Annotated in this window: 70 protein-coding genes and 2 other annotated features (1 of these 72 only partly in view); all 70 genes read right to left on the bottom strand. The window is 39.2% G+C overall.

Features of this window, described 5'->3' with window-relative positions:
* Window positions 1-742, bottom strand: the 5' portion of a protein-coding gene (locus Y7E_RS0104750; protein ID WP_017150148.1) for an Mrp/NBP35 family ATP-binding protein. 326 nt of this gene lie to the left of the window's left edge; only the first 742 of its 1,068 coding nucleotides appear in the window; its start codon is at window positions 740-742; the stop codon falls past the left edge of the window.
* A 147-nt stretch (window positions 743-889) separates the two neighbouring features.
* Complete coding sequence (gene cwlD / locus Y7E_RS0104745; RefSeq protein ID WP_017150147.1) at window positions 890-1,603, bottom strand: N-acetylmuramoyl-L-alanine amidase CwlD; 714 nt, start codon at window positions 1,601-1,603, stop codon at window positions 890-892.
* Window positions 1,604-1,669: 66 nt separating this feature from the next.
* On the bottom strand, window positions 1,670-2,098 hold the full coding sequence (locus Y7E_RS0104740; RefSeq protein ID WP_017150146.1) for a DUF2521 family protein: 429 nt from the start codon (window positions 2,096-2,098) through the stop codon (window positions 1,670-1,672).
* Between the two features lie 400 nt (window positions 2,099-2,498).
* The gene (rpsI, locus tag Y7E_RS0104735) at window positions 2,499-2,891 is read right to left on the bottom strand and encodes a 30S ribosomal protein S9 (protein ID WP_000079986.1); all 393 of its coding nucleotides are present in this window, start codon (window positions 2,889-2,891) and stop codon (window positions 2,499-2,501) included.
* A gap of 21 nt (window positions 2,892-2,912) precedes the next feature.
* A complete protein-coding gene (gene rplM, locus Y7E_RS0104730) occupies window positions 2,913-3,350 on the bottom strand; it encodes a 50S ribosomal protein L13 (protein ID WP_001260793.1) in 438 nt (145 codons plus the stop codon).
* A gap of 152 nt (window positions 3,351-3,502) precedes the next feature.
* Complete coding sequence (gene truA / locus Y7E_RS0104725; RefSeq protein ID WP_026049091.1) at window positions 3,503-4,246, bottom strand: tRNA pseudouridine(38-40) synthase TruA; 744 nt, start codon at window positions 4,244-4,246, stop codon at window positions 3,503-3,505.
* A 14-nt stretch (window positions 4,247-4,260) separates the two neighbouring features.
* The gene (locus Y7E_RS0104720; protein ID WP_017150144.1) at window positions 4,261-5,055 is read right to left on the bottom strand and encodes an energy-coupling factor transporter transmembrane component T family protein; all 795 of its coding nucleotides are present in this window, start codon (window positions 5,053-5,055) and stop codon (window positions 4,261-4,263) included.
* On the bottom strand, window positions 5,043-5,924 hold the full coding sequence (locus tag Y7E_RS0104715; protein ID WP_017150143.1) for an energy-coupling factor ABC transporter ATP-binding protein: 882 nt from the start codon (window positions 5,922-5,924) through the stop codon (window positions 5,043-5,045). The genes Y7E_RS0104720 and Y7E_RS0104715 overlap by 13 nt, the downstream gene beginning before the upstream one ends.
* Window positions 5,900-6,742: an energy-coupling factor ABC transporter ATP-binding protein gene (locus Y7E_RS0104710; RefSeq protein WP_017150142.1), complete on the bottom strand. Its 843-nt coding sequence runs from the start codon at window positions 6,740-6,742 to the stop codon at window positions 5,900-5,902. Before Y7E_RS0104710 ends, Y7E_RS0104715 begins: the two co-directional genes overlap by 25 nt.
* 111 nt (window positions 6,743-6,853) lie before the next feature.
* Window positions 6,854-7,216 carry a 50S ribosomal protein L17 gene (rplQ, locus tag Y7E_RS0104705; RefSeq protein WP_000331491.1) on the bottom strand — a complete coding sequence of 121 codons (363 nt, stop codon included), beginning with the start codon at window positions 7,214-7,216 and terminating at the stop codon, window positions 6,854-6,856.
* Between the two features lie 35 nt (window positions 7,217-7,251).
* Window positions 7,252-8,196, bottom strand: coding sequence for a DNA-directed RNA polymerase subunit alpha (locus Y7E_RS0104700; RefSeq protein WP_000569645.1), 945 nt, complete (start codon window positions 8,194-8,196; stop codon window positions 7,252-7,254).
* Between the two features lie 180 nt (window positions 8,197-8,376).
* On the bottom strand, window positions 8,377-8,766 hold the full coding sequence (gene rpsK, locus Y7E_RS0104695; protein ID WP_000101801.1) for a 30S ribosomal protein S11: 390 nt from the start codon (window positions 8,764-8,766) through the stop codon (window positions 8,377-8,379).
* Between the two features lie 24 nt (window positions 8,767-8,790).
* On the bottom strand, window positions 8,791-9,156 hold the full coding sequence (rpsM, locus tag Y7E_RS0104690; RefSeq protein ID WP_000090789.1) for a 30S ribosomal protein S13: 366 nt from the start codon (window positions 9,154-9,156) through the stop codon (window positions 8,791-8,793).
* A 21-nt stretch (window positions 9,157-9,177) separates the two neighbouring features.
* Entirely contained in the window at window positions 9,178-9,291 is a 114-nt protein-coding gene (gene rpmJ / locus Y7E_RS0104685; protein WP_000868344.1) for a 50S ribosomal protein L36, read from the bottom strand.
* 35 nt (window positions 9,292-9,326) lie between these two features.
* Window positions 9,327-9,545, bottom strand: coding sequence for a translation initiation factor IF-1 (gene infA / locus Y7E_RS0104680; protein ID WP_001029884.1), 219 nt, complete (start codon window positions 9,543-9,545; stop codon window positions 9,327-9,329).
* 68 nt (window positions 9,546-9,613) lie between these two features.
* A complete protein-coding gene (gene map / locus Y7E_RS0104675) occupies window positions 9,614-10,360 on the bottom strand; it encodes a type I methionyl aminopeptidase (RefSeq protein ID WP_017150141.1) in 747 nt (248 codons plus the stop codon).
* Window positions 10,360-11,010 (bottom strand): adenylate kinase, encoded by a 651-nt coding sequence (locus Y7E_RS0104670; RefSeq protein ID WP_017150140.1) that lies wholly within the window; start codon window positions 11,008-11,010, stop codon window positions 10,360-10,362. The genes map and Y7E_RS0104670 overlap by 1 nt, the downstream gene beginning before the upstream one ends.
* Before the next feature lie 52 nt (window positions 11,011-11,062).
* The gene (secY, locus tag Y7E_RS0104665; protein WP_017150139.1) at window positions 11,063-12,364 is read right to left on the bottom strand and encodes a preprotein translocase subunit SecY; all 1,302 of its coding nucleotides are present in this window, start codon (window positions 12,362-12,364) and stop codon (window positions 11,063-11,065) included.
* The gene (rplO, locus tag Y7E_RS0104660) at window positions 12,364-12,804 is read right to left on the bottom strand and encodes a 50S ribosomal protein L15 (RefSeq protein ID WP_017150138.1); all 441 of its coding nucleotides are present in this window, start codon (window positions 12,802-12,804) and stop codon (window positions 12,364-12,366) included. The genes secY and rplO overlap by 1 nt, the downstream gene beginning before the upstream one ends.
* Window positions 12,805-12,837: 33 nt before the next feature.
* Window positions 12,838-13,020 carry a 50S ribosomal protein L30 gene (rpmD, locus tag Y7E_RS0104655; RefSeq protein ID WP_001085234.1) on the bottom strand — a complete coding sequence of 61 codons (183 nt, stop codon included), beginning with the start codon at window positions 13,018-13,020 and terminating at the stop codon, window positions 12,838-12,840.
* Window positions 13,021-13,036: 16 nt separating this feature from the next.
* Window positions 13,037-13,537 (bottom strand): 30S ribosomal protein S5, encoded by a 501-nt coding sequence (rpsE, locus tag Y7E_RS0104650; RefSeq protein ID WP_017150137.1) that lies wholly within the window; start codon window positions 13,535-13,537, stop codon window positions 13,037-13,039.
* A gap of 21 nt (window positions 13,538-13,558) precedes the next feature.
* The gene (gene rplR / locus Y7E_RS0104645) at window positions 13,559-13,921 is read right to left on the bottom strand and encodes a 50S ribosomal protein L18 (RefSeq protein WP_017150136.1); all 363 of its coding nucleotides are present in this window, start codon (window positions 13,919-13,921) and stop codon (window positions 13,559-13,561) included.
* Window positions 13,922-13,952: 31 nt separating this feature from the next.
* Entirely contained in the window at window positions 13,953-14,492 is a 540-nt protein-coding gene (rplF, locus tag Y7E_RS0104640) for a 50S ribosomal protein L6 (RefSeq protein WP_017150135.1), read from the bottom strand.
* Between the two features lie 31 nt (window positions 14,493-14,523).
* Window positions 14,524-14,922, bottom strand: coding sequence for a 30S ribosomal protein S8 (gene rpsH, locus Y7E_RS0104635; RefSeq protein ID WP_000245511.1), 399 nt, complete (start codon window positions 14,920-14,922; stop codon window positions 14,524-14,526).
* 29 nt (window positions 14,923-14,951) lie between these two features.
* Window positions 14,952-15,137 carry a 30S ribosomal protein S14 gene (gene rpsN / locus Y7E_RS0104630; RefSeq protein WP_001085700.1) on the bottom strand — a complete coding sequence of 62 codons (186 nt, stop codon included), beginning with the start codon at window positions 15,135-15,137 and terminating at the stop codon, window positions 14,952-14,954.
* Between the two features lie 33 nt (window positions 15,138-15,170).
* Entirely contained in the window at window positions 15,171-15,710 is a 540-nt protein-coding gene (gene rplE, locus Y7E_RS0104625; protein WP_017150134.1) for a 50S ribosomal protein L5, read from the bottom strand.
* Window positions 15,711-15,736: 26 nt separating this feature from the next.
* Window positions 15,737-16,048, bottom strand: a complete 312-nt coding sequence (rplX, locus tag Y7E_RS0104620) for a 50S ribosomal protein L24 (protein ID WP_017150133.1) — start codon at window positions 16,046-16,048, stop codon at window positions 15,737-15,739.
* A 38-nt stretch (window positions 16,049-16,086) separates the two neighbouring features.
* The gene (rplN, locus tag Y7E_RS0104615; RefSeq protein ID WP_011983254.1) at window positions 16,087-16,455 is read right to left on the bottom strand and encodes a 50S ribosomal protein L14; all 369 of its coding nucleotides are present in this window, start codon (window positions 16,453-16,455) and stop codon (window positions 16,087-16,089) included.
* 43 nt (window positions 16,456-16,498) lie between these two features.
* A complete protein-coding gene (gene rpsQ, locus Y7E_RS0104610) occupies window positions 16,499-16,762 on the bottom strand; it encodes a 30S ribosomal protein S17 (RefSeq protein WP_011983253.1) in 264 nt (87 codons plus the stop codon).
* 20 nt (window positions 16,763-16,782) lie between these two features.
* Window positions 16,783-16,983 (bottom strand): 50S ribosomal protein L29, encoded by a 201-nt coding sequence (gene rpmC, locus Y7E_RS0104605; RefSeq protein ID WP_000855718.1) that lies wholly within the window; start codon window positions 16,981-16,983, stop codon window positions 16,783-16,785.
* Entirely contained in the window at window positions 16,973-17,407 is a 435-nt protein-coding gene (gene rplP / locus Y7E_RS0104600; protein ID WP_000928968.1) for a 50S ribosomal protein L16, read from the bottom strand. The genes rpmC and rplP overlap by 11 nt, the downstream gene beginning before the upstream one ends.
* A gap of 1 nt (window position 17,408) precedes the next feature.
* Window positions 17,409-18,068 carry a 30S ribosomal protein S3 gene (gene rpsC, locus Y7E_RS0104595; RefSeq protein ID WP_017150132.1) on the bottom strand — a complete coding sequence of 220 codons (660 nt, stop codon included), beginning with the start codon at window positions 18,066-18,068 and terminating at the stop codon, window positions 17,409-17,411.
* A gap of 3 nt (window positions 18,069-18,071) precedes the next feature.
* Window positions 18,072-18,413, bottom strand: coding sequence for a 50S ribosomal protein L22 (rplV, locus tag Y7E_RS0104590; protein ID WP_011983250.1), 342 nt, complete (start codon window positions 18,411-18,413; stop codon window positions 18,072-18,074).
* A gap of 17 nt (window positions 18,414-18,430) precedes the next feature.
* Window positions 18,431-18,709 (bottom strand): 30S ribosomal protein S19, encoded by a 279-nt coding sequence (gene rpsS, locus Y7E_RS0104585; protein ID WP_017150130.1) that lies wholly within the window; start codon window positions 18,707-18,709, stop codon window positions 18,431-18,433.
* A 60-nt stretch (window positions 18,710-18,769) separates the two neighbouring features.
* Window positions 18,770-19,600 carry a 50S ribosomal protein L2 gene (gene rplB, locus Y7E_RS0104580; RefSeq protein ID WP_017150129.1) on the bottom strand — a complete coding sequence of 277 codons (831 nt, stop codon included), beginning with the start codon at window positions 19,598-19,600 and terminating at the stop codon, window positions 18,770-18,772.
* Between the two features lie 28 nt (window positions 19,601-19,628).
* Complete coding sequence (gene rplW / locus Y7E_RS0104575; RefSeq protein ID WP_017150128.1) at window positions 19,629-19,919, bottom strand: 50S ribosomal protein L23; 291 nt, start codon at window positions 19,917-19,919, stop codon at window positions 19,629-19,631.
* A complete protein-coding gene (gene rplD, locus Y7E_RS0104570; RefSeq protein WP_017150127.1) occupies window positions 19,919-20,542 on the bottom strand; it encodes a 50S ribosomal protein L4 in 624 nt (207 codons plus the stop codon). The genes rplW and rplD overlap by 1 nt, the downstream gene beginning before the upstream one ends.
* A 25-nt stretch (window positions 20,543-20,567) precedes the next feature.
* Window positions 20,568-21,200 (bottom strand): 50S ribosomal protein L3, encoded by a 633-nt coding sequence (gene rplC, locus Y7E_RS0104565; protein WP_017150126.1) that lies wholly within the window; start codon window positions 21,198-21,200, stop codon window positions 20,568-20,570.
* Window positions 21,201-21,234: 34 nt separating this feature from the next.
* A complete protein-coding gene (rpsJ, locus tag Y7E_RS0104560) occupies window positions 21,235-21,543 on the bottom strand; it encodes a 30S ribosomal protein S10 (protein ID WP_001040596.1) in 309 nt (102 codons plus the stop codon).
* A gap of 388 nt (window positions 21,544-21,931) precedes the next feature.
* The gene (gene tuf, locus Y7E_RS0104555; RefSeq protein WP_017150125.1) at window positions 21,932-23,119 is read right to left on the bottom strand and encodes an elongation factor Tu; all 1,188 of its coding nucleotides are present in this window, start codon (window positions 23,117-23,119) and stop codon (window positions 21,932-21,934) included.
* 117 nt (window positions 23,120-23,236) lie between these two features.
* A complete protein-coding gene (gene fusA / locus Y7E_RS0104550; protein WP_017150124.1) occupies window positions 23,237-25,315 on the bottom strand; it encodes an elongation factor G in 2,079 nt (692 codons plus the stop codon).
* A gap of 208 nt (window positions 25,316-25,523) precedes the next feature.
* Window positions 25,524-25,994, bottom strand: a complete 471-nt coding sequence (gene rpsG / locus Y7E_RS0104545) for a 30S ribosomal protein S7 (RefSeq protein WP_001137493.1) — start codon at window positions 25,992-25,994, stop codon at window positions 25,524-25,526.
* A gap of 29 nt (window positions 25,995-26,023) precedes the next feature.
* The gene (rpsL, locus tag Y7E_RS0104540) at window positions 26,024-26,446 is read right to left on the bottom strand and encodes a 30S ribosomal protein S12 (RefSeq protein ID WP_011983241.1); all 423 of its coding nucleotides are present in this window, start codon (window positions 26,444-26,446) and stop codon (window positions 26,024-26,026) included.
* A gap of 115 nt (window positions 26,447-26,561) precedes the next feature.
* A complete protein-coding gene (locus tag Y7E_RS0104535; RefSeq protein WP_017150123.1) occupies window positions 26,562-26,810 on the bottom strand; it encodes a 50S ribosomal protein L7ae-like protein in 249 nt (82 codons plus the stop codon).
* A 113-nt stretch (window positions 26,811-26,923) separates the two neighbouring features.
* A complete protein-coding gene (rpoC, locus tag Y7E_RS0104530; protein WP_017150122.1) occupies window positions 26,924-30,538 on the bottom strand; it encodes a DNA-directed RNA polymerase subunit beta' in 3,615 nt (1,204 codons plus the stop codon).
* A 37-nt stretch (window positions 30,539-30,575) separates the two neighbouring features.
* Complete coding sequence (rpoB, locus tag Y7E_RS0104525; protein WP_017150121.1) at window positions 30,576-34,109, bottom strand: DNA-directed RNA polymerase subunit beta; 3,534 nt, start codon at window positions 34,107-34,109, stop codon at window positions 30,576-30,578.
* Window positions 34,110-34,399: 290 nt separating this feature from the next.
* Window positions 34,400-34,999, bottom strand: coding sequence for a class I SAM-dependent methyltransferase (locus Y7E_RS0104520; protein WP_017150120.1), 600 nt, complete (start codon window positions 34,997-34,999; stop codon window positions 34,400-34,402).
* 75 nt (window positions 35,000-35,074) lie between these two features.
* On the bottom strand, window positions 35,075-35,434 hold the full coding sequence (gene rplL / locus Y7E_RS0104515; RefSeq protein WP_017150119.1) for a 50S ribosomal protein L7/L12: 360 nt from the start codon (window positions 35,432-35,434) through the stop codon (window positions 35,075-35,077).
* Between the two features lie 67 nt (window positions 35,435-35,501).
* Window positions 35,502-36,002: a 50S ribosomal protein L10 gene (rplJ, locus tag Y7E_RS0104510; RefSeq protein WP_017150118.1), complete on the bottom strand. Its 501-nt coding sequence runs from the start codon at window positions 36,000-36,002 to the stop codon at window positions 35,502-35,504.
* 40 nt (window positions 36,003-36,042) lie between these two features.
* Window positions 36,043-36,186 (bottom strand) — a sequence feature (ribosomal protein L10 leader region).
* A 49-nt stretch (window positions 36,187-36,235) separates the two neighbouring features.
* Window positions 36,236-36,928: a 50S ribosomal protein L1 gene (gene rplA / locus Y7E_RS0104505; protein WP_003205496.1), complete on the bottom strand. Its 693-nt coding sequence runs from the start codon at window positions 36,926-36,928 to the stop codon at window positions 36,236-36,238.
* Window positions 36,929-37,108: 180 nt separating this feature from the next.
* Complete coding sequence (gene rplK / locus Y7E_RS0104500; protein ID WP_001085872.1) at window positions 37,109-37,534, bottom strand: 50S ribosomal protein L11; 426 nt, start codon at window positions 37,532-37,534, stop codon at window positions 37,109-37,111.
* Window positions 37,535-37,703: 169 nt separating this feature from the next.
* Window positions 37,704-38,237, bottom strand: coding sequence for a transcription termination/antitermination protein NusG (nusG, locus tag Y7E_RS0104495; RefSeq protein ID WP_000415795.1), 534 nt, complete (start codon window positions 38,235-38,237; stop codon window positions 37,704-37,706).
* 131 nt (window positions 38,238-38,368) lie between these two features.
* Window positions 38,369-38,548 carry a preprotein translocase subunit SecE gene (gene secE / locus Y7E_RS0104490; protein ID WP_003194325.1) on the bottom strand — a complete coding sequence of 60 codons (180 nt, stop codon included), beginning with the start codon at window positions 38,546-38,548 and terminating at the stop codon, window positions 38,369-38,371.
* 32 nt (window positions 38,549-38,580) lie between these two features.
* Window positions 38,581-38,727, bottom strand: coding sequence for a 50S ribosomal protein L33 (gene rpmG, locus Y7E_RS31360; RefSeq protein WP_002055487.1), 147 nt, complete (start codon window positions 38,725-38,727; stop codon window positions 38,581-38,583).
* Between the two features lie 131 nt (window positions 38,728-38,858).
* Window positions 38,859-39,518 carry an RNA polymerase factor sigma-70 gene (locus Y7E_RS0104485; RefSeq protein ID WP_003194323.1) on the bottom strand — a complete coding sequence of 220 codons (660 nt, stop codon included), beginning with the start codon at window positions 39,516-39,518 and terminating at the stop codon, window positions 38,859-38,861.
* 67 nt (window positions 39,519-39,585) lie between these two features.
* Window positions 39,586-40,098, bottom strand: a complete 513-nt coding sequence (locus Y7E_RS0104480; protein WP_017150116.1) for an NYN domain-containing protein — start codon at window positions 40,096-40,098, stop codon at window positions 39,586-39,588.
* A gap of 2 nt (window positions 40,099-40,100) precedes the next feature.
* A complete protein-coding gene (rlmB, locus tag Y7E_RS0104475; RefSeq protein ID WP_017150115.1) occupies window positions 40,101-40,844 on the bottom strand; it encodes a 23S rRNA (guanosine(2251)-2'-O)-methyltransferase RlmB in 744 nt (247 codons plus the stop codon).
* Window positions 40,841-41,248, bottom strand: coding sequence for a Mini-ribonuclease 3 (locus Y7E_RS0104470; protein WP_017150114.1), 408 nt, complete (start codon window positions 41,246-41,248; stop codon window positions 40,841-40,843). The genes rlmB and Y7E_RS0104470 overlap by 4 nt, the downstream gene beginning before the upstream one ends.
* 2 nt (window positions 41,249-41,250) lie before the next feature.
* Window positions 41,251-42,648, bottom strand: a complete 1,398-nt coding sequence (gene cysS / locus Y7E_RS0104465; RefSeq protein WP_017150113.1) for a cysteine--tRNA ligase — start codon at window positions 42,646-42,648, stop codon at window positions 41,251-41,253.
* Window positions 42,629-43,294, bottom strand: a complete 666-nt coding sequence (gene cysE / locus Y7E_RS0104460; protein WP_017150112.1) for a serine O-acetyltransferase — start codon at window positions 43,292-43,294, stop codon at window positions 42,629-42,631. Before cysE ends, cysS begins: the two co-directional genes overlap by 20 nt.
* 303 nt (window positions 43,295-43,597) lie before the next feature.
* Window positions 43,598-43,845, bottom strand: a binding site (T-box leader).
* A 49-nt stretch (window positions 43,846-43,894) separates the two neighbouring features.
* Complete coding sequence (gltX, locus tag Y7E_RS0104455) at window positions 43,895-45,352, bottom strand: glutamate--tRNA ligase (RefSeq protein ID WP_017150111.1); 1,458 nt, start codon at window positions 45,350-45,352, stop codon at window positions 43,895-43,897.
* Window positions 45,353-45,441: 89 nt separating this feature from the next.
* Complete coding sequence (gene ispF / locus Y7E_RS0104450; protein WP_017150110.1) at window positions 45,442-45,918, bottom strand: 2-C-methyl-D-erythritol 2,4-cyclodiphosphate synthase; 477 nt, start codon at window positions 45,916-45,918, stop codon at window positions 45,442-45,444.
* A gap of 106 nt (window positions 45,919-46,024) precedes the next feature.
* The gene (ispD, locus tag Y7E_RS0104445) at window positions 46,025-46,708 is read right to left on the bottom strand and encodes a 2-C-methyl-D-erythritol 4-phosphate cytidylyltransferase (RefSeq protein WP_017150109.1); all 684 of its coding nucleotides are present in this window, start codon (window positions 46,706-46,708) and stop codon (window positions 46,025-46,027) included.
* 16 nt (window positions 46,709-46,724) lie between these two features.
* Window positions 46,725-47,843, bottom strand: coding sequence for a PIN/TRAM domain-containing protein (locus Y7E_RS0104440; RefSeq protein ID WP_017150108.1), 1,119 nt, complete (start codon window positions 47,841-47,843; stop codon window positions 46,725-46,727).
* Window positions 47,844-48,003: 160 nt separating this feature from the next.
* On the bottom strand, window positions 48,004-49,077 hold the full coding sequence (disA, locus tag Y7E_RS0104435) for a DNA integrity scanning diadenylate cyclase DisA (RefSeq protein ID WP_017150107.1): 1,074 nt from the start codon (window positions 49,075-49,077) through the stop codon (window positions 48,004-48,006).
* Window positions 49,078-49,080: 3 nt separating this feature from the next.
* Entirely contained in the window at window positions 49,081-50,457 is a 1,377-nt protein-coding gene (gene radA / locus Y7E_RS0104430; RefSeq protein WP_017150106.1) for a DNA repair protein RadA, read from the bottom strand.
* A 95-nt stretch (window positions 50,458-50,552) separates the two neighbouring features.
* Complete coding sequence (clpC, locus tag Y7E_RS0104425) at window positions 50,553-52,988, bottom strand: ATP-dependent protease ATP-binding subunit ClpC (protein WP_017150105.1); 2,436 nt, start codon at window positions 52,986-52,988, stop codon at window positions 50,553-50,555.
* A 22-nt stretch (window positions 52,989-53,010) separates the two neighbouring features.
* Window positions 53,011-54,075, bottom strand: coding sequence for a protein-arginine kinase McsB (locus Y7E_RS0104420; protein WP_017150104.1), 1,065 nt, complete (start codon window positions 54,073-54,075; stop codon window positions 53,011-53,013).
* A gap of 4 nt (window positions 54,076-54,079) precedes the next feature.
* Window positions 54,080-54,628, bottom strand: a complete 549-nt coding sequence (locus tag Y7E_RS0104415; protein ID WP_017150103.1) for a protein-arginine kinase activator protein McsA — start codon at window positions 54,626-54,628, stop codon at window positions 54,080-54,082.
* Between the two features lie 148 nt (window positions 54,629-54,776).
* Window positions 54,777-55,238, bottom strand: coding sequence for a transcriptional regulator CtsR (ctsR, locus tag Y7E_RS0104410; RefSeq protein ID WP_016116930.1), 462 nt, complete (start codon window positions 55,236-55,238; stop codon window positions 54,777-54,779).
* Window positions 55,239-55,695: the final 457 nt, after the last annotated feature.

The raw sequence follows: 55,695 nt of genomic DNA, 5'->3' as shown, positions 1-55,695 counted from the left end.
GCGTTGTTACAATAATTTCTTTACAGGATGGTAGCATCGAGTGAACATCTAAGGCCACATCCCCTGTACCTGGTGGCAAGTCTAATACTAAGTAGTCTAAATCGCCCCATTCTACCTCTGTGAAAAAGTGATTTAACATTTTACCAAGCATTGGGCCTCTCCAAATAACAGGAGCATTGTCTTCTACAAAGAAACCCATCGAAATTACTTTTACCCCTAAACGCTCTACAGGAATAATTTTATCGCCCCTTACGATTGGACGTTTTTCGATTCCCATCATATCAGGCACACTAAAGCCATATATATCAGCGTCAATAATACCAACTTTCTTTCCTAAACGAGCTAATGAAATCGCAAGGTTTACAGAAACAGTCGATTTACCAACCCCACCTTTTCCACTTGCAACTGCTAAAAATGTTGTTTTAGAATGCGGTGATAATAAAGATTGACTTGCTTGCTCTTCCACAGGTGGTGCAAACTGCGCTAACTCGTCCTCTGTAAATTCAGCAAAACGCAAGCCAACCGTTGCTGCTCCAAGTTCTTTTACAAGTTTCACAATAGCCGACTGCAATTGCATTTGTTCAGCAGTCCCTGTTTTTACAATTGCAATTTTAACACTGACATGCTCTTTCTCAGGCTTTACAGTTACCTCTTTAATTGCATTTGTTTCTTTTAATGTTTTATTTAGAAATGGATCGGTAATCCCTTCAAGCGCTTTCACTACTTGCTCTTTCGTTACCATAATCAGCCCAGCCCCCTGTATGAAAAATAAAGTAATGTTAAATGAATTGGGTTTGTATATTTGCATTCCAAGAATAAATGCGTTTTCATTTCCAGTATAACATATTTTCCGAAAACTTCGTTAACGAGAGGAATTCAAAAATCCCCCTTATTCAGGAGGATTTCCCTTTTCCGTAAAATAACGTAGTATTCCACGGTATATTGCAGCTGCCACCTTTTGCTGATATTTCTCTGAATTTAACATATATCGTTCATTTACATTCGATAAAAATCCAGCTTCAATTAAAGCTCCCGGTGTTTTCGCATACTTAAGCAAATAAACATGAGAGATTGTTTTAGCCGAACGATTTGTATTTTCTAAACTCGTTCGTAATTCAGCCTGTATAAACTTCGCTGCTCGTTCATTTTCAATTAAAGAGCGATAGTAAAACGTTTGTGCCCCTTTGGACCCACTACTCGGCAAGGCATTTAAATGAATGCTCGCAAAAAAGTCCACATCGGGCTTATTAATAATTTCTACACGCTTTTTTAAATCCTCCGCTTTACGTCTACTATATGATTTTGTGCTTTTATCAGCTAAATCATAGTCTCCCTCTCTCGTCAAAATAACTAAAGCTCCTTGCTCCTGCAAATAATCTTGTACCATTTTTGTAATTTCAAGCGTAATATCTTTTTCTACAATGTCTTTCCCACCAACCGCTCCTCCATCTGGTCCACCATGTCCAGCATCTAGTACAATTACTTTCCCAGATAAGGGTAAGTTCCACGCTCGCCACGACTTTGTAATTTGAAATTCTTGTTTTACCAAGAAAAACAGCACAACTGCAGCAAGCATAAAAGAGATAATTCGAATTCTCTTCATACCTTTCCTCCTCTAGCTAGTCCCTCTAATTACTTATATGGGACAGGAGGAAAGTTTATGCTTTTCTTAATGCAGCTTTAAGCGATATCTTCTTTCACCCTTTTCATATCCCTCACGCCACCATGAACTAATAAATTGCGCACAGGATTCATAAAGTAATTCCTCGTCTTTTAATTCTATCTCCCTTACCGCCATACTCGTTAAAAAGTGAAATAACATTTCCGTTAATTGCTGCTCTTCTTCTAAAGCTCTATATTTTACATCAAAAAACGATTCTCCATAATAACCAAATTTGCTATATCTTGCTCCTAATAAGTACGATTCAATTCCTAATTCGATACAATAATCTTCGTACTGACGATGGAGTTCCTTCATATCAAAAGCATCACGGATATTTGATCGTAATGTTTTTAGTGATAATTCACGCAGCATCTTTCGTTCATATTTCAACTGCTTTTCTTTTTGTTTTTCTTGTAAGCTAACAATGACATTCATAGTATTTATAAACCTCCCTAATACGTATTAGTCTAAGCTTCTAAAGAAGAAGCATACGTGAGAAGGTAGCACTAAAATATTCCAAGCTATAATAAGAGGACTAAAAATAATTGAGGGTGATTACATAAATAAAAAACAACATAAAACCTTTCTTTTTAGTTGGGAGAGAGCATCCAGCCATGATGCATAGAAACGATCAGATCCTTTTTCTACCTTATGCCAAAGAGCCATACGAGTGCAGGTTACCTTTTACTCTTCGTAGCAGCGACTTATATGTTAAAAATCAAAATATATTTATCCCGCAAACTCACAATGGATGATGGGAGTTTCACTTTATATAGTTCCATTAAGCATAATAAAAAACCCCAGCCAAATAGCTGGGGTTTGAAGTTCGCAAAAATTAACGTTTTGAGAACTGAGGTGCACGACGTGCGCCTTTAAGACCGTATTTTTTACGCTCTTTCATACGTGCGTCACGAGTTAATAGACCTGCACGTTTTAATGTTAGACGGTATTCTGGGTCAGCTTTTAATAAAGCGCGAGAAATACCGTGACGAATAGCACCAGCTTGACCAGTGTATCCACCACCATTTACGTTTACAAGTACATCGTAGTTACCTAAAGTTTCTGTTGCAACTAGAGGTTGTTTCACTACTTCACGTAATGCAGCAAATGGGATATAGTTTTCAAAATCACGACCGTTAATGATAACGCGTCCTTCGCCTGGAACTAGGCGTACGCGCGCTACTGAACTCTTACGACGTCCAGTACCATAGTATTGAACCTGTGCCAAAGTAAGCCCTCCTTTAATTAATTATCCGCGAAGTTCGTAAACTTCTGGTTTTTGTGCTTGGTGTGGATGCTCTGCTCCAGCATACACATTTAATTTTTTAGACACTTGACGTCCTAAACGTCCTTTTGGAAGCATGCCTTTAATTGCAAGCTCTAACATTTGTACAGGGTAGTTTGTACGCATTTCTAGAGCTGTTCTTTGTTTAAGTCCACCTGGGTGGTTAGTGTGACGGTAGTAAATTTTATCGTTTAATTTATTACCTGTTAAATGAATTTTCTCAGCGTTAATAATAATTACATGATCACCCGTGTCAACGTGTGGTGTAAATGTTGGTTTGTTTTTACCACGTAAAATGGATGCTACTTCACTAGCTAGGCGACCTAAAGTTTGACCTTCAGCGTCAACCACATACCATTTACGCTCAACTTCGTTAGCTTTTGCCATAAAAGTCGTACGCATGTGTTTCCCTCCTCGTTATCTTTTCCATAGAAAAAATCTATTGTTTATCTTAAACACGATTTCCTTCCGGGGCTAATCGTGGTTTTAGAAACAATACCATATGTTATGATATCCTTTTGAGTTTCTAATGTCAAGCAAATGTTACACCAGGATTAGTTGTTATAGTTTACCTGCCATAAATAAAGCCCATACCCCGGCACCATCTTCCCTGCAAAACGACGATCTTGTTTTTCTAAAATCTCCGGAATGCCTCCTGGATCAATCTTGCCTTGTCCTACGCTAAGCAGCGTACCAACAATAATTCGAACCATATTATATAAAAATCCATTGCCTACAAAACGAAAAATTAATTCATCATCTTGTTCAATTAAATCTATTTCATAAATTGTGCGCACTTTATCTTTTTTATCAGTTTTTGCCGAACAAAATGAAGTAAAATCATGCGTTCCAATAAAATAAGGAATTGCCTTCCGAATAGATTCTATTTCCAATGGATATGGATACTGATATACGTAATTTCTACGGAATACATCCGCCGTTTTTGATAATAATACACGATAACGATATTCTTTTTTCTCAACACCGTAGCGCGCATGGAAATCTTCTGTTTTTTTCTCTACTTGCAGGACAACAATATCGTCTGGCAGCATCGTGTTTAAAGCATTCATCCATTGCCATTCTTCAAGAGATAATGATGTATCAAAATGAATCACCTGTCCTCTTGCATGAACAGTAGAATCTGTCCGCCCTGATGCTTGAACACGAACAGGCTCTCCTTTATGCAATTTTTGCAGTGCCTTCTCTATTTCTTGTTGCACAGTACGATGCTGCGGTTGAATTTGATAACCGCAAAAATTGATGCCATCATATGCAACTGTACATTTTATTCTTTCCATTTCTCTATTCTCCATTACGATCGCACCCATGCTAGAATACACGCTAAACAAAGTAAACTCACTATCGTCAACGTATCACTTATTTTCCAGCGTAGCTGCCTAAATTTAGTACGTCCTTCACCACTTTGATACCCACGTGCTTCCATTGCAATCGCTAAGTCCTCAGCACGTTTAAAAGCACTAATAAAAAGCGGCACAAGTAAAGAAATAACCGCCTTTAATCGATCTTTTATCGGTCCACCAGCAAAATCAATACCACGGGATGCTTGTGCTTTCATAATTTTACTCGTCTCATCCATTAATGTTGGGATAAAACGAAGAGAAATAGACATCATTAATGCGATTTCATGAACAGGAACCTTTATACGCTTTAATGGCTTTAACAACGTTTCCATACCATCGGTAATTTCAATTGGTGTTGTTGTTAATGTTAATAATGTAGTCATTAAAATAATGACAAAAAAGCGTATAGAAATATATATTCCTTGCTCTAATCCCTTTTCATGTATCGAAAACCAACCAAGCTGGAACAGTACATCTCCTTCTTTATTTGTAAAAATATGCAGAAAAAATGTAAAAAGAAAAATCCATAAGATTGGTTTTAAGCCCGAAAGTACATAACGAATCGGCACTTTTGCAAAAAATAAAGCAATGAGTGCATATAAAAATAAAAATCCATATGAAATCGCATTATTTGCTAAAAAGACAACAAATACATATAAAAAGACAATCAACAGCTTCGTACGTGGATCAAGTTGATGAATGAGCGACCTACCTGGAATATATCTCCCAATAATCAACTGCTGCATGATTCATGACCACCTTTTCGTAACACCTGTACAACTTCATGAGTAAGATCCTCTAAAGATAAGGTAGCCTTTGGAATCGTAATACCAAACTTCTCTTCAATTGCACGTTTATACTTTAAAGACATTGGAAGGCCCACACCGATTTGTTCTAACTCATCTGCATGTAAAAATACTTCCTCTGCTGTTCCTTGCAAAAAGACCGTTCCTTTATGCATAACCACAATTTGATCTGCATACTTGGCAGCATCTTCCATATTATGAGTAACTAGGATTACTGTCAAACCCTGCTCCTTATGAAGCTTATAAAACATCTCCATAAGCTCTTGCTGTCCCTTAGGGTCAAGCCCTGCTGTCGGTTCGTCTAATACGAGAACTTCAGGTTCCATTGCAAGTACACCCGCTATTGCAACACGTCTCATCTGTCCACCACTTAACTCAAATGGAGAACGCGCTAATAGCTCTGGATCCAATCCTACAAGCTCAATTGCATCCCTTGCCTTTTGTCTTGCCTCTTCTTCCGATACTCCGAAATTTGAGGGTCCAAAACAAATATCTTTCTCAACTGTTTCTTCAAATAACTGATGCTCTGGAAATTGAAAGACAACCCCTACTTTTTTTCGTAGTGGCTTTAATTTTTTTTCTTTCTTTTGCGAGGAAATCAAATGCTCCCCAATTTGGACCGTACCGTTTGTCGGCTGCAATAAACCATTTAAATGTTGAATCATCGTTGATTTGCCCGAACCAGTATGACCGATAATGGCATAATACCCTCCACTTGGAAACGACACGTTTACATCATAAAGCGCGCGTCTTTCAAATGGAGTTTTATATTGATAACGATGCTCTACTGTTTGGAATGTAATCTCCAAAGTTCGTTCACCAAACTTTCCATTGTAAGATGCGTATTCTGCAGTGGAATTTCATTTCTTTTTAATAATTCTGCTATTTTTACCGAGAATGGTACATCTAACCCAATTTCCCTAAGCATATAAGAGGACTTAAAAATTTGCTCTGGTGTACCTTCCTCTAATATTTCTCCCTGATTCAAAATGATAACACGGTCTGACTGTGCAGCTTCTTCCAAATCGTGGGTAATCGATAAAACGGTAATACCTTTTGTATCCACAAGCTTCCTAACTGTTTCAATTACTTCACGTCGTCCTTGTGGATCTAACATCGATGTTGCTTCATCCAATATTAAAATAGATGGTTGCAATGCTAACACACCTGCAATCGCAACACGTTGCTTTTGTCCACCAGATAACGAATGAGGCTCTTCGTTCAGAAACCCTTCCATTCGAACCATCTGCAGCGCTTGATTCATCCGTTCTACCATCTGTTTCCGAGGCATTCCGATATTTTCAAGACCAAATGCAACATCATCTTGCACTGTTGTCCCAACAAATTGATTATCTGGGTTTTGAAATACCATACCTATTTGTTTTCGAATATCCCATACCGTCTCTTCAGATAAAATCATTGCATTATTTACAACAATCGTTCCTGATTCCGGTAAAAATAAACCATTTAATAATTTTGCAAGTGTAGACTTTCCTGAACCATTTTGTCCAATTACAGAAACCCATTCTCCCTCATATAAAGAGAATGATACGTCTTTTAACGCATAAGAAGTTGCCCCGGGATATTGAAATGATATATTTTGCGTGCGAAGTTTCTCGTTTTTCAATGCAAGGCACCCTCTCTCATTACTCCACCAAGTTAGCCTATTTTCTATATTTAAAAAAAAAGGGCCACGACCAGTTACTTGAAAAGAACTGTCCTGCCCTTTTAATTATCATTATACTAACTCGATAATTACCATTGGTGCTGCGTCTCCGCGACGTGGACCAATTTTTGCAATACGAGTGTATCCGCCTTGACGCTCAGCATAGCGTGGAGCTACATCAGCGAATAATTTTTGAAGTGCATCTTGACCAGTCTCAGCGTTAGCAACTTCATTGCGGATGAAAGATGCAGCTTGACGGCGAGCATGAAGATCTCCGCGTTTACCTAAAGTGATCATTTTTTCCACTACAGAACGAAGTTCTTTTGCACGAGTTTCTGTCGTTTGGATGCGCTCGTTGATAATTAAATCAGTAGCTAAGTCACGTAACATAGCTTTACGTTGCGCACTTGTACGGCCTAATTTTCTGTATGCCATTCGTAGTTCCCTCCTTTGTTGATGAGATTAAATCCTCAGTCGTCTTTACGTAAGCCTAAACCTAATTCCTCAAGCTTGTGCTTAACTTCTTCTAAGGATTTACGTCCTAAGTTACGAACTTTCATCATATCTTCTTCTGTTTTGTTCGCAAGCTCTTGTACAGTATTAATTCCTGCACGTTTTAAGCAATTATAAGAACGAACAGAAAGATCAAGTTCTTCGATAGTCATCTCTAGAACTTTTTCTTTTTGATCTTCTTCCTTCTCGACCATAATCTCAGCATTTTGTGCTTCATCAGTTAAACCAACGAAGATGTTTAAATGCTCAGTTAAGATTTTGGCACCTAAAGAGATAGCTTCTTTTGGCCCGATGCTTCCATCCGTCCATACATCAAGCGTAAGCTTATCATAATTTGCCACTTGTCCGACACGTGTCTTTTCCACTTGGTAAGTCACACGTGATACTGGAGTATAAATAGAATCAATAGGAATAACTCCTATTGGTTGATCTTCGCTTTTATTTGCATCAGCTGGCGTATACCCACGGCCACGCTTTGCAGTTAAACGCACGCGGAAATGCGCATCTTTTGCTAACGTCGCAATGTATAAATCTGGATTTAAGATTTCAACATCACTATCGTGAGTAATATCAGCAGCTGTGACAATACCTTCGCCCTGTACATCGATTTCCAACGTCTTCTCTTCTTCAGAGTAGATTTTAAGAGCTAACTTTTTCAAGTTTAAGATGATCGTTGTAACGTCTTCTACTACGCCCTCAACTGTTGAAAATTCGTGTAATACGCCATCGATTTGGATAGCAGTTACAGCGGCACCAGGGAGTGAGGATAAAAGAATACGACGTAAGGAGTTACCCAAAGTAGTTCCATATCCACGCTCAAGCGGTTCAATCACGAATTTACCATACTTAGCATCTTCGTTAAGTTCAACCGTTTCGATTTTCGGTTTTTCAATTTCAATCATTAACTAAACCCTCCTTCAAAACGTCGAAACCCCGGCTAAACAAAGGAAAAACCTCTGTCTAACCGAAAGTCCCCCTTAGGCAGTTCCCGATTGTGCACAACAAGCGATGTTTCTGTACGAAATTTCTCGATAATGCATCATATCCATTATAGACAAAAGGGAAAATTCTATACAGAAAAATTAAACACGACGACGTTTTGGCGGACGACATCCATTATGAGGAACTGGAGTAACATCTCTAATTGCTGTTACTTCTAGACCTGCAGCTTGAAGAGCACGAATTGCAGCTTCACGACCAGCACCAGGACCTTTTACAGTAACCTCTAAAGTTTTTAAACCGTGCTCCATTGCAACTTTAGCAGCAGTTTCAGCAGCCATTTGCGCAGCGAATGGAGTAGATTTACGAGATCCACGGAAACCAAGTGCACCAGCACTAGACCAAGAAAGCGCGTTACCATGAGTGTCTGTAAGTGTTACGATTGTGTTGTTGAAAGTAGAACGAATATGAGCTACACCAGCTTCAATATTCTTTTTCACACGTTTTTTACGAGTGTTTGTTTTACGTGCCATTGTTAGTTCAACCTCCTTTACTTATTATTTCTTTTTATTTGCTACTGTACGACGTGGACCTTTACGTGTACGAGCATTGTTTTTAGAGTTTTGACCACGAACTGGTAAACCACGACGGTGACGAAGACCACGGTAAGAACCGATCTCCATTAGACGTTTAATGTTAAGAGATACTTCACGACGAAGGTCTCCCTCAACTTTAATACGATCGATGATATCACGGATACGTCCTAATTCGTCTTCCGTTAAATCACGAACTCGTGTTTCTTCAGAAACACCAGCTTCAGCAAGAATTTTTTCAGCAGTTGTGCGACCAATGCCGAATACGTAAGTTAAAGAAATAACAACGCGTTTGTCACGAGGAATATCTACACCTGCGATACGTGCCATTCCGAATGCACCTCCTTCTGATTAACCTTGTTTTTGTTTATGTTTAGGGTTTTCACAAATAACCATTACTTTTCCACGTCTACGAATAACTTTACATTTTTCGCAGATTGGTTTAACTGACGGTCTTACTTTCATGTCTCGAACCTCCTTAAAGATTACGGAGTGCTATATTATTTAAAACGGTACGTAATACGACCACGATTTAAATCGTACGGAGATAATTCTACCGTAACTTTGTCTCCTGGTAAAATACGAATGAAGTTCATACGGATTTTACCAGAAACGTGAGCCAATACGACATGCCCATTCTCTAATTCTACTTTGAACATAGCATTTGGCAACGTTTCAAGAACGGTACCTTCGACTTCAATTACATCATCTTTAGCCATTCAATAGTTCTCCCTTCTTCAAATCAGTAACATTTTACACTGCTCTGAAATCCCGGAGAGCCAGCTACTTATAAAGTGGTAAGGATTTCGTATCCTGCTTCTGTAAGAGCAATCGTGTGCTCGAAGTGGGCACACCATTTACCATCTACCGTTACCACTGTCCAGTCATCAGATAGTGTTTTTACATATCGTCTTCCTTGGTTCACCATCGGCTCAACACAGATAACCATTCCCGGCTTTAATCTAGGACCTTTATTTGGTGGACCATAGTGCGGGATTTGAGGGTCTTCATGTAAGTCTTGCCCGATTCCGTGACCAACATACTCCCTAACGATCGAGAATCCATTATCTTCAGCATACGTTTGAACCGCATGTGAGATATTCGATAACCTTTCGCCTGGTTTTATTTGTTCTAGACCAAGATACAACGATTTTTCTGTGACATCAAGTAGCTTTTGAACAGATTCAGAAATGTTTCCTACTGGATACGTCCATGCAGAATCTCCATGGTACCCATTGTATTTCGCACCAATATCGATACTGATGATATCGCCTGCTTGGAGCTTGCGCTTTCCTGGAATCCCATGTACAAGCTCTTCATTTACAGAAGCACAGATGCTTCCCGGAAATCCGTTGTATCCTTTAAAAGATGGCGTAGCACCATATTTTCGAATCGTCTTTTCCGCTATTTGATCGAGCTCTTTCGTTGTAATTCCTGGAGCAATATGCTTTTTCAACTCTTGATGAGTTAAAGCAACGATCTTGCCCGCTTCTCGCATGATTTCTATCTCGCGAGGAGTTTTGCAAATGATCATTACGCTAAGCCTCCGATGAGAACATCGATATCAGCAAATACTTTATTGATATCTTGCTCACCATTAATGCTTTGTAAGTAACCAAGCTCTTCATAGAAATCAAGCAAAGGTTTTGTTTGCTTAATATTTACATCTAAACGATTCGCTACAGTTTCTTCATTGTCATCAGAGCGTTGATATAATTCGCCACCACATTTATCGCACACATCAGCTTTTGCTGGTGGATTGAATTCTAAGTGATAAGTCGCACCGCACTCTTTACAAATGCGACGGCCTGTAAGACGTTTTAATAGCAATCCTGAATCCACATTAATGTTTAAAACATAGTCGATTTTTTTGCCAAGATCTTTCATTATCTCTTCAAGAGCAGATGCTTGTGCAACTGTTCGTGGGAAACCGTCTAACAAGAAGCCTTTAACACAGTCTTCTTGGCTTAAACGTTCACGAACGATTCCGATTGTAACTTCATCTGGAACAAGGGCACCTTTATCAATAAAAGATTTTGCTTGTAAACCAAGTTCAGTTTCAGCCTTCATAGCTGCACGGAACATATCTCCTGTTGAGATGTGAGGGATGTTATACTTGGCTACAATCTGTTCGGCTTGTGTACCTTTACCAGCACCAGGAAGCCCCATTAAAATTAAGTTCATCTTTGTTCCCCCTCGTAATGAGCATGTAGGGAAGATTCATCTTCCCACTTACTCACTGCTTGATAAACCCTTTGTAATGGCGTTTTACCAGTTGGCTTTCTAGCTGCTTCATTGTTTCTAAAGCAACGCCGACAACAATTAACATACTCGTTCCACCAATCTGTGCAGATGGAGGAAGGTTCCCAAGTTTAGTAAATATAACTGGTAGAATAGCAATCGCTGCTAGGAAAATAGATCCTACAAAGGTCAAACGATACAAGATTTTTGTTAGATATTGTTCTGTATTCTTACCCGGACGAATACCTGGAACATATCCACCTTGCTTGTTTAAGTTCTCTGACATTTGTTCTGGATTAACCTGAACAAATGCATAGAAATATGTGAAGGCTACAATGAGCGCAACATATATTATCATTCCCACTGGGTGAGAATAGTTAAAGTTTGCAATGATCCACTGCGATACATCGTGTTTCGGGAAGAACTGTGCAATAGTTGGTGGTGTAATTAAGAATGAAACAGCAAAAATTACTGGAATAACACCCGCACTATTTACCTTAAGCGGTAAATGTGTGTTTTGTGCTCCAGTATAACTACCATTTCCTCCTGTTACACGCTTCGCATATTGAATTGGGATCTTTCTAACAGCTTGTTGAATGAAGATAACTCCAACAACAATTGCTAGCACAGCTAGTAAAATCAATACAACTTTAACGATACTCATGAACAGTTGATCTCCGACATTTTGAAACTGTTGTTGATACACTTGAGATATTACACTTGGGATCGCCGCGGCAATACCACCAAAGATAAGGATGGAAATACCATTACCTACACCTTTAGCTGTAATCTGTTCACCTAACCACATTAAAAATGCAGTACCAGCAGTCAGTACCGTAGCAATGTATAAATAAGTGCTCCAACCTGGATTCAAAATTAACTGCCCACCTACCATACCGTTAAAACCGATTGACATACCAAACCCCTGAATAAACGCAAGAACAATCGTAAAGTAACGCGTGAATTGTGTTAATTTACGACGGCCCATTTCGCCTTGCTTCGACCATTCCGAAAATTTAGGAACAACATCCATCTGCAATAATTGCACGATGATGGATGCTGTAATATACGGCATGATTCCCATCGCAAAGATGGAGAAGTTTTTCAAAGCGCCACCGCCAAATGTATTTAGGATTCCTAATGCATTTAACTGATCTTGTGCCTTCAGTACGTCTCCATTTGTAAATGGCACTGGGATAAACGTGCCAATCCTGAATACGATTAACATCGCTAAAGTGAATAATATTTTACGTCTTATCTCAGCAACGCGCATAAAGTTGGAGATTGTACGAAACATTAGATCACCTCAACTGTTCCGCCAGCTGCTTCAATTGCTTCTTTAGCACTTGAAGAGAACTTGTGCGCTTTAACAGTTAGTTTTTTCTCAACTGCTCCGCTTGCAAGAACTTTAACACCGTCATTTAACTTGCTGATAACGCCAGTTTCCAGCAATAATTCAGGTGTTACTTCTGTACCATCTTCAAAACGATTTAACGTCGCTAAGTTTACAATAGCAAACTCTTTGCGGTTAATGTTTGTGAAGCCGCGTTTTGGTAAACGACGGAATAATGGAGTTTGACCACCTTCGAAGCCAAGACGAACACCACCGCCAGAACGAGCGTTTTGTCCTTTATGACCTTTACCAGCAGTTTTACCGTTACCAGAACCGATACCGCGACCGACACGGTTACGTACTTTACGAGAACCTTCTGCAGGTTTTAATTCATGAAGTTTCATTCCCAGGCACCTCCTTATATTAATGAGTTATCCTTAAGCTTCTTTTACAGTTACAAGGTGAGAAACTTTGTTGATCATACCAAGAATAGCAGGAGTTTCTTCCTTAACTACAGTTGAATTCAACTTTTTAAGACCTAAAGCTTCTACAGTCGCACGTTGATCTTGTGGACGACCAATTACACTACGAGTGAGGGTAATTTCTAACTTTTTCGCCATTTGTTTTCCCTCCTTCTTAACCTAGTAGCTCTTCTACAGATTTACCGCGTAATTTTGCAACATCTTCAGCACGCTTAAGTTCGCTTAATCCGTTCACAGTAGCGCGAATCATGTTAATTGGTGTGTTAGAACCAAGAGATTTCGAAAGAATATCTTGTACACCAGCTAATTCAAGAACCGCACGAACTGGTCCACCAGCGATTACTCCAGTACCTTCAGCAGCAGGTTTTAAGAATACTTCACCAGCACCGAAATGTCCGATGATTTCGTGTGGAATTGATGTACCAACTAATGGTACTTCGATTAAGTTTTTCTTAGCATCTTCGATAGCTTTGCGAATAGCATCTGGTACCTCTTGAGCTTTACCAGTACCGAATCCAACATGACCGTTTTTATCACCAACTACAACTAGTGCAGCAAAGCGGAAACGACGACCACCCTTAACAACTTTCGCAACACGGTTTATCGTAACTACACGTTCTTCAAGTTCTAATTTACTTGGGTCAATGCGACGCATCAATTTTCCCTCCTTTGACCATTAAAATTGTAATCCAGCCTCACGAGCAGCTTCAGCTAGAGCTTTAACACGGCCATGGTATAAGTAACCACCGCGATCAAATACTACTTCTTTAACACCCTTCTCTACAGCACGCTTAGCAACTAATTCGCCAACTTTCGTAGCAGCTTCAGTGTTGCCTGTACCGTTAAGAGCAAGGTCTTTATCAAGAGTAGATGCACTTACTAATGTTACACCATTCACATCATCAATAACTTGAGCGTAAATGTGTTGATTAGAACGGAACACGTTTAAACGTGGACGCTCTGCAGTACCAGTAAGTTTAGCACGTACACGTGCATGTCTTTTCTTACGAGTCGCATTTTTATCAGCTTTAGTGATCATTCTTGTCACTCCTTTCTTTCACCTAACGGGCTTACTTAGCAGTTTTACCTTCTTTACGACGTACAACTTCACCTTCGTAACGAATTCCTTTACCTTTGTAAGGTTCTGGAGCACGTACAGCACGAACGTTAGCAGCGAATTCGCCGACACGTTGTTTGTCGATACCTTTAATCACGATCTTAGTTGGAGCAGGAACTTCAACTTCAAGACCCGCTTCAGGAGTCATTTCAACTGGGTGAGAGTAACCTACGTTTAATACAAGCTTGTTACCTTGTTTTTGAGCACGGTAACCAACCCCGATTAATTCAAGTCCGCGAGCGAAACCTGTAGTTACACCTTCAACCATGTTTCCTAGTAAAGCACGAGTTGTACCGTGTAATGCACGGTGTTCCTTCTGTTCAGATGGACGCTCAACTGTTAAGATGTTTTCTTCAATTTTGATAGCCATATCAGCATTGAATGTACGAGTTAATTCACCTTTAGGTCCTTTTACTGTTACAGTATTGTTTTCTGCTACTGTGATAGTAACACCTGCAGGGATTTCAAGAATCTTTTTACCAATACGAGACATGTTGTCACACCTCCGTTCGTTTCAATATTAATTACCAAACGTATGCTACTACTTCTCCACCAGTTTGTAATTGACGAGCGTCTTTGTCCGTCATTACTCCCTTAGATGTAGAAACAAGAGCGATACCTAATCCGTTAAGTACGCGTGGTACTTCATCAGCTTTAGCGTAAACGCGTAAGCCAGGTTTACTGATACGTTTTAATCCAGTGATTACACGTTCGTTGTTTGCACCATATTTCAGGAAAATACGAAGGATACCTTGTTTGTTATCCTCGATGTATTCTACATCACGAATGAAACCTTCACGTTTTAAAAGTTCAGCGATCTCTTTTTTGATTTTAGAAGCAGGAACCTCTAATTTCTCATGACGTACCATGTTCGCATTACGGATGCGAGTAAGCATATCTGCAATTGGATCTGTCATCACCATGTGTTTTACCTCCTTCCCATTTGTGGGTTTTACCAACTAGCTTTTTTAACACCAGGAATTTGACCTTTATATGCAAGTTCACGGAAACAAATACGGCAAAGTTTAAATTTGCGGTATACAGAATGCGGACGACCGCAGCGCTCGCAACGTGTATACTCTTGTACTTTAAACTTAGGAGTACGCTTTTGTTTCGCAATCATAGATTTTTTAGCCACGTTTTCGCCTCCTCTACTTAGCGTTGGCTTCCATTATTTTTGGAATGGCATACCGAATTGTGTTAAAAGTTCACGAGCTTCTTCGTCAGTGTTCGCTGTAGTAACGATTACGATGTCCATACCGCGGACTTTGCTTACTTTATCATAATCGATCTCAGGGAAAATAAGTTGCTCTTTAACACCTAATGTATAGTTACCACGACCATCGAAAGATTTCTTAGATACACCACGGAAATCACGTACACGTGGTAAAGAAACAGATACTAATTTGTCGAAGAACTCATACATTTGCTCGCCGCGTAAAGTAACTTTCGCACCAATAGGCATTCCTTCACGAAGACGGAAACCTGCGATAGATTTTTTCGCGCGAGTGATAACAGGTTTTTGACCTGCGATTTGAGTTAATTCTTCTACAGCATTGTCTAATGCTTTAGAGTTTGCTACCGCATCACCAACACCAGTGTTGATAACGATCTTTTCGATCTTCGGTACTTGCATTACAGATTTATAGTTAAACTTGCTCATTAGAGCAGGAGTAATTTCCTTTTGGAACTTCTCTTTAAGGCGATTCAATGAAGTGACCTCCTTTCTTAAGAAAATTATTTATCTAATAATTCACCAGATTTTTTTGCAATACGAACTTTTTTACCATCTTCCACTTTGAAGCCTACGCGAGTAGGTTCACCAGTTTTCGGATCTAATGGCATAACATTAGAAACGTGGATAGGTGCTTCTTTCGTGATAATTCCACCTTGTGGATTTAATTGAGATGGCTTAGAGTGCTTCTTAACGATGTTAACACCCTCAACGATAACACGGTTTTCCTTTGGGAAAGCCACAAGGATAACGCCTTGTTTTCCTTTGTCTTTACCAGTGATTACCTGTACTTTATCACCTTTTTTTACATGCATCTTAATTCTGCACCTCCTTAGCAAGGCAATACCTTAAATTATAGAACTTCTGGAGCTAAAGAAACGATCTTCATGAAGTTGCTATCACGTAGTTCACGAGCTACTGGTCCGAAGATACGAGTACCGCGTGGGCTCTTGTCGTCTTTAATGATAACCGCTGCGTTTTCATCAAAACGAATGTAAGAACCATCTGGACGACGAGCACCGCTCTTCGTACGTACTACTACTGCTTTAACAACGTCACCTTTTTTAACAACGCCACCTGGTGTTGCTTGTTTTACCGTAGCAACGATAATATCACCGATGTTAGCATATTTACGACCAGAGCCGCCTAATACCTTAATTGTTAAAAGTTCACGTGCACCAGAGTTGTCAGCAACTTTCAAACGAGATTCTTGTTGGATCATGTTATGAAACCTCCCTTCGGACTTAAAATTCCGATTCGTCTATTTAGATAATAACCGCTTCTTCAACGATTTCAACTAAACGGAAACGCTTAGTAGCAGAAAGCGGGCGAGTTTCCATGATTTTTACGATATCGCCAACTTTTGCTTGGTTTTGCTCATCATGCGCTTTATATTTCTTAGAATATTTAACGCGCTTTCCGTACAAGGAATGAGTTTTGTAAGTTTCAACTAAAACTGTAATCGTTTTGTCCATTTTGTCAGATACAACACGACCAGTATAAACTTTGCGTTGGTTACGTTCGCTCACTTTGCAAACCTCCCCTCAATTTATCGATTAATTCCGATCTCTCTTTCACGAACTACAGTTTTCATACGAGCGATCGCTTTACGCACTTCACGGATGCGTGTTGGATTCTCTAATTGTCCTGTAGCAAGTTGGAAGCGAAGGTTGAACAACTCTTCCTTTAACGCTTTAACTTTTGTTTCGATTTCGGCAGTGGTTAATTCACGAATATCATTAGTTTTCATTAGATTCACCACCATTTTCTTCACGTTTTACGAATTTACATTTCACAGGTAACTTGTGAGCTGCAAGACGTAATGCTTCGCGTGCTACCTCTTCAGATACACCCGCGATTTCAAACATAACTTTCCCAGGTTTTACTACTGCTACCCAGCCTTCTGGTGCCCCTTTACCGGAACCCATACGTACTTCTAGAGGTTTTGCAGTGTAAGGTTTAGAAGGGAAAATTTTAATCCAAACTTTACCGCCACGTTTCATGTAACGAGTCATTGCACGACGAGCTGCTTCGATTTGACGGTTAGTGATCCATGAAGCTGCTTGAGCTTGAAGACCAAATTCACCAAATGCTACTTCAGCGCCACCTTTTGCACGACCACGCATTTTACCACGATGCTCTCTACGATATTTTACGCGTTTAGGCATTAACATATTATTTTCCTCCTTCCTCAGAAGCTTTCTTTTTTGTAGGAAGGACTTCTCCACGGTAGATCCATACTTTTACGCCTAATTTACCGTATGTTGTATCAGCTTCAGCTGTTGCATAGTCAATATCAGCGCGAAGTGTATGAAGTGGAACAGTTCCTTCACTGTAAGATTCTGCACGAGCGATATCTGCTCCGCCAAGACGACCAGAAACCTGTGTTTTAATACCTTTAGCACCTGCGCGCATAGCACGTTGAATAACTTGCTTTTGTGCACGACGGAAAGATACACGGTTTTCTAATTGACGAGCGATATTTTCCGCTACTAATTTAGCGTCAAGATCAGCTCTCTTAACTTCTAAGATGTTGATGTGTACACGCTTGCCTGTTAATTGGTTAAGAGCTTTACGAAGTGCTTCAACTTCTGTACCACCTTTACCAATTACCATACCAGGTTTTGCAGTGTGAATTGTAACATTTACACGATTTGCTGCACGCTCGATTTCTACTTTAGAAACAGAAGAATCTTTTAAGCGAGCTGCGATGTATTCACGAATTTTGATGTCTTCATGAAGAAGTGTAGCGTAATCTTTCTCAGCGAACCAGCGAGATTCCCAATCACGAATAACACCGACACGAAGACCGACCGGATTAACCTTTTGACCCATCGATTATCCCTCCTTCTTTTCTGATACCACAACTGTGATGTGGCTTGTGCGTTTGTTAATTTGGCTTGCACGACCCATTGCACGTGGACGGAAACGTTTTAACGTTGGACCTTCGTCAACGAAAACTTTTTCAACAACTAAGTTGTTTACATCCATTTCGTAGTTATGCTCTGCGTTTGCGATTGCAGATTTTAAAACTTTCTCTACAACTGGAGAAGCAGTTTTTGGTGTGTGGTTAAGGATAGCGATCGCTTCACCCACTTGCTTGCCTCGGATTAAGTCTACTACTAAACGAACTTTACGAGGAGCAATACGAACTGTTCTCGCTACTGCTTTAGCTTGCATTGAAGTGCCTCCTCTCATTATCTTCTAGTTTTCTTATCGTCAGCATCATGACCTTTATACGTACGAGTTGGTGCGAATTCACCTAACTTGTGGCCAACCATGTCCTCAGTGATGTATACAGGTACGTGTTTACGACCGTCATATACAGCAATTGTGTGACCAATGAACTGAGGGAAGATTGTTGAACGACGAGACCAAGTTTTAACAACTTGTTTTTGCTCAGTTTCGTTTAACTTTGCAACTTTATTCATTAAGTGATCATCGACAAATGGTCCTTTTTTTAAGCTACGAGCCATTTTGGTGCCTCCCTTCGTGATTGCCGTACGGTTCCAGAAGTGAACCGTACTACAACCCCATTATTTTTTACGACGACGAACGATGAATTTATCAGACGCTTTGTTTTTCTTACGAGTCTTGAATCCAAGAGTTGGTTTACCCCATGGAGACATTGGAGACTTACGTCCGATTGGTGAACGACCTTCACCACCACCGTGTGGGTGATCAACTGGGTTCATTACAGAACCACGAACAGTTGGGCGCTTACCTAACCAACGAGAACGACCTGCTTTACCAATTTTGATAAGTTCGTGTGATTCGTTACCTACTTGACCTACAGTTGCACGGCAAGCAGATAATACTAAGCGAACTTCACCAGAAGTTAAACGTACAAGTACGTATTTACCTTCTTTACCAAGTACTTGAGCAGATGTACCAGCAGAACGAACTAATTGTCCACCACGACCTGGTTTAAGTTCGATGTTATGAACAACAGTACCTACTGGAATGTTGATTAATGGTAATGCGTTACCGATTTTAATGTCAGCATCAGCGCCAGACATAACTTCCATGCCTACTTCTAAGTTTTTAGGAGCAAGAATGTAACGTTTTTCACCGTCAACGTAGTTAATTAATGCGATATTCGCAGAGCGGTTTGGATCGTATTCGATCGTAGCAACGCGTCCTGGAATTCCATCTTTGTTACGTTTAAAGTCGATGATACGGTATTGACGCTTATGTCCGCCACCTTGGTGACGTACAGTAATTTTACCTTGGTTATTACGTCCAGCCTTTTTGCTTAAAGGTGCAAGTAAAGACTTTTCCGGTCTGTCAGTCGTAATTTCAGCGAAATCATTCGTAGTCATGTTACGACGACCGTTAGTAGTTGGATTATACTTTTTAATTGCCATCTCAATTTCCCTCCTTCTTTAGTAAGAATTAAACACCTTGGAAGATTTCGATTTCTTTGCTGTCAGCAGTTAGCTTAACGATTGCTTTACGACGACGGTTAGTAAAACCAGCGTGACGACCAACGCGTTTTGCTTTCGGCTTGTAGTTCATGATGTTCACTTTTTCTACTTTAACACCAAAGATCGCTTCTATAGCATCTTTAACTTCTGTTTTATTAGATTTAACGTCCACATCGAACGTGTATTTTTTTTCAGCCATCATTTCCATAGAACGTTCAGTGATAACTGGGCGCTTAATGATATCACGAGGATCTCTCATTATGCAAGCACCTCCTCTACTTTTTCCACTGCCGCTTTTGTCATGATTAGCTTATCATGATGAAGCACGTCTAAAACGTTTACGCCATCAGCAGTGATTACTGTTACTCCAGGAATATTGCGAGCAGATAACTCTACAGTTTCGTTTGCATCAGCAGTTACGATAAGAGCTTTCTTTTCTACAGTTAATCCTTTAAGTACTGCTACCATGTCTTTTGTTTTTGGTGCATTTAACACTAAGTCTTCAAGAACTACAATGTTGTTCTCAACTACTTTAGTAGCTAATGCAGATTTAATAGCTAAGCGACGAACTTTCTTAGGAAGTTTGTAAGCATAGCTTCTTGGTGTAGGTCCGAATACCGTACCACCACCACGCCATTGAGGAGAGCGGATAGAACCTTGACGAGCACGTCCAGTTCCTTTTTGACGCCATGGTTTACGACCACCACCGCGCACTTCAGAGCGATTTTTTACTTTGTGTGTACCTTGACGTAAAGACGCACGTTGCATCATTACAGCTTCAAAAAGTACAGCTTCATTTGGTTCGATACCGAAAATAGCTTCAGCTAATTCGATTTCACCAACCTGTGAACCAGTTTGGTTATATACAGTAACTTTTGGCATTGGAATTCCTCCTTCCTATTGTGAATTATTTGCTAGCCTTCACAGCGCCTTGAACAACTACAAGAGATTTCTTAGCACCTGGAACGTTACCTTTTACTAATAATAAGTTGCGCTCAGTGTCAACTTGAACGATTTCTAAGTTTTGAACCGTAACTTGGTCTCCACCCATACGTCCAGCAAGTTTTTTGCCTTTGAATACACGGTTCGGAGCAACTGGGCCCATTGAACCAGGACGACGGTGATAACGAGAACCGTGAGACATAGGTCCGCGAGATTGTCCGTGGCGTTTAATAGCACCTTGGAAACCTTTACCTTTAGAAATTCCTGTTACGTCTACGATTTCACCTGCAGTGAAAACTTCAACTTTTACCTCTTGACCAACCTCTAATCCGTCCACGTCTGCATCGCGGATTTCGCGAATGAAGCGCTTAGGAGCAGTAGTTGCTTTAGCAACGTGACCTTGTTCAGGTTTGTTAGCTAATTTTTCACGTTTATCGTCGAATCCTAACTGAATTGCATTGTAGCCATCAGTTTCAGTTGTTTTCTTTTGAAGAACAACGTTTGGAGTCGCTGCGATTACTGTTACAGGAATTAGCTCACCGTTTTCAGCAAATACTTGAGTCATACCGATCTTTCTTCCTAAGATTCCTTTGGTCATGAGTTACACCTCCTACATTTTTAAGTTATATAAATTATAGTTTGATTTCGATATCTACACCAGATGGTAAATCTAAACGCATTAATGAGTCTACTGTTTGTGGAGTAGGGCTCACGATGTCGATTAGACGTTTGTGCGTGCGCATTTCGAATTGCTCACGAGAATCTTTGTACTTATGAACAGCACGAAGAATTGTGTAAACAGTTTTTTCAGTTGGTAATGGGATCGGACCAGAAACTGTTGCCCCAGAACGCTTAGCTGTTTCTACAATTTTCTCAGCTGACTGATCAAGAATACGGTGATCGTAAGCTTTTAAACGGATACGAATTTTTTCTTTTGCCATTATTTTCCCTCCTTCGTTCGCCTATTTCTAAAATAGACCTTCTCCATGGAAATTTCCTCACACCATGCCATGGCAAAGCGGCCGGGTGTGTCAGCAACCTTCCACTTCATCGCAGTCAAAGACCAACATTGTCTATTATACAATGTTATTCGTCTAGATGCAAGCATCTTTTTGTTTGCATCTGCTTTTCTCTACTTTTGCTATTATACATGGCACTTTAAAGAATTTCAAGTTTTCATCTACCGTTATTATTTTTACAGTTTCTGGATGTTTCTTTTTTCATCATCATATACTATAGAAGAAACTCGTTTAAAAATATAAAGTATCATTCCTACAAACAAAAAAACCCAAGGGAAAATCCCTTGAGTTTTTTAAATCTATTTAAAGATTACTCAACGATCGTAGCAACTACGCCGTAACCTACTGTACGTCCACCTTCACGAATAGAGAATTTAGTTCCCTCTTCGATTGCGATTGGAGCGATAAGTTCGATAGTCATTTCGATGTTGTCACCAGGCATTACCATTTCAGTACCTTCTGGTAATTGGATGATACCAGTTACGTCAGTTGTACGGAAATAGAATTGTGGACGGTAGTTAGCGAAGAATGGAGTGTGACGTCCACCTTCTTCTTTAGATAATACGAAAACTTCAGCTTTGAATTTAGCGTGAGCTTTTACAGATCCACTTTTAGCAAGAACTTGTCCACGTTGGATGTCTTCACGAGCAACCCCACGAAGTAGAGCACCGATGTTGTCACCAGCTTCAGCTTGGTCAAGAAGTTTACGGAACATTTCTACACCAGTTACAGTTGTAGTAGCAGCTTCTTCAGCAAGACCGATGATTTCTACTACGTCACCAACTTTAACGATTCCGCGCTCTACGCGACCAGTAGCTACTGTACCACGACCTGTGATAGAGAATACATCCTCTACAGGCATTAAGAATGGTTTGTCAGTTTCACGTTCTGGAGTTGGGATGTAAGCATCAACTTCAGCCATTAATTCAACGATTTTAGCTTCCCACTCAGCATCTCCTTGAAGAGCTTTAAGAGCAGAACCTTTAACTACAGGGATATCATCGCCTGGGAATCCGTATTCAGATAATAGATCACGAACTTCCATTTCTACTAATTCTAATAATTCTTCGTCGTCTACCATGTCGCATTTGTTTAAGAATACAACGATGTAAGGTACACCTACTTGACGAGAAAGAAGGATGTGCTCACGAGTTTGAGGCATTGGGCCATCAGCAGCAGATACTACTAAGATACCGCCGTCCATTTGAGCAGCACCAGTGATCATGTTTTTAACATAGTCAGCGTGACCTGGGCAGTCAACGTGTGCATAGTGACGAGTTTCAGTTTCGTACTCAACGTGTGCAGTTGAGATTGTGATACCGCGCTCTCTTTCTTCTGGAGCAGCATCGATTTGATCGTATCCGCGTGCTTCAGCACCACCAGCTTTTGCAAGAACTGTAGTGATCGCAGCAGTTAATGTAGTTTTACCATGGTCAACGTGGCCGATTGTACCGATGTTAACATGGGGTTTAGAACGTTCGAATTTAGCTTTAGCCATTCTAAATTCCTCCTTAGTTTATATAGGTTATTTTATATTTAGACTAGAAAGTGAAACTTATGTCCCACTTTCTAAGCTTACATAAGTAGTTATACTTGAACAATCGATAAAAATCAATTATTCACCTTTATTTTTTTTGATAATTTCTTCTGAAACAGACTTTGGCACTTCTTCATAATGGTCAAATACCATTGAGAATGTTCCACGTCCTTGAGTGTTAGAACGTAATGACGTTGCATAACCGAACATTTCAGAAAGTGGAACCATAGCGCGAACAACTTGTGCGTTACCGCGAGCTTCCATACCTTCTACACGTCCACGACGAGATGTTACGTCACCCATAATGTCACCCATGTACTCTTCAGGAATTACAACTTCAACTTTCATCATTGGCTCAAGGATTACTGGGTTACATTTAGAAACCGCAGCTTTAAGTGCCATAGATGCAGCGATTTTGAACGCCATCTCAGAGGAGTCAACATCATGGTAAGATCCGTCAACTAATGCAGCTTTAATGTCTACTACAGGATATCCTGCAAGTACACCATTTTTAAGTGCATCTTCAAGACCTGCTCCTACAGCTGGGATGTATTCACGTGGAACTACACCACCGACGATCTTGTTTTCGAATTCGAATCCTTTACCTTCTTCGTTAGGTTCAAACTCAATCCAAACGTGACCGAATTGTCCACGACCACCAGATTGACGTGCGAACTTACCTTCAACTTTCGCAGCAGCGCGGAAAGTTTCACGGTATGCTACCTGAGGTGCACCAACATTTGCTTCTACTTTGAATTCACGACGCATACGGTCAACGATGATGTCAAGGTGAAGTTCACCCATACCAGCGATGATTGTTTGGCCAGTTTCTTGGTCAGTGTGAGCACGGAATGTTGGATCTTCTTCAGAAAGCTTAGATAATGCTGTACCCATTTTATCTTGGTCAGCTTTAGATTTTGGTTCGATAGCTACAGAGATAACTGGCTCTGGGAATTCCATAGACTCAAGGATAACAAGGCTCTTCTCGTCACAAAGAGTATCACCAGTAGTAGTATCTTTTAAACCTACAGCAGCAGCGATGTCACCAGCGTAAACTGTTGAAATCTCTTCACGGCTGTTAGCGTGCATTTGTAGGATACGACCTACACGCTCACGCTTACCTTTAGTTGAGTTTTTCACGTATGATCCAGAGTTTAACACACCAGAGTACACACGGAAGAACGTTAATTTACCAACATAAGGGTCAGTCATGATTTTGAATGCTAGAGCTGAGAATGGCTCTTCATCGCTAGACTTACGTTCTACTTCTTCATCTGTATCAGGAACGATACCTTTAATAGCAGGTACGTCTAATGGAGATGGTAAGTAGTCAATAACTGCGTCTAACAGAATTTGAACACCTTTATTTTTGAATGCAGAACCACAGATTACTGGGAAGAATTCTACAGAAGTTGTAGCCTTACGGATACCAGCTTTAAGCTCTTCTACAGTGATTTCTTCACCCTCTAGGTACTTCATCATCATTTCTTCATCAAGCTCAGCTACCGCTTCAATAAGTTTTCCACGGTATTCTTCAGCTAGCTCTTTATGCTCTTCAGGAATTTCGATACGTTGAATATCTGTTCCTAAATCGTTACCGTACATGTAAGCACACTCTTCAACAAGGTCAATGATACCATTGAACTCGTCCTCAGCACCGATTGGTAACTGAATTGGATGTGCGTTTGCTTGTAAACGATCGTGGATTGTTCCTACAGAGTATAAGAAGTCTGCACCGATTTTATCCATTTTGTTAACGAATACGATACGAGGTACGCCGTAAGTAGTAGCCTGACGCCAAACAGTTTCTGTTTGTGGTTCTACACCAGATTGTGCATCAAGTACTGCTACTGCGCCATCAAGTACGCGTAGAGAACGTTCTACTTCTACTGTGAAGTCTACGTGTCCTGGAGTGTCAATGATGTTTACACGATGACCTTTCCATTGAGCTGTAGTTGCAGCAGAAGTAATTGTGATACCACGCTCTTGCTCTTGCTCCATCCAGTCCATCTGAGATGCACCTTCGTGAGTTTCACCGATTTTATGAATACGTCCTGTGTAGTACAAGATACGCTCAGTTGCTGTTGTTTTACCAGCATCGATGTGAGCCATGATACCAATATTACGAGTGTTTTCTAAAGAGAACTCTCTTCCCATTTGGTGTCTTGCTCCTTCCATATATGGATTGGATTATTTTATTTTAAGTAGCAAAAAAGCCACTTTATTTTATTACATATGTCAGTATATCCAGTACTCTCATTATGTAAAACGAGCGTCCAATGAAAGGGAGAGGCATTCTCCCTCTCCACACTTCCATATGTGACAAATAAAGCGGTCTATGCTTACATTTATTTTACGTTGAATCCTACCAACGGTAATGAGCAAATGCTTTGTTAGCTTCTGCCATTTTATGAGTGTCTTCACGTTTCTTAACAGATGCACCAGCGTTGTTAGCTGCATCTAAGATTTCGTTAGCAAGACGCTCTTCCATAGTTTTTTCACCACGAAGACGAGCATAGTTTACTAACCAACGAAGACCTAAAGTTGTACGACGTTCTGGACGAACCTCAACTGGAACTTGGTAGTTAGCACCACCAACACGACGAGCGCGTACTTCAAGAACAGGCATAATGTTCTTAAGAGCTTGCTCGAATACTTCCATTGGTTCTTTACCAGTACGTTCGCTAACGATATCGAACGCATTATAAAGAATTGTTTGAGATTTACCTTTTTTACCGTCAACCATCATTTTGTTGATTAGGCGCGTTACTAGTTTAGAATTATACATTGGATCTGGTAACACGTCACGTTTCGCAACAGGTCCTTTACGAGGCATATTGAGTTCCTCCTTTCAGTTCAGTTTTATTATTTCTTAGCTGCTTTTGGTTTTTTAGTACCGTATTTAGAACGGCCTTGCATACGCTTGTCAACACCAGCTGTGTCAAGCGCACCACGAACGATGTGGTAACGTACCCCTGGTAAGTCTTTTACACGACCACCGCGAATTAATACTACGCTGTGTTCTTGTAAGTTATGACCGATACCTGGGATGTATGCAGTTACCTCGATACCATTTGTTAAACGTACACGAGCATATTTACGTAAAGCTGAGTTCGGTTTCTTTGGAGTCATTGTACCAACACGAGTACATACACCACGTTTTTGAGGTGCAGAGATATCAGTTGATTTTTTCTTTAAAGAGTTGAAACCTTTGTTTAACGCAGGTGATTTAGATTTCCATACTTTATCAGTACGACCTTTTCTCACTAATTGGTTAATAGTAGGCATTTGAGTTATCCTCCCTTCGCATGTTTGTATGACCACATATCCAGGTGGTTCATTATTAGTTGAAAACAAAGTTTTTGCAAGGGAGAGCAAATGCTCTCTCCTCACAAAAACAGTTTTAACTTATTATTCCTATTGCTGAAGCTCCCACTTGAATCCCCGAAACTTTTCCAAGTTTACAAACAGATTCAACTTTGGTTATGGGTACGTTATGTTGCAATGCAGTACGAGTAATCACATGGGTTAACCGCATGTCAGCATCTTCTGCAATGACAACTTCTTTAACTGTACCATTTTTGATTGCTTCCAATGTTCGTTTATGTCCAACGACTACATTTTCCGCATTTGATACTTTTTGATAAGACATATACATATCCTCCAAAGCATCGTTCAGGAGCAACCTTGCTTATAGTAACATTTTGACTCATACAATGTCAACTAGGATTATCTGTTTTTATACAAAATTTACGACGGAAAATTTTACTGTTCCACATAAACTTCATCGTTTTCCACATTCATGTCATCTTGTGTTGATTTAACAAGATCCACTTTGCGATAACGATTCATACCTGTTCCAGCTGGAACAAGTTTACCGATAATAACATTCTCTTTCAATCCTAGAAGTTCATCGCGTTTGCCTTTAATTGCTGCATCTGTTAGAACGCGAGTTGTTTCTTGGAACGACGCTGCAGATAAGAATGAATCTGTTTCAAGTGAAGCTTTTGTAATACCAAGAAGCACTGGTCTTGCTGTTGCAGGTTGTTTACCTGTTAACAACACTTTTGCATTCGCATCAGTAAACTGATGGATATCCAATAATGTTCCTGGTAACACATCTGTTTCACCAGCATCCACTACACGAACTTTACGAAGCATTTGGCGAACCATTACCTCTACGTGTTTGTCACCAATTTCTACCCCTTGCATACGGTATACTTTTTGAACTTCGCGTAGTAAGTATTCTTGAACTGCTGTAATGTCCGTTACTTTTAGTAACTCTTTCGGATCAATAGAACCTTCTGTTAACTCTTTCCCGTGACCAATTGGCTGTCCTGGAGCTACTTTCAGACGAGCACCGTAAGGGATTGCATATGTGCGAGTTTCAACCTCACCTTGTACAACTACCTCTTGACGATCTTTAACATCGTTGATCGCCGCGATAACACCGTCGATTTCACTGATAACTGCCTGACCTTTCGGATTACGAGCTTCGAAGATCTCTTGGATACGAGGTAAACCTTGTGTGATATCGTCTCCGGCAACCCCACCTGTATGGAATGTACGCATCGTTAACTGTGTACCTGGCTCACCAATAGATTGAGCTGCGATAATACCTACCGCTTCCCCTACTTCTACATCTGTACCAGTTGCTAAGTTACGACCGTAACATTTCTTACATACGCCGTGGCGAGTGTTACATGTGAACGCTGAACGGATGTGTACTGTTTCCACACCTGAGTTTTCAACGATATGAGCGATATCTTCAGTAATTAATTCATTTTCACGAACTAATACTTCACCTGTTTCAGGATGTTTTACAGTTTTTCTTGCAAAACGTCCTACAAGACGATCATATAATGACTCGATTACTTCATTGCCCTCTTTAATCGCACCGATTAGTAAGCCGCGATCTGTTCCACAATCGTCTTCACGAACGATTACATCTTGTGCAACGTCTACAAGACGACGTGTTAAGTAACCAGAATCGGCAGTCTTAAGTGCTGTATCGGCAAGACCTTTACGCGCACCATGCGTAGAGATGAAGTACTCAAGTACTGTTAAACCTTCACGGAAACTTGATTTGATTGGAAGTTCAATGATACGACCAGATGGGTTGGCCATCAGACCACGCATACCAGCAAGCTGAGTGAAGTTCGATGCGTTACCACGGGCACCAGAGTCACTCATCATGAAGATTGGGTTGCGTTTATTCAAGGATTTCATCAGTTTTCCTTGGATAACATCTTTCGCATTACTCCAAATAGAGATAACGCGATCGTAACGTTCTTCTTCCGTGATTAAACCGCGACGGAATTGTTTAATTACTTTATCTACTTTTGCTTGTGCTTCGTGGAGAATTTCATCTTTTTCACCTAATACAAGAATGTCGGCTACCCCAACTGTAATACCAGCTTTTGTAGAGTATTTGAATCCTAAGTTCTTCATACGGTCAAGCATACGAGACGTTTCTGTAATTTTGAAACGTTTAAACACTTCCGCAATGATGTTACCAAGGATTTTCTTGCTAAATGGTGCCACTTCTTCGCGACTAGCAATAATTTCTTTAATGTTCGCACCTTTTTCAACGAAATATTTCGCTGGTGTTTCTTTTTCAAGGTTTGAATTTGTCGGTTCATTAATATAAGGGAACGACTTCGGTAAGATTTCGTTAAATATTAATTTACCAACTGTTGTTAATAGAAGCTTGCCTTTTTGCTCTTCAGTAAATGTTTCATTGTTGTTCACAGAGCTTGCAGCAACTGCGACACGAGTATGAAGATGTACATATCCATTTTGATACGCAAGCAATGCTTCATTTGCATCTTTGAACACCATACCTTCACCAATTGCACCCTCGCGCTCAAGTGTTAAGTAATAGTTACCTAATACCATATCCTGAGATGGTGTAACAACTGGTTTTCCATCTTTCGGGTTCAAGATGTTTTGTGCTGCTAACATAAGAAGACGAGCTTCTGCTTGTGCTTCTGATGATAACGGAACGTGAACCGCCATTTGGTCACCATCAAAGTCCGCGTTATATGCAGTACATACAAGTGGATGAAGACGGATTGCGCGTCCTTCTACTAATGTAGGTTCGAACGCTTGGATACCAAGACGGTGAAGCGTTGGAGCACGGTTTAGAAGTACTGGGTGTTCTTTAATTACAGATTCTAAAACATCCCAAACTTCAGGTTGTACACGCTCGATTTTACGTTTCGCACTCTTAATGTTGTGTGCTAATCCTTTTTCTACTAAATCTTTCATAACGAAAGGTTTGAACAATTCAAGTGCCATCTCTTTCGGTAATCCACATTGATACATTTTTAAGTTTGGTCCTACAACGATAACGGAACGACCAGAGTAGTCAACACGTTTACCTAATAAGTTTTGACGGAAACGTCCTTGTTTACCTTTTAGCATGTGAGATAGTGATTTTAATGGACGGTTACCTGGTCCAGTAACTGGACGGCCACGACGACCATTATCGATTAATGCGTCTACAGCTTCTTGTAACATACGTTTTTCGTTTTGAACGATGATGCTTGGTGCACCTAAGTCCAACAGACGTTTTAAACGGTTGTTACGGTTAATTACACGACGATATAAGTCGTTTAAGTCAGAAGTCGCAAAACGTCCACCATCTAACTGTACCATCGGGCGTAGTTCTGGTGGAATAACTGGAAGAACATCCAAAATCATCCAAGATGGCTCGTTTCCAGAGTTACGGAATGCTTCTAATACTTCTAGACGTTTAATAGCACGAGTACGACGTTGTCCTTGTGCTGTTTTTAATTCTTCTTTTAAGAAGTCTACTTCTTTATCTAAATCGATGTCTTGTAATAACTTCTTAATCGCTTCTGCACCCATAGCAGCTTGGAATGTGCTGCCATATCGATCACGATATGCACGGTATTCTTTTTCAGAAAGCAATTGCTTCTTATCAAGTGGTGTATCTCCACTTTCTGTTACAACATAAGAAGCGAAATAAATTACTTCTTCAAGCGCGCGAGGGGACATGTCTAAGACAAGTCCCATGCGGCTCGGGATACCTTTGAAATACCAAATATGAGATACAGGAGCAGCTAATTCAATATGACCCATACGTTCACGACGTACTTTCGCACGCGTTACTTCTACGCCACATCGATCACAAACTACACCTTTATAACGTACACGTTTATATTTTCCACAATGACATTCCCAGTCCTTTTGTGGTCCGAAAATACGCTCACAGAACAAGCCATCTTTTTCAGGCTTTAATGTACGATAGTTAATTGTTTCTGGTTTCTTAACTTCACCGTATGACCAAGAACGAATCTTGTCAGGCGAAGCAAGTCCAATCTTCATATATTCAAAGTTATTTACATCTATCAAGGGGCCTACCTCCCTTTTAGTCTACAGGTTATCCCAATTATTCCTTAGTTGTCTCAACTTCGATATTTAATTTGTCTGCTGATTGATGATCATCATCATCTTCCGTATCACGCATTTCAATTTCTGTATCGTCGCTAGACATCATTTTAACGTCCATACCTAAGCTTTGTAGCTCTTTAATCAATACTTTGAATGACTCTGGAACGCCTGGTTCTGGAACATTTTCGCCTTTAACAATCGCTTCGTACGTCTTAACACGTCCGACAACATCGTCAGACTTAACTGTTAAGATTTCTTGAAGAGTATAAGCAGCACCGTAAGCTTCAAGTGCCCAAACCTCCATCTCACCGAAACGTTGTCCACCGAATTGTGCTTTACCTCCAAGAGGTTGTTGCGTTACAAGTGAGTATGGTCCAGTAGAACGAGCATGAAGTTTATCGTCAACCATGTGCGCAAGTTTGATCATATACATGACACCAACAGATACGCGGTTGTCGAACGGCTCACCAGTACGTCCATCATACAGGATTGTTTTCGCGTCATTCGCCATACCAGCTTCCTCGATTGTACCCCATACATCTTCCTCACGAGCACCATCGAATACTGGTGTTGCAACATGGATACCAAGGTATCTTGCTGCCATACCAAGATGAAGCTCTAATACCTGACCGATATTCATACGAGATGGTACCCCTAATGGGTTCAACATGATATCAATTGGTGTCCCATCTGGTAAGTATGGCATATCTTCTTCCGGTAAAATACGGGAGATAACACCTTTGTTACCGTGACGACCGGCCATCTTGTCACCTTCAGAAATTTTACGTTTTTGAACGATATACGCACGTACAAGTTGGTTCACACCTGGTGGCAATTCATCGCCATCTTCACGGTTAAACACTTTTACGTCTAAGATAATACCGCCACCACCGTGTGGTACACGTAGTGATGTATCACGTACTTCACGCGCTTTCTCACCGAAGATTGCATGTAATAAACGTTCTTCTGCTGTTAATTCTGTTACACCTTTTGGCGTTACTTTACCAACAAGTAGGTCTCCGTCTTTTACTTCAGCACCGATGCGAATAATACCGCGTTCGTCAAGGTTGCGAAGTGCATCTTCCCCAACGTTCGGGATATCACGTGTGATTTCTTCTGGTCCAAGTTTCGTATCACGAGCTTCTGATTCATATTCTTCAATATGGATAGAAGTGTACACATCATCTTTTACAAGGCGCTCACTCATAATGATCGCATCCTCGTAGTTATAACCATCCCATGTCATGAAGCCAACAAGCACGTTACGTCCAAGTGCTAATTCACCTTTTTCCATAGAAGGACCATCCGCTAGGATTTCACCTTTTACAACTTCATCTCCAACACTTACGATTGGACGTTGGTTGTAACAAGTTCCTTGGTTAGAACGAATGAATTTCAACATTTTGTAGCGATCTAAATCGCCTTTTACTTTTTGACCGTCAACTTCTACATAACGGCGTACCCAAACTTCACGTGCTTCTACGCGTTCAACAGTACCAGGGTGTTTACAGATTACTGCAGCACCTGAGTCTTTTGCTGATACGTACTCCATACCTGTACCTACAATCGGAGATTCCGGATTCATTAACGGAACCGCCTGACGTTGCATGTTCGCACCCATAAGTGCACGGTTGGAGTCATCGTTTTCTAAGAACGGAATACAAGCTGTCGCTGCAGACACTACTTGCTTTGGAGATACATCCATGTAGTCGATGCGCTCTTTATTTGTGACAATGTTTTCACCACGGAAACGAGCTACGATATCCTCATCAAGGAATTCCCCTTCTTCAGATAATTTCATATTCGCTTGGGCTACAACATAATTATCTTCTTCATCTGCTGTTAAGTAATCAACATGGCCCGTTACAAGACCAGTTTCTGGGTCAACACGACGGTATGGTGTTTCAATGAAACCAAACTCATTTACTTTCGCGAATGAAGATAATGAGTTGATCAAACCGATGTTTGGTCCCTCTGGCGTTTCGATTGGACACATACGACCATAGTGAGAGTAGTGAACGTCACGTACTTCAAAGCCTGCACGCTCACGTGTTAAACCACCAGGTCCTAATGCAGATAGTCTTCGTTTGTGTGTTAACTCTGCTAATGGGTTTGTTTGGTCCATGAACTGAGATAACTGAGAACTTCCGAAGAACTCTTTAATAGATGCAATAACCGGACGAATGTTAATTAACGCTTGCGGTGTAATTGCATTTGTATCTTGAATCGACATTCTCTCACGAACAACACGTTCCATACGAGAAAGACCGATACGGAATTGGTTTTGTAATAACTCCCCTACAGAACGCAGACGACGGTTTCCTAAATGGTCAATATCATCTGTATCCCCTACTTTGTATAGTAAGTTAAAGAAGTAGCTAATAGAAGCAAGGATATCGCCTGGTGTGATGTGTTTTACATCACGAGTGATATTTGCATTCCCAATTACATTGATAGAACGTTCACCGTCTGACTCTGGAGCATAGATCTTAATAGATTGCAGCTCAACATCGCCTTCTACCACTCCACCCATTGGTTTCGCTGTCTTGAATCCAATGTTTTTCTCTAAGTAAGGTAAAATGCGATCTAGTGTACGGCGGTCTAAGACTGTTCCTTCTGCTGCTAAAATCTCTCCAGTTTCTGGATCTACTAATGTTTCAGCTAAGCGTTGGTTAAACAATCTGTTTTTAATGTGTAGCTTTTTGTTGATCTTGTAGCGACCTACATTTGCTAAATCGTAGCGCTTTGGATCAAAGAAGCGAGAAACAAGCAAGCTTTTCGCATTTTCTACTGTTGGTGGTTCACCTGGGCGTAGACGCTCATAAATTTCAAGCAATGCTTTTTCTGTACTATCTGTGTTGTCTTTTTCTAGCGTATTGCTTAAGTATTCGTTATCACCTAAAAGCTCGGTGATTTCTTGATCAGAGCCAAACCCTAATGCGCGTAACAAAACAGTTACAGGAAGTTTACGCGTACGGTCGATACGCACATATACAACATCCTTAGCATCTGTTTCATACTCTAACCAAGCTCCGCGGTTTGGAATTACAGTAGCAGTAAAACCACGTTTTCCGTTTTTATCCACTTTGCCACTATAGTATACGCTTGGAGAGCGAACTAACTGGGAAACGATAACACGTTCTGCACCGTTAATTACGAATGTTCCTGTCTCTGTCATGAGTGGGAAATCTCCCATGAACACATCTTGTTCTTTTACTTCACCAGTTTCCTTATTGATTAGACGAACTTTCACACGAAGTGGTGCTGCATACGTCACATCACGCTCTTTGCATTCTTCTACAGAGTATTTAGGTTCACCTAAGCTGTAGTCGATAAATTCAAGCGATAGATTTCCCGTAAAGTCTTCAATCGGAGAAATGTCTTGGAACATTTCTCGCAAACCCTCATCAAGAAACCACTGATAAGAAGAGGTTTGAATTTCGATAAGATTTGGTAACTCTAATACTTCACTAATACGGGCATAACTTCTTCGTTGGCGGTGGCGTCCGTATTGAACTAGTTGACCTGTCAACTGCTTCACCCCTCAAATCATGAGTATTATAAATGCACAAAAAAATTTGTGCAAAATCACAAATAAATACAGCTAACGCCAGTAGCGTAGCTTTTTCTCTCAAAGATAGATACGTTGAGTCTTTCTACCTGCTCAAAAAAGAAAAATGGCTTCTATAAGAAAACCATCATTCTGTTTCATAATCTGCTGATTTTACTATCTTTTCCAAGAGAAACAAAAATATACATTTTTCTCAACGCAGAAAATCATATATTGGCATTGTATAATGTTAACATAGCCAAAAATAACCGTCAACGTTTTTTTGATTTTATGATATAATATCCTTTTTTCTTTTCTACAACCTCAACTTCAGAAAATGTTTCCTCTAGTTTTTTAAGCGCAGATGGTGCACCTTGTTTCTTCTGAATAACAATCCAAAGTTCCCCACCTGGTACTAGATGATCCACAGCTTTTTCTAAGATCTCATGCACGATATGTTTACCGGCACGAATTGGAGGATTAGATAGAATAGCAGCATACTTGCCATCTACATTTTCATAGACGCTACTTTGAAAAATACGAACGTTTTCAACTTTGTTATTAGCAGCATTTTCTTTCGCAAGCCCAAGTGCCCTTTCGTTCACATCCACCATGTGAACACTACGCTCTTGAAACTCTTTTGCTAACGACAAACCGATCGGACCGTATCCACATCCGACGTCTAATACATCACCTTTAATATCCGGCATTTGAAACGCTTCAATTAAAAGACGAGAACCAAAGTCCACCTCGTTTTTCGAAAATACCCCATGATCAGATAAAAAAGCAAATTGAGATCCTCGCAATGTATATTCCCATCGTTTACGATCACTTTTGCTCGAAGGGTCGTTAGAAAAATAATGGTCTGCCATATGGCCACCTCTTTTCTTTACAGTTAAAAAAAAAGCCCGCATAAGAGCGAGCTTTTTTTAAGCTTCAAAAGTTAATTACTTAACTTCTACAGCAGCGCCAACTTCTTCAAGTTTAGCTTTCATTTCTTCAGCTTCTTCTTTAGAAGCGCCTTCTTTGATTGCTTTTGGAGTGTTGTCAACTAATTCTTTAGCTTCTTTTAAGCCAAGACCAGTGATTTCACGTACAACTTTGATAACTTTGATTTTTTGTCCGCCAGCACTTTCAAGTACTACGTCAAATTCAGTTTTCTCAGCAGCAGCTTCACCAGCGCCACCAACAACAGCTACAGGAGCAGCAGCAGTTACGCCGAATTCTTCCTCGATAGCTTTTACTAAGTCGTTAAGTTCTAATACAGTCATAGATTTAACTGCTTCAATGATTTGTTCTTTAGTCATTGTAAATATCCTCCCTTAGATAGGTTTGTATTGTTTTATCGATAACACGTAATTATCTTTTAAAAAATTAAGCGCCTTGCTCTTCCTTTTGATCTGCAACTGCTTTAGTAGCAAGTGCAAGGTTACGGATTGGAGCTTGAAGAACGCTAAGAAGCATAGAAAGTAAGCCCTCACGTGATGGAAGAGTAGCAATAGCTTTAACCTCATCAAGTGTTACAAGTTTACCTTCGATTACGCCCGCTTTAATTTCTAAAGCTTCATGATCTTTAGCGAAGTCGTTTAATACTTTCGCAGGAGCAACTACATCCTCGTTACTGAACGCGATTGCGTTTGGTCCTGTTAAGAATTCGTTTAACTCAGCCATTTCAACAGATTCTGCAGCACGACGAGTTAAAGAGTTTTTGTAAACTTTGAACTCAACGCCAGCCTCACGTAAGTTCTTACGTAATTCAGTTGCTTCAGATACTGTTAAACCACGGTAGTCAACAACGATTGTAGATTTACTTTCGCGAAGTTTATCAGCGATTTCAGTTACAACTTGTTGTTTAGTTTCGATTGCTTTGCTCATGTTATTACACCTCCTGTAGATTATATAGAAGATGTACCGAAAGTGCACTAAAAAACCTCCATGCCCAGTTGTAGACATGGAGGCATATAGTCACAGAAAAAAATTCCGCTTCGTATATTAACACCTAGGTAGGAAATTAAGCCAAATTGGCACCTACTGTCTACGGTACACTATTTAAATTCACAACATAAATGATTATATTAAAACTTCTTTATGAAGTCAACTTCCAATTTTTACGCGATTGTAGAAACGTCTACACGTACGCCAGGTCCCATTGTAGAAGCAACAGTTGCATTCTTCATGTAAGTACCTTTTGCAGCAGCTGGTTTAGCTTTTAATAGCGTATCAGCAATTGTTTTGAAGTTTTCTACTAGTTTAGCATCTTCGAAAGATACTTTACCGATTGGAACATGGATGTTACCAGCTTTATCAACGCGGTATTCAACTTTACCAGCTTTGATTTCGTTAACAGCTTTTGTTACATCGAAAGTAACTGTTCCAGTTTTAGGGTTTGGCATTAAACCTTTAGGTCCTAATACGCGACCAAGTTTACCAACTTCACCCATCATGTCAGGAGTTGCTACTACTACATCGAAATCGAACCAACCTTGTTGGATTTTACCGATGTAATCAGTATCACCTACGAAGTCAGCGCCAGCAGCTTCAGCTTCTTTTGCTTTTTCGCCTTTAGCGAATACTAATACACGTTGTACTTTACCAGTACCGTGTGGAAGAACAACTGCACCACGAATTTGTTGGTCAGCTTTCTTAGGGTCAACACCTAAACGGAATGCAGCTTCTACAGTTGCATCAAATTTAGCTGTGTTTGTTTTCTTTACTAATTCTACTGCTTCTGTTGCAGAGTAAGCAGTTGCACGATCAACAAGCTTCGCAGCTTCTACGTACTTTTTACCTCTTTTAGCCATGTTTATTTCCTCCTTGAATGTGGTTTTAGCGGAATAACCTCCCACGTTTACGCCTTCATTTCGGGAAACCCCGAGGATGTGCGCCCATCCATTTATTTAAAAACGATACTCATTTACGATAATAAAGGTTGCGAATTGGAATTCCAGACCCGCAACCTTTTTTACAAAAAACAAATCGAATTAGTCTTCGATAACGATACCCATACTGCGCGCAGTACCTTCAACCATACGCATTGCAGCTTCTACGCTAGCAGCGTTTAGGTCAGGCATTTTAGTTTCAGCGATTTCGCGTACTTTATCACGCTTAACAGTTGCCACTTTATTACGGTTTGGTTCACCAGAACCAGACTCGATACCAGCTACTTTCTTAAGAAGAACAGCAGCAGGAGGAGTTTTAGTAATGAAAGTGAATGAACGGTCTTCGAATACCGTAATTTCAACAGGAATGATAAGACCAGCTTGATCTGCTGTACGAGCGTTGAACTCTTTACAGAAGCCCATGATGTTAACACCCGCTTGTCCTAATGCTGGACCAACTGGTGGAGCTGGGTTAGCTTTACCTGCAGGAATTTGAAGTTTTACCATTTTAATTACCTTTTTAGCCACGAGACACACCTCCTTAAGTCCGTGATGTGGTCAATTGGGCAGTGATTTGCCCTCCCACTTCATATTTTATCTGTAACGATAAAATCTTTTTCAAAAAACGTCTCCGTTACCGAAGACGTACTGACTTAAAAGATATTATCACTTTTTACAATTCATTTCAAGTTTCATTTTATAATTTTTCAATTTGATGGAAATCAAGCTCAACCGGTGTTTCACGACCAAACATATCTACAAGCACTCTTACCTTTTGTTTTTCCATGTCAATCTCTTCGATTGCACCTGTATAGTTCGCGAATGGCCCTTCATTTACACGTACTGTTTCATGAAGTTCAAAGTCGAAATCAACCACTTCATTGTCCATTCCCATATGCTTCATAATGGTAACAACTTCCTCCTCTAATAAAGGAGATGGTTTTGAACCTGATCCAGAAGATCCAACAAAACCTGTTACACCCGGTGTATTACGAACAACATACCAAGAATCATCAGTCATAATTAGTTCAACTAATACATAACCTGGGAATACTTTTCTTTTTGTTAATTTTTCTTTTCCGTTTTTCATTTCTACTTCTACTTCTTCTGGAACAACAACACGGAAAATTTTATCTTGCATTCCCATTGATTCTACACGTTTCTCTAGGTTTGCTTTTACTTTATTTTCATATCCAGAATAAGTATGGACAACATACCAACTTTTTTCCATTCATTTAGGACGAGCGTCCTTCCCTCCCTGACGTACATTTTTTTGTGCAAATGAAAAAACCCGTTCATCGGGCTTTTACACAGTTCGTATAAATAACATTATATCATGGATAAGTGCTTCTTATTCAAGAATTAACCAAGAATTAACCGAATTAAAGAAGAAATACCCATGTCAACTACTGCAAAGAAAACTGCAAAAAACACAACTGTCGCAATAACAGTAGCTGTCGAACGAAGTAATTCATCTTTCTTAGGCCAACTTACTTTTTTCATTTCGCGACCTACATCGCCGAAAAAGTTCGTCAAACGCATTTACGGGACCTCCAGTGTATTGTTTCGATTATTTATTTTGTTTCCTTATGAACTGTATGCATATTGCATGTTTTACAAAATTTCTTTATCTCAAGTCGCTCTACTGAGCTCGTATCTTTCATTGTGGAGTAGTTTCGGTTCTTACACTCTTCACATGAGAGTACAACTTTTTTCCTCATTTGTTACACCAACCTTGTAACATTATGTCCCTAAAAATGTATCATACAATAAAAGACAATGTCAATGACATGCCGCTTACTACCTTACAAAAAGGAAGCAGGAGAATTATTTTCCCCCTGCGACATACACACTATGAGTTTAAAGTTGTATTTTCTCTCATCTCCATATATCGTTCAAGCTTTCTTTTCACACGCTGCAGAGCATTATCAATGGACTTTACATGCCTATTTAACTGCTCTGAGATTTCTTGATAAGAACGACCATCTAAGTATAAAGAAAGCACTTTCCTTTCTAAATCGCTTAATAATTCAGATATTTTTAGTTCTATGTCGGTATATTCTTCCTGACTAATAATCATCTCTTCAGGATCAGTCACCTTTGCTTCTGAAATAACATCTAATAGCGTACGATCAGATTCCTCATCGTAAATCGGTTTGTCTAAAGAAACATACGAATTTAAAGGAATATGTTTTTGTCTCGTTGCTGTCTTAATAGCAGTAATAATTTGACGAGTAATACATAGTTCAGCAAATGCTTTAAAAGAAGATAACTTGTCCTCTTTATAATCACGAATGGCTTTAAATAATCCAATCATACCTTCTTGAACAATATCCTCTCGATCGGCACCTACTAAAAAATACGATCTTGATTTTGCACGAACAAAGTTCTTGTACTTGTGAATTAAATATTCAAGAGCATCAATATTACCTTTTCGAACTAACTCAACTATCGCCTCATCCTCTAAATCGCGAAACGTAACGTTGTTGGTACTTACGAAGCCTGTTTCCACTCTGATCCCTCCGACCGCTATTTATTTAGAAATATTATACAGTAAGCGCTTGAAGAGCGTCAATGCTTCAACGCTCTCCCCGCCTTAATTTTTCTAATTTTTCTGTAATATCCTTACTAAATATCGTTCGCATAGCTGGTTGTTTCTCTTTTACCTCTTGCGTTTGATGGCGCACTTGTTGTTCCATTGCCTGTACCTCTATTTCTAGTTCACGGGCTGACTTCCTAAGCGCTCCTTGTGCAAAAATAACCCACTGCTCCGTATAATCAGAAGTCGCAACATAAATTTGTGTATTAATGTTGCGAAGTTCAATCGCGAGTTGTTCAATTTTTTCATCAGCGGTTTGATTTTTTCTTGTGAAAATAACTTCAACACGCGATTGCTTCATCTTTTTTTCAATTCCTTGAACTGTATAAGCATCAAATACAATCATTACTCTTGTTCCTGTGTAACCTTGATAATCCGCCATCTTATCAATTAGCGCATCCCTTGATGCCTGTAAATCTACATCCCTCAATTTTTTCAAGTCTCTCCAAGCCCCAATAATGTTGTAACCATCAACGATTAAGATATCATTCATTTTCACTCACCGATTTGGTGACGTTTGCGATATACCTCATACATTAACAGACTTGCAGCTACTGAAGCATTTAAGGATGTAACTTTACCAACCATCGGCAAGTTGATTAAGAAATCACACTTTTCACCAATAATACGGCTCATACCTTTTCCTTCACTACCAATTACTAATCCGATTGGCATATTACCATCTAAATTACGGTAATCCGTTTTCCCTCTTGCATCTGTACCCGCAATCCAAAGACCGCGCTCTTTTAAATCATCAATTGTTCGAGATAAGTTTGTCACGCGAGCAACAGGAATATATTCAATTGCTCCTGTCGAAGCTTTTGCAACCGATGCCGTTAACCCTACAGCTCTTCGCTTCGGAATAATAATCCCATGGGCCCCAGTTGCATCTGCCGTACGCATAATAGACCCTAAGTTATGAGGGTCTTCAATTTCATCAAGAATTAAGAAGAAAGGATCTTCATTACGCTTAGCAGCCACTTCAAATAAATCCTCTAATTCTGCATATTGATAGGCTGCTACTTGCGCGATTACACCTTGATGATTTCCTTCGACAAGTTGGTCTAATTTTTTCTTTGGTGCATGTTGCAAAATAATCTTATTCTCTTTTGCTAATGCTAATACGATTTGTACTTGCCCTTTGGCAGCACCTTCTGCGATCCAAATTTTATTAATATCTCGTCCTGATCGTAACGCTTCAATTACAGGGTTACGTCCGATAATATATTCACTACTCATATTGATGTGCCCCCTTCCTTCGTTTCTAAAACATCAATCGCTTTATATACAAGTTCTTCCAATCTTTCGCTATTGTTCAATAAATAATGATAACCAAGTAGTGCCTCGAAGGCAGTACTGTAGCGATATGTTTGCACATCCGTATTTTTAGGAACAGAACCCGAATTTGCATTACGTCCTCTTCTTAAGACCGCTTCTTCTTCCTCTGTCAAAAATGCTGTTTCTAGTAAATGATAAACAACTTTTGCTTGTGCTTTCGCCGAAACAAAGCTTGTCCCTAAACGATGTAATTGGTTAGGACGAACCGTTCCTTTTTGAAGGAGGTGATAGCGGATATATTGTTCGTATACCGCATCACCCATATATGCTAACGCTAAGCTGTTTAATTGCTTTGCATCAATCATGCTTATCCTCTTTTCCATCTTGTACCTTGAGCGGTATCTTCTAAAATAATATTACGCTCTTTTAAATCATCACGAATTTGATCAGACAGTGCAAAGTCGCGATTTTTACGAGCCTCAATACGTTTTTGAATTAATGCCTCAATCTCTTCATCAAGCAATTCTTCTTTTGTTAATTCTAATCCTAAGATACCGAATAACGTTTCAAATTGTTTTACATACGCTCCAATTACAGCTTTTGATGTATGCTCTTCCAATAGGTATTGATTTGCATGGTTTGCTAAATTATATAACTCTGTTATCGCATTTGCTGTATTAAAATCATCGTTCATCGCTTCTTCAAATGCCAACTGGAATTTTTCTACTTCAGCTAACCATTTTTCATTATGGTCTGTTAAATCTGTGCTACTTTCCATACGGTGCTTTAAGTTACCGTAAGCTGTTTTAATACGTTCTAATCCATTATTCGTACTCTGTAATAACTCTTCACTAAAGTTGATTGGATGACGATAATGTACAGATAACATAAAGAAACGAATCAACTGCGGATTATATTGTTTAATAATGTCATGAACTAAAATGAAGTTCCCTAATGATTTAGACATTTTTTCATTATTAATATTAATATATCCATTATGCATCCAGTAACGTGCAAATGTTTTTCCAGTCAATGCTTCTGATTGAGCGATTTCATTTTCATGGTGAGGGAATGCTAAATCTTGCCCACCAGCATGAATATCAATTGTATCACCTAAATATTTGCGCGCCATTGCAGAGCATTCAATGTGCCATCCTGGACGGCCTTTTCCCCACGGACTCTCCCAGAAGATTTCGCCTTCCTTTGCCGACTTCCATAAGGCAAAGTCAAGTGGATCTTGTTTCTTTTCCCCAACTTCAATACGTGCACCATGGCGCAGATCTGCAATTGGTTGATGAGACAATTTGCCATAGCCTTCAAATTCTTTCGTTTTGTAATAAACATCACCTTCAGATTCATATGCATATCCTTTTTTCACAAGTTCCTCAATAAACTCAATAATGATATCCATATTTTCTGTTACACGAGGATGAACTGTAGCATGCTTGCAACCTAATGCAGTTACATCTTCAAAGTACGCTTCAACAAAGCGATTCGCAATTGTTGGAACATCTTCTCCTAATTCATTTGCCGCTTTAATTAACTTATCATCTACATCCGTAAAATTGGAAACATACTGCACCTCATACCCTTTATACTCTAGATAGCGACGTACTGTATCAAATACCATAGGTGGTCTTGCATTCCCAATATGAATATAGTTGTATACCGTCGGTCCGCATACATACATCTTCACTTTATTTTCTTCTAAAGGAATAAACTCCTCTTTCTGACGCGTTAACGTATTATAAATGTGAATAGTCATTTTCATCCTTCCTTTCCACTTTTACTTCAAGTTGCTTTTTTAATTTTTCAAGTTCAGCTTCCATCACTTTTAATTTATCGAAAATTGGATCCGGAAGATCTGAATGGTTCAATTCCTGGCCTATCTTTACTCCATTTTGAATTACGACACGACCAGGTATACCTACAACTGTCGAATGCGCAGGAACTTCTTTTAATACAACGGATCCTGCACCAATTTTGGAATTTTCTCCAACTGTAATGGATCCAAGTACTTTTGCACCAGTTGCAATAAGTACGTTATCTTGGATTGTTGGATGCCTTTTTCCTTTTTCTTTCCCTGTACCACCTAATGTAACTCCTTGATAAATTGTTACATTGTCTCCAATTTCACATGTCTCCCCAATAACAACTCCCATACCATGGTCAATAAAAAAACGGCGACCAATTGTGGCTCCTGGATGAATCTCAATACCGGTAAAAAAACGACTAACTTGTGAAATCCAACGTGCAATAAAGAAAAAATTCCGTTTATAAAAGGCATGTGCAATTCGGTGTGCCCAAACTGCATGTAATCCAGAGTAAGTTAAAATGACCTCGAAATAACTTCGCGCCGCTGGATCTTGTTCAAAAACGACTTCAATATCCTCTCGAAGTCTCTTAAACATCGATATCCCCTCCCCTTTATGGGCTACTTTTCTGAGTGAACCGATTTACCCCGCTATTGGCGGACAATCATACTCCTCCCTCAACATTTCAGCACAAGCAAAAAGTTAGGTTGGAAATAGACTATCCGTAAAGGCCCGATTAGTGAAGACTAATAATTAGTGAGAAATGAAGAAAACACCCACTGATTACAGTTTCACTTTATCGCTAACTCCCTTACTTGTTACCTAGTCTTTATCCATCTGTACAAAAATTTATACCCCTGCCTATTTACATGGTATAAAAAAAGACGCCCCTGTCAAATTGACAGAGACGCCTTATAAGCGCGGTTCCACTCTGTTTAGGCTTAAATAAAGCCTCAAACTCATCATGATAACGGTTTATACCGCTTCTGCTTACTTTGCGTACTTATGACGTTTCCCGAAACTCTTCGTTGTTCAGCAGAAGACTCGAAGGGGCATTTCAAAAATCCGCTTATAAACCACTTCCAGCCAAAAGGTGGTTCTCTCTGTAAAAAGCCTGATTCTCTACTTCTCCTTCTCGTCGCTTTCCTTTATTAGGTTTTTAACGTATTTTTATTATATTTCTAAATTCGTTAAATGTTAACCAATTACTTTACGAATACGATTTAAAACTTTTTCTTTTCCAAGAAGTACGATTGCGTTCGGAAGCTCTGGACCATGTGTTTGGCCAGTAGTTGCAACACGAATTGGCATAAATAAGTTTTTACCTTTATGGCCTGTTTCTTTTTGAACAGCTTTAATTGCTTTCTTAATTGCCGCCGGTTCTACTTCCTCTAAAGCCTCTAATCCTGCTGCAAATGCGCCAAGTACTTCAGGTACTTGTTCACCTTTCAATACTTCTTGTCCTTCTTCTTCATAATCTACATGATCTTTAAAGAACATTTCAGAAAGCTCTACAATTTCAGCTCCAAAGCTCATTTGTTCATGATATAAAGCAATTACATCACGAACCCAAGCTTGTTCTTGTTCACTTAAGTTTTCACTTACACGACCAGCTTTCACTAAATGAGGTAAGCTTAATGCAACAACAGCATCTAGATCTTGCTTTTTCATATATTGGTTGTTCATCCATTTAAGTTTTTGAGAATCGAATAATGCAGGTGATTTTGATAAACGAGCTGCATCAAACATTTCAACAAATTCATCTTTAGAGAAAATTTCTTCTTCTCCTACTGGTGACCAACCAAGTAATGCGATAAAGTTAAAGATCGCTTCTGGAAGATATCCAAGCGCTTCATATTGTTCAATAAATTGAATAATAGATTCATCACGTTTACTTAATTTTTTACGACTCTCATTTACGATTAATGTCATATGACCGAATTGCGGGATATCCCATCCAAATGCTTCATAAATCATCATTTGTTTCGGCGTATTAGAAATGTGATCATCACCACGAAGAACGTGTGTGATTTCCATTAAATGATCATCTACTGCTACCGCAAAGTTATACGTTGGAATACCATCTTTTTTCACAATAACGAAATCACCAAAGTCATTTGAGTGGAAAGCAACTTCATCTTTTACGATATCCTTAAATGTGTAGTCGCGGTCAGCTGGTACACGGAAACGAATACTTGGAATGCGGCCTTCTGCTTCAAATTGTTTGATTTGTTCTTCTGTTAAATCACGGTGATTCCCTGCATAACGAGGTGTTTCACCACGAGCGATTTGTCCTTCGCGCTCTGCTTCTAATTCTTCTTCTGTCATGTAGCATTTATAAGCTAAACCACGCTCTAGTAAATCTTCATATAACTTTTTATAAATATCTAAACGTTCTGTTTGGCGATATGGTCCATATTCACCGCCAACATCAACACCTTCATCCCAGTCCATACCGAGCCATTTCAAGTATTTTAATTGGCTTTCTTCACCACCAGCAACGTTACGTTTTACATCAGTATCTTCAATACGAATAATAAACTTGCCATCTTGATGACGAGCAAATAAATAATTAAATAATGCCGTACGCGCATTTCCGATATGTAAGTGTCCTGTTGGACTTGGCGCATAGCGCACTCTCACTTGCTTTTCCATAATTGGTACACCTTCCATTCTTAATGTCAACACATTCTATAATTGTACACCAAAAAAATATGATTATCCATCTTACGAATCAAAAACAACTATTTTTTCTGTAATAATACAACTGCTTGAGAAGCAATTCCTTCTTCTCTCCCTGTAAATCCTAATTTTTCAGTCGTTGTCGCCTTTACATTAATATTATCTATAGAGGTTTCTAACAACTCACTAATACGCTTACGCATACTTTCAATATGTGGGGCCATTTTTGGCTTCTGTGCAATAATTGTACAATCTAGATTACCTAACTCATACCCTTGCTCACGCACAAATTCCCAAACTTTTTGTAATAACACCGCTGAATCTGCATCCTTAAAGGCAGGATCTGTATCTGGAAAATGTTTTCCGATGTCACCTGCAGCAATTGCTCCTAAACATGCATCAGCAATTGTATGTAAAAGTACATCTGCATCTGAGTGACCTAATAAACCTTTTTCATGCGGAATCGTAATTCCACCGATAATTAATGGTCTACCTTCTGCAAATTCGTGTACATCAAAACCTTGTCCAATTCGAAACATTTTACATCCTCCTTAAACTAAACTACTGAAACTCATAATCTTATTTCGATGAATCTATTAAGAAAAGCCCGGTAGTTACCGAGCTTTTCTTAATATTATACCATCACTATCGTTCCTTCTGAACACGCAGGAAACTTTCGGCAATTAATAAATCTTCTGGTGTTGTTACTTTAATATTATAATAACTACCCTCTACTACGCCTACTTCTTTTCCTATGCGTTCTACAAGACTTGCATCATCTGTACCAAGGAAGCATCCTTGTTTCGCACTCCTATGCGCCTCTAATAAAAGAGGAACGGAAAACCCTTGTGGTGTTTGTACCGCTCTTAACTGAGAACGTTCAACTGTTTCAACAACCGTATTCTGTTCTACTTTTTTCACAGTATCTTTAACAGGTACTGCACAAATAGAAGCACCCTTCTGCTTCGCTGTAGTTAATACAGCATGAATCATTTTATTCGTTACAAACGGACGTGCTCCATCGTGTACAAGAACGTAATCAACATGCTTCACATGTTGAACAGCGTTATACACGCTATCTTGTCTTTCAGCTCCGCCCTGAATAAACTGCACATCCTTTTGAATATGATACTTCTGCATTAACTCTTCAAAATAAGGGCGTTCCTCTTCATTAATTGCCATAATAATATTTTTACATGCTTTATCTTTTTCAAAGGCGCGTAATGTATGCACAATAATAGGCACTTCATTAATAAGCAAAAATAATTTATTTTTACCAGCACCCATTCGCTTCCCTTGGCCCGCAGCCGGAATAATTAATGTATACATGCTAATAACCCTCTACTTATAATGCTTTTTCTAGTAATTTACGCTTCGCAAAAATCATGCGACCAGCAGATGTTTGTAGTACACTCGTAACAAGTACATCCAGTTGTGAACCAACATATTCCCTACCGTCTTCTACTACAATCATCGTACCATCATCTAAATAAGCAACACCTTGATTTTGTTCTTTTCCATCTTTGACAACATAAACACTTAATTCTTCACCAGGAAGTACAACTGGTTTAATCGCATTTGCTAAATCATTAATGTTCAGAACCGTTACTCCTTGTAGTTCAGAAACTTTATTTAAATTAAAATCATTCGTGACAACAGTACCACCAGTTACCTTCGCTAATTTCACAAGCTTGCTGTCCACTTCTTGAATGTCTTCGAAATCGCCTTCATAAATCTCTACTGGAATTGGCATCTCTTTTTGAATACGGTTTAAAATATCTAATCCTCTACGCCCGCGATTACGCTTTAATGCATCAGAAGAATCTGCAATATGTTGCAACTCTTCTAATACAAACTGAGGAATCACAATTGTTCCTTCTAGAAACTTTGTTTGACAAATATCAGCAATACGTCCGTCAATGATTACACTTGTATCAAGAATTTTCCAATGAGAAGAGGATTCTTCTACTCCTGCTTCTGTTCCAACTTCTTCATTCTCGTTATTATTATTTTTCTTCTTACCACCGCGTTGGGGTAGTGTAAATAATCCTAACAATTCATTTCTCTTTTTAAATCCTACTTGGAACCCTAAGTAACCAAGTAAAAGTGTAAAGAAGATTTGTAATACAGTGCTAATAACTGGAATTGTAAATTCACGAATTGGTATCAAAATTAAATATGCAACAATAAGGCCCGAAATTAATCCTAGCGTACCAAATAAAACATCTGTTACAGGAGCCTTTACAAGCGCTTCTTCAATATGTTTAATAAGCTGAACAATATAATCTACGAGCCAAAATGTTGTTAAAAATAAAATAATGGCACCAATAATTGCACGAACATATGAGCCTTCAAGTAAAGGAACTGCACCAATGTCCAATACATTAATAAGTTTCGGGATTAAATAAATCCCTAATGCTCCCCCGATTACTAAAAAGAAGAGCTGTACGATCCGTTTTAACATCCAACCACCTCCTACTCATTATTAACCATTGTTTTGCTAATCAAAACGCCGAATGCAAAAGCGGACGTGTCTTTTCATAAATTGTTTTATTTACCAATATACCATATCATATACCAAAAATGCGCTAGTGTCGTTATATTATGAAATCAATGTAATATTCTTAATTGTGTCTACTCATATATAAATGCTCTTGGATTCGTTTTAAACCTTCACGTATTTTTTTCGCTCGAACTTCTCCAATTCCTTCTACATCATCTAATTCGTTAATACTTGCGCGACAAACACCTTGCAATGTTCTAAATCGATTAATTAAGTTTTCAATAATAAGAGGTGGTACCCTAGAAATTTTACTTGTAATCCTATACCCTCTCGGTGTAACACTTTCCTCTAAACTCATTTGTCCTGGGTAACCAAGCAATTTCACTAAATCACTATCTTCTAAAAGCTGTGCATTTGCAAGCTCCTGTAATTTTTTTAAAATTTGGTAGTGATCCTGTGTCTTTTCCTGATAGTAGTCTTTAATTAATAATGCCGCCTCTGCTTCCAAATCTGCCAATAGCTCAGTAAGCTGTAAACGAATAAGTCTACCTTCTGTTCCTAATTCATGAATATAACTTAGGATTTCGTTCTTAATACGAAGTACCATCTCAACACTATGCAAGACATGGACCACTTCAGACATCGTAACAACTTCCTCAAATTCTAGAATACCCAAATTCGTAATACCATCATTCCATACTGCCTTGTATTTTTCTAAAGTTTGAATTGCCTGATTTGCCTTTGTTAAAATAACACCTATGTCTTTTAGTGTATAACGTAGACTTCCCTGATATAGCGTAATTACGTTACGCCTTTGTGAAATAGCAACAACAAGACTTCCCGTTTGCTTCGCTACACGTTCTGCTGTACGATGACGCATTCCTGTTTCAATGGAATCAATAGATGACTCGGGAACCAATTGTGCATTTGCAATTAAAATTTTACTTCCCGTCTCATTTAAAATAAGAGCTCCATCCATTTTTGCTAGTTCGTATAAACTGGCAGGAGAGAATGCACAATTAATATGAAACCCTCCATCAACAATACTTTTAATCTGATCGTTATATCCAAGGACAATTAAGCCACCTGTTTGCGCGCGAAGTACATTATCTATTCCTTCCCGCAGAGGTGTCCCTGGTGCAACAAGCTGTAAAATATTAATCATACTTTTGACACGTTGCTTGTTTTCTTCCATAGCCTAGCCTCCTAATGTCAAACGAAGCGCCTCTCCTAAATTAGATACACCAACTACTTCAATCCCGTCAGGAATTGTCCAACCCCCTAAATTTTTTCGTGGGATGATGGCGCGCTGAAATCCTAATTTAGCCGCTTCTTGTACTCGTTGTTCAATTCTCGATACCCTTCTTACTTCTCCAGTTAACCCAACTTCTCCTATTACCGCATCGGTTGGTGCAGTTGACTTATCTCGAAAACTCGATGCAATACTTAAAGCAACCGCCAAATCAATTGCTGGTTCATCCAATCGTAATCCTCCAGCAACCTTTAAATAAGCATCTTGGTTTTGCAATAATAAACCTGCTCTTTTTTCTAGCACTGCCATAATAAGCGATACACGATTATGATCAATCCCTGTAGCCATTCTTCGTGGATTTCCAAAACTAGTAGGAGAAATTAATGCTTGTATTTCTACTAAAACCGGCCTTGTCCCTTCCATAGAAGCTACAACTGTAGAGCCAGCAACTCCAACGGGTCTTTCTTCTAGAAAAATCTCAGAAGGATTTAATACTTCCGCAAGACCTAATTCCTTCATTTCAAATATACCCATTTCATTTGTAGAACCAAAGCGATTTTTAACTGCTCGTAAAATACGATATGTATGATGACGGTCTCCTTCAAAATAAAGAACTGCATCCACCATATGCTCTAACATACGCGGCCCTGCAATTGCGCCTTCTTTCGTTACATGTCCTACGATAAAAATTGGAATTCCTTTCGTTTTTGCAAGCTTCATCAGTTCGGCTGTACATTCACGTACTTGTGAAACACTTCCTGGCGCTGAGGTTACTTCTGGTAAATAAATAGTTTGAATGGAATCAATAACAACAAAGGAAGGATTCATTTCATCGATATGTGCCGCAATTCTCTGTAAATCTGTTTCCGAAACAACAAATAAGTTATCTCCATTTACATGTAGACGATCTGCACGAAGTTTAATTTGTTTTGCTGATTCTTCACCAGATATATACAATACATCATACGAAGAATCCGCTAATTGCGATGATATTTGTAGCAATAAAGTTGACTTTCCAATTCCAGGGTCTCCTCCAATAAGTACGAGGGAACCATCAACAATTCCTCCACCGAGTACACGATTAAATTCTTGAAATTTTGTTTCAATCCGTGCCTCTGATTTTGTTTCTACTTCTGTAAGACGCCTTGGCTTCGTTACTTCCGTTTGAATCGCATTTGCATAGTTGATACGCCTTGATGATACAACTTGTTCCATCTCTTCAACAAGCGTATTCCATTGCCCGCATCCAGGGCACTTCCCCATATATTTCGGTGACTGATAACCACATTCTTGACATATAAATTTCGTTTTCTTTTTAGCCATTTTGTTTTTTACTTCACTTCACTTTCATATGTAAACATGTATCCTTCTTGTACAAGAAAGAGGGCTATTATTTAGCCCTCTTTGTTTGTCTATACTTATTTTACCTTTTCTGCACTGCGAATGACAAATGATTCTCCTTCAGCATCAAAGACAACTTTTTGACCTTTCTCAATTGCTCCTTTTAGAAGCTCTTCTGATAATCGATCTTCTACATGTTTTTGAATTGCTCGACGGAGTGGACGAGCACCATACTCACGATCAAATCCTTTATCAGCAATCGCTTCAATCGCTTTGCTTGTTAACTCTAATTCAATCTCTTGTTCTTTTAATCGATTCACTAGTTGATTAACCATAAGCGTTACAATCTCTTGAATATGCTTTTTCTCAAGCATATGGAACACAATAATTTCATCAATGCGGTTTAAGAATTCTGGACGAAACGCTTTTTTCAATTCATCCATTACTTTGCCCTTCATATCTGAATAATCACGGCCCTCATCTTGTACGTTAAAACCAAGATGTTTATTGCGTTTTAACGCTTCCGCACCAACGTTAGATGTCATAATAACAATTGTATTACGGAAATCAACTGTACGCCCTTTAGAATCTGTTAAACGTCCATCTTCTAGCACTTGCAGTAAAATGTTAAATACATCTGGATGAGCCTTCTCTACTTCATCTAATAGAACGACAGAATATGGTTTACGGCGAACCTTTTCAGTCAATTGACCGCCTTCTTCATATCCAACATATCCTGGAGGAGATCCTACTAAGCGAGACGTAGAATGTTTCTCCATGTACTCAGACATATCAATACGAATCATCGCATCCTCATCACCGAACATAGATTCTGCTAATGCGCGTGCAAGCTCAGTTTTACCTACACCAGTCGGTCCTAAGAAAATAAATGAACCAATTGGACGTTTTGGATCTTTTAAACCCGCTCGTGCACGGCGCACCGCTTTCGCTACCGCGACAACAGCTTCATCTTGGCCAATTACACGGTCATGTAAAATAGATTCTAGATTCAATAATTTATTTGTTTCTGTTTGTGCCAGTTTAGAAACTGGAATACGTGTCCACGTAGAAACAACATTTGCAATATCTTCTACTGTTACTTCTGAGTTTTCTTTTCCTTGCTGCTCTTTCCACTGACGTTTCGTATCTTCTAACTTTTCACGTAAGCGTTGTTCCATATCTCGTAAAGAAGCTGCCTTTTCAAACTCTTGGCTCTGTACGGCTGCATCCTTTTCTTTTCGAATTTCTTCAAGCTTCACTTCAAGTTCTTTTAAATTTGGCGGTGTTGTATAGGAACGTAAGCGTACTTTTGAAGCTGCTTCATCGATTAGGTCAATCGCTTTATCAGGTAAGAAACGATCTGTAATATAACGATCCGAAAGTTTTACAGATGCATCAATTGCATCATCTGTAATGGAAACGCGATGATGTGCCTCGTAACGATCGCGTAATCCTTTTAAAATTTGAATCGATTCTTCTAAGCTTGGTTCGTCAACATGAATTGGTTGGAAACGTCTTTCTAACGCTGCATCTTTTTCAATGTATTTACGATACTCATCTAATGTTGTCGCCCCAATACATTGCAATTCACCACGTGCTAACGATGGTTTTAAAATATTGGATGCGTCAATCGCACCTTCTGCACCACCTGCACCAATTAATGTATGAAGTTCATCGATAAACAAGATAATATTACCCGCTTGTCGAATTTCATCCATCACTTTCTTTAAGCGATCTTCAAATTCACCACGATACTTTGTACCAGCTACAACTGTACCCATATCTAACGTCATAACACGCTTATCACGTAATGTTTCTGGAACTTCATTATTTACAATTTGCTGTGCTAAGCCCTCAGCAATTGCTGTTTTACCTACACCAGGTTCTCCAATTAATACTGGGTTATTCTTAGTTCTGCGACTCAATACTTCAATAACACGTTGAATCTCTTTACTACGGCCAATAACAGGATCTAGGCGCCCTTCACGTGCAACAACTGTCAAATCTCTTGCTAAACTATCAAGCGTTGGTGTATTTGCATTTGCTGATGCACCACCTTGATGACCTGATGTAGCTTCATTGCTTCCAAGAAGCTGCAATACTTGTTGTCTTGCTTTATTTAAACTTACACCTAAGTTATTTAAAACACGCGCTGCAACACCTTCTCCTTCACGGATTAATCCTAATAAAATGTGTTCCGTTCCGACATAAGAATGACCAAGCTTACGTGCCTCATCCATCGATAACTCAATTACTTTTTTGGCACGTGGTGTATAATGAACAGTTTGAGACATCTCTGTTCCACGCCCAATTAATCCCTCTACTTCTTTTTGTACCTTCTCTGGACTTAACCCAAGGGCAATTAACGCTTTAGCTGCAATTCCTTCTCCTTCGCGTACAAGCCCAAGTAAAATATGTTCTGTCCCAATATTATTATGTCCAATGCGAATTGCCTCTTCTTGAGATAAAGCTAATACTTTCTGTGCTCGTTCTGTAAATCTTCCAAACATCATAGAAATCGCCTCCTACTTGCGCTCAATTTTGTTCAATTCGTAATCGTTCACGGATTAATGTTGCTCTTCGATAATCCCTTTCTTCCGGGCTTAAAGGACCGCCCGCGTATTGCTGTAAAATTCCTGGCTGAGTTAATACCATCAGCTCTGTTAAAATATTTCTTGATATATTTTTTATATAACCAAGGTCAATGCCTAGCCGCATATCTGACAGACAAGTAGCTGCCTCTGTCGATTGAATTAATCGACTATTGGCCAGTACACCATAAGAACGATATACTCGGTCTTCAAGTTCAATACTTGAATTTTTCTTAATCAGTTCTCGAGCTACTTTCTCTTGTTGTATAAGCTGATGAACGACACTCTCTAAATCTGCTATAATATCTTCTTCTGATTTTCCTAATGTCATTTGATTAGAAACTTGAAATATATTACCTAAGGCTTCGCTACCTTCACCGTATATTCCTCTTACGACTAAACCTAATTGTTGAATCGCTTGTATAATACGATTTATCTGTTTCGTCAAAACAAGTGCTGGTAAATGCATCATCACAGAAGCGCGTAACCCCGTTCCAACATTTGTAGGGCAACTTGTAATATAGCCAAGCGATTCATCAAAAGCATATTCAACTGTTTCTTCAATCCAAGTATCCATTTTGTTTGCGTTTTGTAACGCTCCTAATAATTGCAATCCTGAGAACAAACACTGAATCCGCACATGGTCTTCTTCATTAAGCATTACACTTATATGTTCGTTTTCTGATAGTAGACACGCACCAAATTCTGTTCCAGCAAGATTAGGACTAATTAAATGTTTTTCTACTAAAACCCTTCGCTGAAGCGGCTTTAGTTCATTCATTTTTAATAGTTCAAAATTCCCGAAGGATTTCACTTTCTGATTTACAAACTTCTTTTGAAATAAATTAGTAATCTGCTTAGCTTCTTCATCCGTTTGCATAATAGGGAAATGATAATCTTTTAAATTACGAGCCAAACGAATACGACTACTTAAAACAATATCAGAATCGGGACCATCTCCCCTCATCCACGGACTAATTGCTTCATTCATAATACGATCCAGTGACATAGAATTATTCCCCCTCTCTATGCTCACTAAGCTGATTTTCAATACTTCGAATTTGATCACGCGTTTGAGCTGCGTTTTCAAATTCTTCTTTCTGTACATATTGCCTTAATTTTAGTTTTAGTTCATCTAATTCTTTCTTTAGATGAATATTTCCTCCCATACGTTCTGGAATTTTTCCACAATGATGTGTATGACCACCATGAAGCCGCTTCAGCATTGGCTTTAGTTGTTCCTTAAATGTCTCATAACAAGAAGCACATCCAAAGCGACCCACTTTTGCAAATTGTTTATATGTCATATTACAAGTTGGACATCGCAACACTCTTGTATCCGAAAAGCTATCCTCTTGGTTTTCAATCATTGATTGTTTTCCATGTAGCAATCCAGCTAGTAAGTCATGAAAAGAAAAACTAGATTGTGTTGATTGAAAGAAAGACGTATAGCCATTTTGCTCTGCACATTGCTCACAAAGATGAACTTCCGTCTTTTGTCCGTTTATCACTTTTGTATAATGTAAAGCTGCTGGTCTTATATTACAATTTTGACAAGTCATCTTATATCCCTACCTTCACAACAGGAACGATCTACCTCATGATACTTTTTATACGTCATTAGATTATTTTGTTAACTTAATCTTATCTGTAAAAAGTCCCACTATAAAATGAATTACCGCTAAAAACATTTCTTAACAAAAGCTGTATTTATTTATATTTCAGTGTCCTTAACATTGCGCATAGTATCCGAGCCCTAAGTTCATCTCGAGAAGGTAAATCCATTAATAATACAGATCGATCTAGCACACTCAGCATAAGTTTTGCTTCCCGATTTGTCACAATATCTTCTTCCACTAATCGGATAATAATACTTTCCGCATTTCCTTGCGCAATACTATGCTCAATCATATGAAGCATTTGATCAATAATGTCTATATCGTCATGCAATTTGACTTTGATAATGCGAATGTAACCTCCTCCGCCTCGTTTACTTTCAACTACAAATCCTCTTTCTAACGTAAAACGAGTATTGATTACATAATTAATTTGAGACGGGACACAATCAAATCGATCCGCAATCTCATTTCTCTTAATCTCAATCACATTATTATTGCTTAAGTCAATAACTTGCTTTAGATATTGCTCAATGATATCAGATATATTTCTCATTTATCCGCCACCTTTATTGACTTTGACTATCTTTGACTTTAATTATATACGTATTAAAGAAATTTGCAACTCTTTTGCTTCTTCACTATCCTAGCCAAAATTTTTGTTCTTTAATCACTCAATTTATTATTTAGGTCTATTAAAAAAATACCCTTTAAATGTCTTATTAAATTTATAACAATGTAAGACTATAGGGGTTACCAATGTGCATTTTATAAAAGTCTAGGATGAAGAAAAGCAGAAGTTTTCCTATTGAGAAATTAACAAAGAATACAGAGGATGCAATCACTCACACAAAATGTAAGAAGCTGTTATGGTGTAGCTTTTGCTATCAACATTGAAGAAATTCGGAAAATGATGAAAGATGGGCTATTTTTTAAAGTGTACAAAAAAGACGAGTCAAAATGACTCGTCTTAAAATTGCTTGGCGACGTCCTACTCTCACAGGGGCAAGGCC

This window comes from Bacillus bingmayongensis, assembly GCF_000299035.1.
GTDB lineage: Bacteria > Bacillota > Bacilli > Bacillales > Bacillaceae_G > Bacillus_A > Bacillus_A bingmayongensis.
This window is presented reverse-complemented; position numbering and strand designations above follow the sequence as displayed.

What these genes read in the sequence shown, in the direction of transcription:
- nusG (WP_000415795.1), bottom strand. Translation starts at nt 38,237, where the DNA reads ATGGAAAAAAGTTGGTATGTTGTCCATACTTATTCTGGATATGAAAAT.
- Y7E_RS0104535 (WP_017150123.1), bottom strand. Translation starts at nt 26,810, where the DNA reads ATGTCTTATCAAAAAGTATCAAATGCGGAAAATGTAGTCGTTGGACAT.
- rpmG (WP_002055487.1), bottom strand. Translation starts at nt 38,727, where the DNA reads ATGAGGAAAAAAGTTGTACTCTCATGTGAAGAGTGTAAGAACCGAAAC.
- Y7E_RS0104440 (WP_017150108.1), bottom strand. Translation starts at nt 47,843, where the DNA reads ATGTTAAAACGGATCGTACAGCTCTTCTTTTTAGTAATCGGGGGAGCA.
- rplD (WP_017150127.1), bottom strand. Translation starts at nt 20,542, where the DNA reads ATGCCAAAAGTTACTGTATATAACCAAACTGGTTCACAGGTTGGTGAA.
- clpC (WP_017150105.1), bottom strand. Translation starts at nt 52,988, where the DNA reads ATGATGTTTGGAAGATTTACAGAACGAGCACAGAAAGTATTAGCTTTA.
- cysE (WP_017150112.1), bottom strand. Translation starts at nt 43,294, where the DNA reads ATGTTTAAGAGACTTCGAGAGGATATTGAAGTCGTTTTTGAACAAGAT.
- tuf (WP_017150125.1), bottom strand. Translation starts at nt 23,119, where the DNA reads ATGGCTAAAGCTAAATTCGAACGTTCTAAACCCCATGTTAACATCGGT.
- rplW (WP_017150128.1), bottom strand. Translation starts at nt 19,919, where the DNA reads ATGAGAGATCCTCGTGATATCATTAAGCGCCCAGTTATCACTGAACGT.
- secY (WP_017150139.1), bottom strand. Translation starts at nt 12,364, where the DNA reads ATGTTTCGTACAATCTCCAACTTTATGCGCGTTGCTGAGATAAGACGT.
- rplC (WP_017150126.1), bottom strand. Translation starts at nt 21,200, where the DNA reads ATGACCAAAGGAATCTTAGGAAGAAAGATCGGTATGACTCAAGTATTT.
- rplL (WP_017150119.1), bottom strand. Translation starts at nt 35,434, where the DNA reads ATGACTAAAGAACAAATCATTGAAGCAGTTAAATCTATGACTGTATTA.
- rpsS (WP_017150130.1), bottom strand. Translation starts at nt 18,709, where the DNA reads ATGGCTCGTAGCTTAAAAAAAGGACCATTTGTCGATGATCACTTAATG.
- rpsK (WP_000101801.1), bottom strand. Translation starts at nt 8,766, where the DNA reads ATGGCACGTAAAACAAACACTCGTAAAAAACGTGTGAAAAAGAATATT.
- rplN (WP_011983254.1), bottom strand. Translation starts at nt 16,455, where the DNA reads ATGATCCAACAAGAATCTCGTTTGAAAGTTGCTGACAACTCTGGTGCA.
- ispF (WP_017150110.1), bottom strand. Translation starts at nt 45,918, where the DNA reads ATGTTTCGAATTGGACAAGGTTTTGATGTACACGAATTTGCAGAAGGT.
- rplQ (WP_000331491.1), bottom strand. Translation starts at nt 7,216, where the DNA reads ATGGCATACAGAAAATTAGGCCGTACAAGTGCGCAACGTAAAGCTATG.
- fusA (WP_017150124.1), bottom strand. Translation starts at nt 25,315, where the DNA reads ATGGGAAGAGAGTTCTCTTTAGAAAACACTCGTAATATTGGTATCATG.
- ispD (WP_017150109.1), bottom strand. Translation starts at nt 46,708, where the DNA reads ATGTATACATTAATTATTCCGGCTGCGGGCCAAGGGAAGCGAATGGGT.
- Y7E_RS0104480 (WP_017150116.1), bottom strand. Translation starts at nt 40,098, where the DNA reads ATGAATGATATCTTAATCGTTGATGGTTACAACATTATTGGGGCTTGG.
- cysS (WP_017150113.1), bottom strand. Translation starts at nt 42,648, where the DNA reads ATGACTATTCACATTTATAATACGTTAACGCGTCAGAAAGAGGAGTTT.
- rplJ (WP_017150118.1), bottom strand. Translation starts at nt 36,002, where the DNA reads ATGAGCAAAGCAATCGAAACTAAACAACAAGTTGTAACTGAAATCGCT.
- rpsJ (WP_001040596.1), bottom strand. Translation starts at nt 21,543, where the DNA reads ATGGCAAAAGAAAAAATTCGTATCCGTTTAAAAGCTTACGATCACCGT.
- rplX (WP_017150133.1), bottom strand. Translation starts at nt 16,048, where the DNA reads ATGCATGTAAAAAAAGGTGATAAAGTACAGGTAATCACTGGTAAAGAC.
- rpmJ (WP_000868344.1), bottom strand. Translation starts at nt 9,291, where the DNA reads ATGAAAGTAAGACCGTCAGTTAAACCAATCTGCGAAAAATGTAAAGTT.
- Y7E_RS0104470 (WP_017150114.1), bottom strand. Translation starts at nt 41,248, where the DNA reads ATGATTGATGCAAAGCAATTAAACAGCTTAGCGTTAGCATATATGGGT.
- rplA (WP_003205496.1), bottom strand. Translation starts at nt 36,928, where the DNA reads ATGGCTAAAAGAGGTAAAAAGTACGTAGAAGCTGCGAAGCTTGTTGAT.
- Y7E_RS0104420 (WP_017150104.1), bottom strand. Translation starts at nt 54,075, where the DNA reads ATGTCACTGGATCGTATTATGAATGAAGCAATTAGTCCGTGGATGAGG.
- cwlD (WP_017150147.1), bottom strand. Translation starts at nt 1,603, where the DNA reads ATGAAGAGAATTCGAATTATCTCTTTTATGCTTGCTGCAGTTGTGCTG.
- rplP (WP_000928968.1), bottom strand. Translation starts at nt 17,407, where the DNA reads ATGTTAATGCCTAAACGCGTAAAATATCGTAGAGAGCATCGTGGTAAA.
- map (WP_017150141.1), bottom strand. Translation starts at nt 10,360, where the DNA reads ATGATCATTTGCAAAACTCCTCGCGAGATAGAAATCATGCGAGAAGCG.
- rpsC (WP_017150132.1), bottom strand. Translation starts at nt 18,068, where the DNA reads ATGGGTCAAAAGGTTAATCCGGTCGGTCTTCGTGTCGGTGTTATTCGT.
- ctsR (WP_016116930.1), bottom strand. Translation starts at nt 55,238, where the DNA reads ATGAGAAATATATCTGATATCATTGAGCAATATCTAAAGCAAGTTATT.
- Y7E_RS0104670 (WP_017150140.1), bottom strand. Translation starts at nt 11,010, where the DNA reads ATGAACTTAATTTTAATGGGGCTTCCTGGTGCTGGTAAAGGTACACAA.
- rplF (WP_017150135.1), bottom strand. Translation starts at nt 14,492, where the DNA reads ATGTCTCGTATTGGTAAAAAGATTCTTGAAATCCCTGCAGGTGTTACT.
- Y7E_RS0104700 (WP_000569645.1), bottom strand. Translation starts at nt 8,196, where the DNA reads ATGATTGAAATTGAAAAACCGAAAATCGAAACGGTTGAACTTAACGAA.
- Y7E_RS0104720 (WP_017150144.1), bottom strand. Translation starts at nt 5,055, where the DNA reads ATGCAGCAGTTGATTATTGGGAGATATATTCCAGGTAGGTCGCTCATT.
- disA (WP_017150107.1), bottom strand. Translation starts at nt 49,077, where the DNA reads ATGGAAGAAAACAAGCAACGTGTCAAAAGTATGATTAATATTTTACAG.
- rplM (WP_001260793.1), bottom strand. Translation starts at nt 3,350, where the DNA reads ATGCGTACGACTTTTATGGCAAAAGCTAACGAAGTTGAGCGTAAATGG.
- rpsL (WP_011983241.1), bottom strand. Translation starts at nt 26,446, where the DNA reads ATGCCTACTATTAACCAATTAGTGAGAAAAGGTCGTACTGATAAAGTA.
- gltX (WP_017150111.1), bottom strand. Translation starts at nt 45,352, where the DNA reads ATGGAAAAGCAAGTGAGAGTGCGCTATGCGCCAAGTCCAACAGGACAC.
- truA (WP_026049091.1), bottom strand. Translation starts at nt 4,246, where the DNA reads ATGGAAAGAATAAAATGTACAGTTGCATATGATGGCATCAATTTTTGC.
- rpsH (WP_000245511.1), bottom strand. Translation starts at nt 14,922, where the DNA reads ATGGTGATGACAGATCCAATTGCAGATATGCTTACTCGCATCCGTAAT.
- rplO (WP_017150138.1), bottom strand. Translation starts at nt 12,804, where the DNA reads ATGAAACTTCATGAATTAAAACCTGCAGAAGGTTCTCGTAAAGTACGT.
- rpsM (WP_000090789.1), bottom strand. Translation starts at nt 9,156, where the DNA reads ATGGCACGTATCGCAGGTGTAGATATTCCTCGTGACAAACGCGTTGTT.
- secE (WP_003194325.1), bottom strand. Translation starts at nt 38,548, where the DNA reads ATGCGTTTGACGAACTTTTTCGGCGATGTAGGTCGCGAAATGAAAAAA.
- infA (WP_001029884.1), bottom strand. Translation starts at nt 9,545, where the DNA reads ATGGCTAAAGATGATGTAATTGAAGTCGAAGGTACCGTTCTTGAAACG.
- rpsG (WP_001137493.1), bottom strand. Translation starts at nt 25,994, where the DNA reads ATGCCTCGTAAAGGACCTGTTGCGAAACGTGACGTGTTACCAGATCCA.
- radA (WP_017150106.1), bottom strand. Translation starts at nt 50,457, where the DNA reads ATGGCTAAAAAGAAAACGAAATTTATATGTCAAGAATGTGGTTATCAG.
- rpsE (WP_017150137.1), bottom strand. Translation starts at nt 13,537, where the DNA reads ATGCGTCGCATTGACCCAAGTAAATTAGAACTTGAAGAACGTGTAGTT.
- rpmD (WP_001085234.1), bottom strand. Translation starts at nt 13,020, where the DNA reads ATGGCGAAAAAGTTAGAAATTACCCTCACTCGTAGTGTAATTGGTCGT.
- Y7E_RS0104415 (WP_017150103.1), bottom strand. Translation starts at nt 54,628, where the DNA reads ATGACTTGTCAAAATTGTAATATAAGACCAGCAGCTTTACATTATACA.
- rplR (WP_017150136.1), bottom strand. Translation starts at nt 13,921, where the DNA reads ATGATCACTAAAGCTGATAAAAATGCGACTCGTAAGAAAAGACATGCA.
- rplB (WP_017150129.1), bottom strand. Translation starts at nt 19,600, where the DNA reads ATGGCAATTAAAAAGTATAATCCAACTACTAACGGTCGTCGTAACATG.
- Y7E_RS0104520 (WP_017150120.1), bottom strand. Translation starts at nt 34,999, where the DNA reads ATGGCAGACCATTATTTTTCTAACGACCCTTCGAGCAAAAGTGATCGT.
- rpmC (WP_000855718.1), bottom strand. Translation starts at nt 16,983, where the DNA reads ATGAAAACTAATGATATTCGTGAATTAACCACTGCCGAAATCGAAACA.
- rlmB (WP_017150115.1), bottom strand. Translation starts at nt 40,844, where the DNA reads ATGAGTAGTGAATATATTATCGGACGTAACCCTGTAATTGAAGCGTTA.
- Y7E_RS0104740 (WP_017150146.1), bottom strand. Translation starts at nt 2,098, where the DNA reads ATGAATGTCATTGTTAGCTTACAAGAAAAACAAAAAGAAAAGCAGTTG.
- rplV (WP_011983250.1), bottom strand. Translation starts at nt 18,413, where the DNA reads ATGCAAGCTAAAGCAGTAGCGAGAACAGTTCGTATTGCTCCTCGTAAA.